Here is a 55,079-nt window from a genome sequence, read left to right as displayed (position 1 = left end):
GACGTTCGCGGACGACGACGCGTACGCGCGCCACGGCGGCGCCTTTCCCGACCGGGCCGCCTGGCGGCGCGACAACACCGACCGGCTGGTCAGCGAGACGGCCGCCCGGATCAAGGCGGTCAAGCGATCGGTCCGCTTCGGGATCAGCCCCTTCGGGGTGTGGCGCAACGCCACGACCGACCCGCTGGGCTCGGCGACCCGGGCCGGTGTGCAGACGTACGACGATCTGCACGCCGACACCAGGAAGTGGGTGAAGGAGGGCTGGATCGACTACATCGCGCCCCAGCTGTACTGGAACATCGGCTTCGCGGCGGCGGACTACGCGAAGCTGCTGCCCTGGTGGGCCGACGTCGTACGCGGCACGGGCGTCGAGCTGTACGCCGGTGAGGCGCTCTACAAGGCGGGCGACCCGGCTCAGGCCGCGCCCTGGCAGGACCCGGCCGAGCTCTCCCGCCACCTCACCCTCGCCAAGGACTTCGCCGAAGTGCGCGGCCATATCTTCTTCTCGGCGAAAGAGGTCGCCGAGGACCGGATCGGGGCCATGGCGAAGGTGGTCGCCGACCACTATCCGACCCGGGTCCGTCCGCGCGGCTGACTGCGCCGCGCGGACGACTAGGGGCTAGGGGGTGTCGTTCGGGTTCACATGCCGGATGACGGAGTCCGGACCCGGCGACATCAGGGCCTCGTGCCCGTCCGGGAAACGGACCCGGTAGGGCGGTGTGCCGTCGGCGCCCAGCACCTCGACGATCTCCGCGACGCGGTCCTGCTGACCGACGATCCTGCCGTGCACCAGGAGCTGGTCGCCCATGCTCGCTTGCATCGGGATTGACCTCCTTGAGGCTGGCGGTACGTGACCGCCAGTCTACGACCGGGGGTGGGAGTTGCGCCCGTGCGAGAACCCCCTGGCCGCCCCCTCAGGTCCGCGAGCGCTGGGTGACCGCGATGGATACGAGTACGCCCACGGCGGCCAGCGGGGCGGCGGGGGAGAGGTGCTCGCCGAGCAGCAGGACCGACCACAGGAGGGTCAGCAGCGGCTGGGCCAGCTGAAGCTGGCTGGCCTTGGCCACGCCGATCCGGGCCATCCCCCGGTACCAGACAACCAGTCCCAGGAACTGCGAGCCGATCGCGACCCAGAGCAGCCCCGCGAGGCTGTGCGCCGTCAGGTGCACCGGCTCCCAGGCGAGCGATACGGCCGCCGCCGGAAGGGTCAGCGGGAGACACAGCACCAGCGCCCAGCCGATGACGTGCCAGCCGGGCATCTCGCGCGCCAGCCTGCCCCCTTCGGTGTAGCCCGCGGCGCACACCAGCAGGGCGCCGAAGAGATACAGGTCGGCCCTGGAGAGCGCGCCACCGCTCTGCTGGAGGGTGAAGGCGATCACTATGCCGGCGCCGCCGAGCGCGGCCAGCCAGAAGGCACGGGACGGCCGGGACCCGGTGCGCAGCGCCGAGAACGCGGCGGTGGTCAGGGGCAGCAGGCCGACCACCACGGCGGCGTGCGAGGTGCTGGACGTCTGGAGGGCGAGCGTGGTCAGCGTCGGGAAACCGAGCACCACACCACCGGCGACCACCGCGAGCCCCGCCCGGTGCCGGCGGGCGGGCAGCGGTACCCGCAGGGCGAACAGGGCCGTTCCCGCTATGAGGGCGGCCAGCACGCTGCGTACGGACACGAGCGACCAGGGGCCGAACCCTTCGAGGCCCCAGGCCGTCGCCGGAAAGGTGAGCGAGAAGGCGGTGACTCCCAGGGCGGCGAGCACGGTGCCGTTGCTGATCCCCCTGCCCCTGCCGTGGGCGTCGCCGGGGTCGGCTTCACTGCTCACCGCTACTGCGGTACTGGGAGTAGCGCTACTCTGTGCTGTCATGCATGAGCGTAGCAGCGTCACCGAACTGGCCAACTCTCTCCGCGGGGAGCTCAACCGCTACTCCCCAGGTGGAAAGCTGCCGTCGAGCCGGGCTCTGGTCGAGCGCCACCGGGTGAGCCCGGTGACCGTCTCGCGGGCACTCGCCCAGCTCGCCGCCGAGGGTCTGGTCGTCACCCGGCCCGGCGCGGGCGCCTTCCGGGCACAGCTCCGCGCGGAGACCGCCGCGCCCGGTGACACGTCCTGGCAGCAGGTGTCGCTCAGCGCCGACGGGGCCACCGAGTCGGTGCCGCGCTCCGTCGACGCGTCGGGGGTGCTGGCCACCCTCGCCGCCCCGCCACCGGGCGTCATCGAGTTCAACAGTGGCTATCTGCACGCCTCGCTGCAGCCCGAGCGGGCCATGGCCGCCGCCCTGGCCAGGGCGGGCCGTCGCCCCGGCGCCTGGGGCAGGCCGCCCGTCGAGGGCGTCGCGGAGCTGCGCGAGTGGTTCGCACGCGGCATCGGCGGCGCGATCACCGCCGCCGAGGTGCTGATCTCGGCCGGCGGCCAGAGCGCGCTGACCACCGCGCTGCGTGCGCTCGCCCCGCCCGGGGCTCCGGTGCTGGTCGAATCACCGACGTACCCCGGGATGCTCGCCATCGCCCGCGCCGCGGGGCTGCGCCCCGTTCCCGTGCCGGTGGACGCCGACGGGGTGCGTACGGACCTGCTCGCCGCGGCCTTCAGGGCCACCGGCGCCCGCGTCTTCGTCTGCCAGCCGCTCTTCCAGAACCCCACCGGCGCCGTGCTCAGTGCCGAGCGCCGCCCCGAGGTGCTGCGCGTCGCCCGGGAGGCCGGGGCCTTCGTCGTCGAGGACGACTTCGTACGACGCCTCGTCCACGAGGACGCCGGACCGCTGCCCCGGCCGCTGGCCACCGACGACCACGACGGCGTGGTCGTGCATGTCTGCTCGCTGACCAAGGCGACCTCGCCCAGCTTCCGGGTGAGCGCGCTGGCCGCCCGCGGGCCCGTACTCGACCGGCTGCGCGCCATCCAGGTCGTCGAGAGCTTCTTCGTGCCGCGCCCCCTCCAGGAGGCCGCCGTCGAGCTCGTCGGGTCCCCGGCCTGGCCCCGCCATCTGAGCGGTGTGGCAAGGGAGTTGAGGGTGCGACGCGACACGCTGGCCGCGGCCCTGCGGCTATGGTTGCCGGAGCTGGCCCTGCCTCACATCCCGGCGGGCGGCTACCACCTGTGGCTGCGACTGCCCGACGGCGCCGACGAGAGCGCGATGGTCTCGGCGGCGCTGCGGGCGGGCGTGGCCGTGGCCTCGGGCCGCCCGTACTTCAGCGCCGAACCGCCCGCCGGGCACATCAGGCTGAGCTTCGCCGGCGTGGCGGGAGTCGCCGAGATCACCGAGGGGGTGCGGAGGCTGCGTACCGCCTGTGACGAACTCTTCGGGTGACCCGGATCGGAAATCGGCTCGACAGGCCGCCGTCCGGCCTGCGAGTTTCCTGCCATGAACGAGATGCGCGAGACGACTCCGCTGCTCCCCGCCGGATACGAGATCTCCACCGACCCCGGCCGCCTGGACCATGCCCGTATCCACCACTGGCTGTCCACCGACGCGTACTGGGCCATCGGCCGCAGCCGCGAGAAGCAGGACCTGGCCATCGCCGGATCGCTCAACTTCGGTGTGTACGAACAGGCTTCGGGCGCTCAGCACGCCTACGCCCGGGTCGTCACCGACCACGCCGACTTCGCCTGGCTCTGCGACGTCTATGTGGACCGTCCCGCGCGCGGCAAGAGCCTCGGCACCGCGCTCGTCGCCGCCGTCCGCGACGAACTCGCCCCGTACGGGCTGCGCCGCATCCTGCTCGCCACCGCGGACGCGCATGGCGTCTACGAGAAGGTCGGCTTCAGGCCTCTCGACGTCCCGGACCACTGGATGGCCCTCACCCTCCAGTGAGAGCGGGGCCAGCCGACGCGCGCGGGCGTCAGCGCTTGACGGCCCGCAGGACGACGAACTTCGGGTCGCTCGCCATCACTTCGCTGTTGCCGAAGATCCGGCGCAGCGCCACGTGGTAGCGCAAGTGCCGGTTGCCGACGACCCACAGCTCACCGCCCGGGCGCAGCGCGTCGCGCGACTCGGTGAACATCCGCCGGGCCGTGGCGTCGGTCGTCGCCTGGTGGCTGTGGAACGGCGGATTGTTCAGTACGAGATCCACCGTCCCCTCCGGTACGCCCGTCAGGCCGTCGCCCACCAGGAACTCCGCCTTGGCGTCGGGCCCGGCGTTCGCCCGGAACGTGGCCTCGGCCGAAGCGACCGCCTGGAACGACTCGTCGGCGAACAGGATCTCGGCCTCGGGGTTGATCACCGCGGCGGCCGTACCGACCACTCCGTTGCCGCAGCCCAGATCCACCACGCGCTCGGGGCCGTGGCGCTGCGGAAGCTGCTGGAGGAAGAAGCGGGTGCCCATGTCGAGACGGTCGGCGCAGAAGATCCCGGCGTGATTGGTGACGGTCAGCCCCGAGGCCGCGCCCGTGCCGGCGGGCAGCGTGTAGGAGCGCGGCCAGGGGAGGGGACCGCGGGCGAGCGCGGGGTCGGGCGTGCAGAAGATGAGCCGGGCCTTCTTGGCCGCCAGCGACGTCCGCGTCGTACCGAGGATCCGTTCGAACAGCCTCAGCGTCGAGGTGTGGATCTCCTTGACCATGCCGGTGCCGATGACGACGGTGTCCGCGTGGACCTGAGGTGCGAGCCGGTGCAGCTGGTCCTCAAGGAGCGCGAGACTCTTCGGCACGCGGATCAGCAGAACGTCGACCCGGTCCGCCGGGGTGTCCCTGGTCGACAGGAGCCGCACCGCCGCGGTGTCGATCCCGTTGCGCTCCAGGTTGGCCAGGGTCGCCTGCTGGGTGAGGAACGAGTCGCTGATCTGCGTGGGCCGGGACCCGGCGAGCGCCGTCGCCAGCGTTCCCCACCGGTCGCCCACCACGACGACGCTGCCCGACAGATCCGTCGGCCCGTCGTCGTCGATCCCCTCCAGGTGCCGCAGTAGGTACTCGTCGGCGGCGTCCCAGGCACGGAGCCTGTCGCGGGGGTCTTCGGGGAAGCGGGCCAGATCGAGCTCGCCCCACGTAGTCACATCGTTCATCGTGCACCAGGCTAACCGAGCCTTCGCCCAGCTCACCGCATGATCATGCCAGGATCGTGCCGGCCGGCCCGGCGATGAGGTCGAAGACATTGCTCAGCGGGTCGGTGATCTCTGCCATCCGGCCGTACGGGGTGTCCGAGACGGCGCCGGCCGAGGCAGGAAGGTGAAGTCGAATTCGGCAGATCCTGGGGGGAGGCCGGCCCGCGGCCGGACACAGGTCCCAGGCCCGCGACAGCGCGCTCAGCCGGCGGCAACGCCGAACCACTTCGGCAGGTGACTGAGCAGATCCTGCTGATCCTCACCGACCCAGGCCACGTGTCCGTCCGGCCGCAGCAATACCGCCGGCACGTCCACTTCCTCGCTGACGTCGACGACGTGGTCGACCCGATCCGCCCAGCCCGCCACCGAGAGCCGGCCGGTCCGGTCGAGCAGCAGCCCGCGGCCGCCGTGCATCAGCTCGTAGAGGCGACCCTGCTTCAGCTGCGCGTCCCGCATCCGCCGGCCGAGCAGTTCATGGCCCTCACCGAAGTTGTAGCGGACCCCGAGCGCGGTGATCATCCCGGTGACGTACCGGTTCACCTCCTCGAAGTCCATCAGCTTCGAGAACAGTTCCCGCAGTGCGGTCGCACCCGGATCGGGTCCCAGCAGCGTGATCTGCGCGCGGGTGTTGTCCAGCACATCGGCGCCCACCGGGTGCCGTTCGGTGTGGTAGCTGTCCAGCAGTCCATCCGGCGCCCAGCCGTTGACCGCGGCGGCCAGTTTCCAGCCGAGGTTGAACGCGTCCTGCACACCGAGGTTGAGCCCCTGCCCACCGGTCGGCGGGTGGATGTGCGCCGCGTCCCCGGCCAGCAGCACCCGGCCGACCCGGTAGCGCTCGGCCTGCCGGGTGGCGTCGCCGAACCGGGACAGCCAGCGCGGCGAGTGCACGCCGAAGTCGGTGCCCGCGTACGCCCGCAACTGCTTCTGGAACTCCTGGAGGGTCGGCGCGGTCGCACGGTCCTCGGCCACCCCGTCGGCGGGCACGACCACGCGGCACACCCCGTCCTCGCCGGGGATGACACCGAACCGCAGCTGGGTCTTGCGGACTTCCTCGACGACGGCGGCAATCTTCGCCGGGTCCTCGGTCACCTCCATTTCACCCAGCAGCGTCTTCTCCAGCACGACCACGTGCACGCCGTGCAGCCGCAATTCGCAGGCCAGCATCAAGCCGGTCGGTCCGCCGCCGACCACGATCACGTCAATCATCAGAACGCCCATTCAACGAGGTTGGCCTCGCACCCATATGCCGACAAAAAGTGATGCACTTCGTGAATCACTGATTTCCACAGGTTCTGGCCTTGGCCGACCATTCTGCGGCAGGACCCTGGTCTTGCCGCAAGGCCCCCCGTGCGCTATATGTTGAGAGTGGCAAGGAGTGGGTAACCCTCCTTGCCTCTGTCATGTGTTGTCCGTTGTGGACGCAGCGAGAGCTTCTTCATCCTCTCGGGCAAGGCCGCTCGGGCGTCGTCGATCGACCATTCATTGCATAAAAGTGCGTCACTGCGTATAGTCATGCCATCGACGAGGAGGGCTCGATGGCCGTACGTGCAGCAGTGGCAGGGGCAAGTGGATACGCGGGCGGGGAACTGCTCCGCCTGCTCGTCGCCCACCCCGGGGTCGAGATCGGAGCCCTGACCGGCCACTCCAGTGCCGGAAAGCGCCTGGGCGCGTTGCAGCCGCATCTGCTGCCGCTGGCCGGCCGGGTGCTTGAGCCCACCACCGCCGAGGTGCTCGCAGACCACGACGTCGTATTTCTGGCGCTTCCGCACGGGCAGTCCGCCGCCGTCGCCGAGCAGCTCGGTGACGAGGTGCTCGTGGTCGACATGGGCGCCGACTTCCGGCTGGCGGACGCGGCCGACTGGGAGAAGTTCTACGGGTCGCCGCACGCCGGGACCTGGCCCTACGGCCTCCCCGAGCTGCCCGGCGCCCGCGCCGCGCTGGCCGGCTCCAAGCGCATCGCGGTGCCCGGCTGCTACCCGACCGCCGTGTCGCTCGCCCTCTTCCCGGCCTACGTCGCGAAGCTCGCCGAACCCGAGGCTGTGATCGTGGCCGCGACCGGTACCTCCGGCGCCGGCAAGGCGCTCAAGCCGCACCTGCTCGGCAGCGAGGTGATGGGCTCGATGTCGCCGTACGGCGTCGGCGGCGGTCACCGGCACACCCCCGAGATGATCCAGAACCTCAGCGCGGCCGCAGGGGAGCGGGTGACGGTCTCGTTCACCCCGACGCTGGCGCCCATGGCCCGCGGCATCCTCGCCACCTGCAGCGTCAGGGCGAAGCCGGGAGTGACCGCGCAGAGCGTGCGGGCCGCGTACGAGAAGGCCTACGCCGACGAGCCGTTCGTGCACCTGCTCCCCGAGGGGCAGTGGCCCGCCACCGCCTCCGTGTACGGCTCCAACGCCGTTCAGATCCAGGTCGCGTACGACGAGGCCGCCCGCCGGATCGTCGCGATCAGCGTCATCGACAACCTCACCAAGGGCACCGCGGGCGGCGCCGTCCAGAGCATGAACATCGCCCTCGGACTCCCCGAGGACACCGGGCTTTCCACGATCGGAGTGGCACCGTGAGCGTCACGGCAGCAAAAGGGTTCACGGCGTCGGGCATTGCGGCCGGGATCAAGGACAGTGGCGGACCCGACCTGGCCCTCGTGGTCAACAACGGGCCCCGCCTGGCCGCCGCGGGCGTCTTCACCTCCAACCGTGTGAAGGCCGCGCCGGTCCTCTGGTCCGAGCAGGTCGTCAAGGGCGGTCAGGTCTCCGCTGTTGTCCTCAACTCCGGTGGCGCCAACGCCTGTACGGGACCTCAGGGCTTCCAGGACACGCACGCGACGGCGGAGAAGACCGCGGAGGTGCTCACAGGGCACAGCGCCGGTGAGATCGCTGTCGCCTCCACCGGGCTCATCGGCATCAACCTGCCCATGGGCAAGCTCCTGCCGGGCATCGAGCAGGCCGCCGCCGAACTCTCCGCGCACGGCGGCGAGAAGGCCGCCATCGCCATCAAGACCACCGACACCGTCCACAAGACGGCCGTCGCGGGCGGCGACGGCTGGACCGTCGGCGGCATGGCCAAGGGCGCGGGCATGCTCGCCCCTGGCCTGGCCACCATGCTGGTCGTGCTGACCACCGACGCCGACTTGCCGGCCGACGCCCTCGACAGGGCGCTGCGCGACGCCGCCCGCAGGACCTTCGACCGCATCGACTCCGACGGCTGCATGTCGACCAACGACACCGTGCTGCTGCTCGCCTCCGGCGCTTCCGAAGTGGCGCCCGGGTACGACGAGTTCGCCGAGGCCGTACGCACGGTCTGCGACGACCTCGCCCGGCAGCTCATCGGCGACGCCGAGGGCTCCAGCAAGGACATTCGTATCGAGGTCATCAACGCGGCGACCGAGGACGACGCCGTGGAGGTGGGCCGCTCCATCGCCCGTAACAACCTCCTCAAGTGCGCCATCCACGGCGAGGACCCCAACTGGGGCCGGGTGCTCTCCGCGATCGGCACCACGCGGGCCGCCTTCGACCCCGACCAGCTCAATGTCGCCATCAACGACATCTGGGTCTGCAAGCGCGGCTCGGTCGGCGAGGACCGCGACCTCGTCGACATGCGCTACCGCGAGGTGAAGATCACCGCGGATCTCGCCGCGGGCACCGAGACGGCCGTCATCTGGGCCAACGACCTCACCGCCGACTACGTCCACGAGAACAGCGCGTACAGCTCATGAGCGCACGCAAGCACACCGCGCTGCCCAAGGCGCAGATCCTCGTCGAGGCACTGCCGTGGCTGACCCGTCACCACGGCCGCACCGTCGTCATCAAGTTCGGCGGCAACGCCATGATCGACGAGGACCTCAAGGCCGCCTTCGCCCAGGATGTGGTCTTCCTGCGCCACGCCGGGCTCAAGCCGGTCGTCGTGCACGGCGGCGGTCCGCAGATCAGCGCCCAGCTGGACCGGCACGGCCTGGTCAGCGAGTTCAAGGCGGGCCTGCGGGTCACCACCCCCGAGGCCATGGACGTCGTACGCATGGTTCTCGCGGGCCAGGTGCAGCGCGAGCTGGTCGGGCTGCTCAACCAGCACGGGCCGCTCGCCGTGGGCATGACGGGCGAGGACGCGCACACCATCACCGCCACCCAGCACTACCCGCTGATCGACGGCGAGTCCGTCGACATCGGCCGGGTCGGCGAGATCACCGAGATCAACACCGGTGCCATCCAGGCCCTGCTCGACGACGGCCGTATCCCGGTCGTCTCGTCCATCGCCCGCAGCGCCGACGACCACCACGTCTTCAACGTCAACGCCGACACCGCGGCCGCCGCCCTCGCCGCTGCCCTGGGCGCCGAGACGCTGATGGTCCTCACCGATGTCGAGGGCCTCTACGAGGACTGGCCCAACAGCGACGAAGTGATCAGCAGGCTGACGGCGAAGGAGCTGGAGAAGCTGCTGCCCGAGCTCTCCAGCGGCATGGTCCCCAAGATGGAGGGCTGTCTGCACGCCGTACGCAACGGGGTCAACACCGCCCGCGTCATCGACGGCCGGGTGCAGCACTCGATCCTGCTGGAGATTTTCACCGACGAAGGCATCGGCACGATGGTCGTGCCCGACGAGCACGAAGGGGAATCGAAGTGACCGCGAACGAGGAGCTGACCCGGCGCTGGCAGAGCGTCATGGCGGACAACTACGGCACGCCGAAGCTGTCGCTCGTCCGCGGCGAGGGCGCCAAGGTCTGGGACGCCGACGGCAACGAATACGCCGACTTCGTCGGAGGCATCGCCGTGAACGCTCTCGGCCACGCCCACCCCGCCGTCGTCGAAGCGGTGTCCCGGCAGATCGCCTCCCTCGGCCATGTCTCGAACCTCTACCTCGCCGAGCCGCCCCTCGCGCTCGCCGAGCGGCTGATCCAGCTCTTCGGCCGCCCCGGCCGCGTCTACTTCTGCAACTCCGGCGCGGAGGCCGTCGAGGCGGCCTTCAAGATCGGGCGACTGACCGGCCGTACGCACATGGTCGCCACCGACGGCGGCTTCCACGGGCGGACCATGGGCGCTCTCGCGCTCACCGGCCAGCCCAAGAAGCGCGAGCCCTTCCTGCCGCTGCCCGGCGACGTCACCCACGTTCCGTACGGCGACGTCGACGCGCTGCGAGCCGCCGTCACCAACGACACCGCGCTGCTGGTCATCGAGCCGATCCAGGGCGAGAACGGCGTGGTCGTACCGCCCAAGGGCTATCTCAGGGCCGCCCGTGAGATCACCCGGGCCACCGGCACGCTGCTTGTCCTCGACGAGGTCCAGACGGGCATCGGCCGCACCGGCCACTGGTTTGAGCACCAGGCGCACGACGGCGTCGAGCCCGACCTCGTCACGCTCGCCAAGGGCCTCGGCGGCGGACTGCCGATCGGCGCGACCGTCGCCTTCGGCCCGGCCGCGGACCTCCTGGAGCCCGGCCAGCACGGCACGACCTTCGGCGGCAACCCCGTCGCCTGCGCGGCCGGACTCGCCGTCCTCGACACCATCGCGGCCGACGGTCTCCTCGATCAGGTCAAGCGGATCGGGGAAAAGCTCCGCGACGGAATCGAGTCACTGGGACACCCTCTGGTCTCCCATGTCCGTGGCGCGGGACTACTCCTGGGTATCGTGCTCACCGAGCCGCTGGCCCTGCAGGTGCAGCAGGCGGCTCAGGACGCCGGTCTCCTGGTGAACGCGCCCGCCCCCGATGTCGTACGGCTCATGCCGGCGCTCGTCATCAACGACGACGAGGTGGAATCGTTTCTCCGGGTCCTGCCCGGCGTTCTCGACACCGCACACGGGGACCGATGATCCGGAGACTGACGACGATGACCGAGGCGCAGGCGAAGGACAACGAGCACAGCGGCCCTGCCGTACCGCAGACCCGTACGGCCAGGCACCGCCGGATCGTGGACATCCTGAACCGGGTGCCGGTGCGTTCGCAGAGCCAGCTGGCCAAGCTCCTCGCCGACGACGGTCTGCACGTCACCCAGGCGACGCTCTCCCGCGACCTCGACGAGCTGGGCGCGGTGAAGATCCGCAACACCGGCGGCGAGCTGATCTACGCGGTACCGAGCGAGGGCGGCTTCCGCACCCCGCACGTACCGCTGGGCGAGTCCGCCAAGGAGGAGCGCATGCGGCGCCTCTCCAGCGAACTGCTGATCTCGGCGGAGGCCTCGGCCAACCTCGTGGTCCTGCGTACGCCGCCGGGCGCCGCCCAGTTCCTCGCCTCGGCCATCGACCAGGCCGAACTGAACGTCATCCTCGGCACCATCGCGGGCGACGACACGCTGCTCCTGATCAGCAGGGACCCGGCGGGCGGTCAGGCGCTCGCCGACCATCTGCTGCGCCTGGCGCAGAACGACCGCTAGCAGAACGTTCGTCAGGAGAGCACGCCCGTCAGGAGGCGGCGGCCGGAGCCTCGGTCGCTGCCTCCGCCTTCCTGCAGCGGTACGACATCCAGGCCGCGGCCGGCGCCCCCGACACGTGGTGCCAGACCGAGAAGACCGCCGGTGGGGACCGTGCTGCCGGCCTCTCGGAGGGGCCTTCCGCTACTCCGTATGCCCGACGCCCCGGCCCCGGGACGGGATCAATCGGCGCGCAGGGGCAGCGGCAGCGGCAGCGCGGGCAGCCCGTCCAGGCTGACCCCGACGTACTCCTTCTTCTCGCAGTACGCGGCGAACTCCTCGTCCGTCTTACGGCCGAAGTGCTCGGCGTGCTGCGTCCGTTCCTCCTGGTACTCCATGAAGGGAACGGCGAAGCCGCAGCTGTCGCTGATCCGCCGGGCATGGACGACCACGATGGCTCGGGCGCTCGGCCCGTCGACGTCCTTGAACCGGGTGATGAGCTCCGCCCACCGGGCGTCGTCCCGGAACACGGCCTCGCCCTGCCCGTGCACGCGCAGCACCTTGGGCGGTCCGCTGAACGCGCACCACATCAGCGTGATGCGCCCGTTCTCCCGGACGTGCGCGACGGTCTCGGCGCCGCTGCCGCCGAAGTCCAGGTAGGCGAGGGTCATTTCGTCCACGACGACGAGGGTCCCGGACCGGCCCTTGGGGGAGATGCTGATGTGTCCGTCGTCGGCCAGCGGCGCAGTGGCGGTGAAGAAGAGGGGCTGATCCTCGATGAAGTCTCGGATCCTGCCGTCTATGCGTTCGTAGAGCTTTCCCATGCCACGGATTATGCGCGACGAGGTACTGGAGGAGTCCTACCCCTTGGTGGTCAGCGGCTTGCTGTGCTCGCGCACCTGGTCCGGGGTGAGATACGCGGTGGCGCTCTCGAAGTCCTGGAGCGTGCCCGCCCGCCGGGCCTGGAAGTCGGTACGGACGAAGTCGTCGCCCGCCACCGCGTTGAGCGCCCAGTTGGTCACCACACGGGTCCTCGCGGTGAACGTGGGCAGCGCCATCAGGTGGTAGCCGCGGGCCACGGCCTGGGCCGGGAGGCCGTGGAGTTCGATGCCGAGAGGCTTGGACACCGCGTCCTTGCCACCCAGGTCCACCACCAGACCGAGGTCCTTGTGCAGGTACGGCTTGAGCGGGGTGCCCCGAAGCCGCGCCATGATGTTGTCCGCCATCGCCCTGCCCTGGCGCTGCGAGTGCTGCGCGGTCGGCGGGCAGATGGCGTCGCCGCCCTTGGCGAGGTCGGGGACGGCCGCGGCGTCGCCCGCGGCGAACAGCCCTTCGTAGCCCGGCACGGTCAGCTCGGCCGTCGCCGCGAGCCGGCCGCGGACGGTCTCCGCCCCCAGGGTCGCCACCAGGGGACTCGCCGCGACGCCCGCCGTCCAGATCAGCGTGTGCGACGGCAGCGTACGGCCGTCGGTGAGCTTGACCGAGGCCGCGTCGACCGAGGCGACCGAGGTGCCGAGCGAGAACTCGACGCCCCGTCGGCGCAGCATGGCCATGGCCTTCTCGCCGAGTTTCTCGCCCAGTTCGGGCAGCAGCCGGGGCGCGAGGTCCACCAGGTGCCACTTGATCAGGGCGCGGTCGAGCCGCGGGTAGCGCTTGGCCGCGGCCGTGGTGAGGCGCTGCAGACAGGCGGCGGTCTCCGTGCCGGCGTAACCGCCGCCGACCACCACGAACTGCAGCCGCGCCGCACGTTCCGCCTCGTCCGTGGTGGCCGCCGCGATGTCGAGCTGGGCGATGACGTGGTCGCGCAGATACGCCGCCTCGGCCAGCGACTTCATGCCGCGCGCATGGGTGGTCAGACCGGGGATGTCGAAGGTGCGGGTGGTGGAGCCTGCCGACAGGACCAGCTGGTCGTACGGCTCCGCGACCACCTCACCGGTGACCTTGCGGATGACACAGACCTTGGCCTTGGCGTCGATGCCGATGGCGCCGCCCGGAATGATGCGGGTGTGGCGCAGTCGGCGGCGCAGTGACACCGCGACGGACTGCGGGGTGAGAACCCCGGCCGCGACATGCGGCAGCAGCGGCAGATAGAGCTGGTAGTCGGACGGCGAGACCAGCACCAGTTCCGCTTCGCCGGGAGACAGCTTCCGTTCCAGCCGGTTCAGGCACTCCACTCCGGCGAAACCCGCGCCGACCACAAGGATCCTCGGTCGCGTCATCGTCTCCACTGCTCCTTACGGGTACCGAAGGCTGTTCCGCTTCTCACCATCGGCGTTCGAACGGGTGGCCGCCCGTCGGCGAGGTGCATTCGGCGGCACCGCGCACATCAGGCCAGTCCCGGCCATCCCCGCAGGGCGTCCAGGCCCGGCCGGTCACAGGGGCGGCAGGGCCCGGCACAGTGCCTCCACCGCCGCCCGGTAGGCGTGGTCAGGTGCCGTGGCGTAACCGACGACCAGCCCGTCGTCGGCGGGCATGGTGGCGGCCGGGTGGCGGAATTCGGCCAGGCCGTCGAGGGCGAGCCCCTGCCACGCGGCGGCCTTCGTGGTGGAGCGCTCGGTGCCCGGCGGCAGCCGCAGCACCGCGTGCAGGCCCGCGGCGATGCCGGTCGCGGTGATGTGCGGGGCGTGCTGCGCGAGGGCGGTGACCAGGTGGTCGCGGCGCGACCGGTAGCGCTGGCGCATGCGCCGGATGTGCCGGTCGTAGTGGCCCGCGCCGATGAAGTCGGCGAGCGTGAGCTGGTCGAGGACGCTCGTCCAGGCCTCGCGCTCGCCCTTGGCGGCCAGGACGGGACCGACGAGGTGCTCGGGCAGGACCAGCCAGCCGAGCCGGAGCGCGGGGGACAGGCTCTTGCTGACGGAGCCGAGGTGGACGACCCGGTCGGGGTCAAGACCCTGCAGGGCGCCGACCGGTTCGCGGTCGTAGCGGAATTCGCCGTCGTAGTCGTCCTCCACGATCACCCCGCCCCGGCCACGGGCCCAGTCGACGGCGGCGGCACGCCGTTTCGCATGCAGCGGGCCGCCCGTCGGGAACTGGTGGGCGGGCGTGAGCAGCACCCCCCGGACGCCCTTCAGGTCCGCCAACTCCCCGGTGCGGGCGCCGTGTTCGTCGAGGGTGAGCGGGACCGTACGGACCGACGCGCCGTCCAGGACGGAGCGGTGGAAGCCGAGACCGTACGACTCCACGGCCAGCGGGCCGCGCAGCACCCCACCCCCGAACAGCAGGCGCAGGGCGTGCCCGACCCCGGCGCAGATCACGATCCGCCCGGGGTCGGTGCGTACCCCGCGGGCCCGCGTCAGGTACCCGGCCAGCGCGTGGCGCAGCTCGAAGCGGCCCTGCGGATCGCCGGGGCCGAAGGCGTCGTTGGGTGCCGCGTTCAGGGCGCGTCGGGCGGCGGCGAGCCAGGCGGCGCGGGGGAAGGACGCGGCGTCCGGCTGGCCCTGCCGCAGATTGTGCGCGGGAGGCGCGGTGTGGGCCGGTGCCTTCTTCGGGACGCGGGCCGGGGCGACGGGGGCGACGGGGGTGGCGCGCGCGGCGACGCGGGTGCCCGAGCCCTGCCGGGCGGTCAGCCAGCCCTCGGCGACCAGCTCCGCGTAGGCGTCGGCCACGGTGTTACGGGCCAGCCCGAGGTCGGCGGCGAGCGACCGGTAGGGCGGCAGCCGGGTGCCCTGGGTCAGCCGGCCGTCCCGTACGGCGTCGCGCAGGGCGCGGATGAGGGCGGCGCGGCGGCTGCCGGGACCCGCGAGCTCCAGATGCAGATCGCTGCCGACCCGCATCGCCGCGTCGGTCCATGAGCGCGCTGAATCCACTGCCTCCGCCGGTCTCCCGGGGCCCTCTGAACGCCGTGAATCCGCTGCCTCCGCCATGGAGCAAGACCCTATCGAGGAGCGCGTTGACGAAACATACGGTGGAGTGCATACTTATACCCATCAGTACATGCATCGTAAGGAGAAGACAGTGACCGAGCGCGTCGTACTCGCCTACTCGGGCGGCCTGGACACCTCAGTCGCCATCGGCTGGATCGCCGAGGAGACGGGCGCCGAGGTCATCGCCGTTGCCGTGGACGTCGGCCAGGGTGGCGAGGACCTGGACGTCATCCGCAAGCGCGCCCTTGCCTGCGGTGCGGTGGAGGCGGAAGTCGCCGACGCCAAGGACGAGTTCGCCGACGAGTACTGCCTCCCGGCGATCAAGGCCAACGCCATGTATATGGACCGGTACCCGCTGGTCTCCGCCCTGTCCCGCCCGACGATCGTCAAGCACCTCGTCGCCGCGGCCAGGAAGCACAACGCGGGCATCGTCGCCCACGGCTGCACCGGCAAGGGCAACGACCAGGTCCGGTTCGAGGCCGGCATCTCCGCACTGGGCCCCGACCTGAAGTGCATCGCCCCGGTCCGCGACTACGCGATGACCCGGGACAAGGCGATCGCCTTCTGCGAGGACAAGAACCTCCCGATCGCGACCACCAAGAAGTCCCCGTACTCCATCGACCAGAACGTCTTCGGACGGGCCGTCGAGACGGGCTTCCTGGAGGACATCTGGAACGGTCCGATCGAGGACATCTACGAGTACACGTCGAACCCGGCGACGCAGCGCGAGGCCGACGAGGTCGTCATCTCCTTCAAGGAGGGCGCCCCGGTCGCCATCGACGGCAAGCCCGTCACCGTCCTGCAGGCGATCCAGCAGCTCAACGAGCGGGCCGGCGCGCAGGGTGTCGGCCGGATCGACATGGTCGAGGACCGGCTCGTGGGCATCAAGTCCCGTGAGGTGTACGAGGCGCCGGGCGCGATCGCACTGATCACCGCCCACCAGGAGCTGGAGAACGTCACCGTCGAGCGTGAGCTGGCCCGCTACAAGAAGCAGGTCGAGCAGCGCTGGGGCGAGCTGGTCTACGACGGCCTGTGGTTCTCGCCGCTCAAGCGGGCCCTGGACGGCTTCATCAACGAGGCCAACCAGCACGTCACCGGCGACATCCGGATGACCCTGCAGGGCGGCCGGGCCGTGGTCACCGGACGGCGCTCCGACGAGTCGCTGTACGACTTCAACCTGGCGACGTACGACTCGGGCGACACGTTCGACCAGTCCAAGGCGCAGGGCTTCATCGAGCTCTTCGGCCTGTCGTCGAAGATCGCCGCCAAGCGTGACCTCCAGGCGTAGCCTGACGCCGACTTGCCCGACCAGCAGGTTGTACCGCCTCCCCGTTCCTCCGCGGCGGGGAGGCGGTCGTACATCCCCCCTTTGAGGAGCAGCAAGTGAGCAGCAACAGTGGTGACGTCCGGCTCTGGGGCGGCCGTTTCGCCGACGGACCGGCCGAGGCCCTGGCGAAGCTGTCCGCCTCGGTCCACTTCGACTGGCGGCTCGCCCCGTACGACATTGCCGGTTCCCGTGCCCACGCGCGCGTGCTCCACAAGGCGGGGCTGCTCACCGAGGACGAACTGACCCGCATGCAGGCCGGCCTCGACGCGCTCGAAGCCGATGTGGCGGACGGCTCCTTCACCGGGACCGTCGCCGACGAGGACGTTCACACGGCCCTGGAGCGCGGGCTGCTGGAGCGGCTCGGCCCGGACCTCGGTGGCAAGCTGCGGGCCGGCCGGTCCCGCAACGACCAGGTCGCGACCCTCTTCCGGATGTATCTGCGCGACCACGCCCGCACCATCGGCGGCCTGGTCGCCGAGCTCCAGGCCGCGCTCGTCGGACTCGCCGAGGCGCACTCCGATGTCGCCATGCCCGGCCGTACGCACCTCCAGCACGCCCAGCCGGTGCTCTTCTCCCACCATGTCCTGGCCCACGTCCAGTCCCTGTCCCGGGACGCGGAGCGGCTGCGGCAGTGGGACGACCGGACGGCCGTGTCGCCCTACGGCTCGGGCGCCCTGGCCGGATCCTCGCTCGGCCTCGACCCCGAGGCGGTCGCCGCCGACCTGGGCTTCGAGAACGGCTCCTGCGGCAACTCGATCGACGGAACGGCATCGCGCGACTTCGTCGCCGAGTTCGCCTTCATCACCGCCATGATCGGCATCAATCTCTCCCGGATCGCGGAAGAGATCATCATCTGGAACACGAAGGAGTTCTCCTTCGTCACCCTGCACGACGCCTTCTCCACCGGCTCGTCGATCATGCCGCAGAAGAAGAACCCGGACATCGCGGAGCTGGCGCGCGGCAAGTCGGGCCGTCTCATCGGCAACCTCACCGGCCTGCTGGCGACGCTGAAGGCGCTGCCGCTCGCGTACAACCGTGATCTCCAGGAGGACAAGGAGCCGGTCTTCGACTCCTGCGACACCCTCGAAGTCCTGCTGCCCGCCTTCACCGGCATGATGGCCACGCTCACCGTCAACCGTGAGCGGATGGCGGAGCTGGCACCGGCCGGGTTCTCGCTCGCCACCGACATCGCCGAGTGGCTGGTCAGGCAGGGCGTCCCGTTCCGGGTCGCGCACGAGGTCGCGGGCGAGTGTGTCAAGGAGTGCGAGCAGCAGGGCATCGAGCTGGACGGGCTCACCGACGAGCAGTTCGCGAAGATCTCCCCGCATCTGACCCCCGAGGTGCGCACAGTCCTCAATGTCACCGGATCCCTCGCCTCCCGCGACGGCCGCGGCGGCACGGCACCCTCCGCCGTCGCCGTCCAGCTCGCCGAGGTCAAGCAGGACCTGGCGGTCCAGCACGCCTGGGCCACCGCCAAGAAGTAGGGATCCCTGGGGCAACGATCCCTGGGGCAACGGTTCCTGGATGTAAAGGTCGCTCCACCATAACCACGATGAGACATGCATGTCTCATCGTGGTTATGGTTGTCTCATGACAGTCGACCGCCAACAGGTGCTGCGCACCGCCGCCGCCCTTCTCTCGCGCAAGGCGACCGCCACGATGGACGAGGTCGCCCGGGCCGCGGGCATCGGCAGGGCCACCCTCCACCGCCACTTCGCCGGGCGTGACGCCCTGGTCAAGGCGCTGGAGGACTTCGGCCTCCAGGAGCTGGAGGCGGCGCTCGACGCCACCAGGCTCGACGAGGACCGGGCCGAGGACGCGCTGCGGCGGCTCATCGCCGAGCTGGAGCCGGTCGCCGGTCTCCTCGCCTTCCTCGTCACCGAGAACCAGCTCTTCGAGAGCGAGCAGATCAACGACGGCTGGGCCCGGCTGGACGCCCGCGTCTCCGCGCTCTTCCGGCGCGGACAGGAGCGGGGCGAGTTCCGTATCGACCTCACCCCGGCCTGGCTGACCGAGGCGCTGTACGGGCTGGTGGGCGCCGGCGCGTGGTCCGTGCACGATGGGCGGGTCGCCGCCAAGGACTTCCAGTACATGATCGTCGAGTTGCTGCTCGGCGGGGCACGGCGGAGCGTGGAGAAATGACCAGCGCTGATCAGCACGCGAAGCAGCCGGACGCGGTGCGCGGACCCGGCCGCTGGCTCGCGCTCGCCGTTCTTGTTCTCGCGGTACTGCTCGTCGCCGTCGACGCGACCGTGCTCGGCCTCGCGACGCCCTTCCTGAGCGAGGACCTCAAGCCGTCCGGCACCCAGCTGCTGTGGATCGGCGACGTCTACTCGTTCGTCATCGCCGGTCTGCTGGTCTCCATGGGCAGCCTCGGCGACCGGATCGGCCGCAAGAAACTGCTGCTTGTCGGCGCCGTCGCCTTCGGCGGGGTCTCCGTGCTCAACGCCTACGCCACCAGCCCCGAGATGATGATCGTCGCCCGCGCACTGCTCGGCGTGGCCGGTGCGACCCTGATGCCGTCCACCCTCGCGCTGATCCGCAACATCTTCCACGACGCCAAGGAGCGCAGCCTCGCCATCGGCATCTGGGGCGCCGCGGCGTCCGCGGGCGCCGCCGTCGGCCCTGTCGTCGGCGGCTTCCTGCTCGAACACTTCTGGTGGGGCTCGGTCTTCCTAATCAACCTGCCGGTGATGGCGGTCCTGGTGATCGTCGGCATCAAGCTGCTGCCCGAGTCGAAGAACCCGGCGCCGGGCCCGTGGGACCTGCTCAGCGTCGGCCTTTCGCTCGTCGGCATGGTCGGCGTCGTATACGCAGTCAAGGAGGCGGCGGCGCACGGCTTCCACTGGTACGTCGTCGCGGCGGCGGTCGTCGGGGCGGGCGCCCTCTACTGGTTCGTACGGCGCCAGTTCACGCTGCCCGCGCCGCTGCTCGACATGCGGCTGTTCCACCACCGCGGATTCTCCGGGGCGGTCCTCGCGGACCTGCTGACCATCCTCGGCCTGTCCGGCCTGGTCTTCTTCCTCTCGCAGTTCCTGCAACTCGTCCAGCTACACTCGCCCCTGGACGCCGGGCTCATCGAGCTGCCCGCCGCGGTCGGCGCGGTGGGGGCGGGCCTCATGGCGGGCTACACGGCGCGCCGGGCCTCGGTCCGCAGCGCGGTCTCCGGTGGCCTGCTGGCCCTCGCTCTGTCCCTGGCGGTGTGCACGGTGGTCTCGGCGGACACCGGCGTCGTGGCGCTGGGCCTGGCCCTGTTCCTCGGCGGCATCGGCGCGGGCATGGCCTTCACCGTCACCGCGGACGTCATCCTTTCCAGTGTCCCCAAGGAGCAGGCGGGCGCCGCATCCGCCGTGTCCGAGACGGCGTACGAACTGGGCGCGGCGCTCGGCATCGCCCTGCTCGGCTCGATCGTGACCGGCATCTACCGCGGCTTCACCGTGCCCCCGGGCGTCCCCCGTGAGGTGGCCGACGCAGCCCACGAGTCGCTCGGCGGCGCCGTGCAGTCGGCGAAGGAGCTGTCACCTGAGGTGAGCGCGCAACTGCTCGCGTCGGCGCAGAGCGCCTTCACCGACGGCTTCCAGACGGCCGCCGCGGTGGGCTCGGCGCTGCTCTTCGCCACCGCGGTCGCCGCGTGGTTCATGCTCCGCGGCCAGAAGCTGGAGGACGGCGTGGAGCACTGACGGCGTAGCGCGCGCACGGAGATACGGCGGAGGGGCGGGCCACCTGGTGGCCCGCCCCTCCGCCGTACCCAAGCCGCCGCGCCGGTCAGGCGGCCTTTGCCTTCGTCGCGTACATGTCGACGTACTCCTGGCCGGACAGCCGCATGACCTCGGCCATCACCGAGTCCGTCACCGCGCGCAGCACATAGCGGTCGCGGTCCATGCCCTCGTAGCGCGAGAACTCCATCGGCTCGCCGAAGCGGACCGTGACCTTGCCGGGCCGCGGCAGCCCGGCGCCGCCTGGCTGCAGCTTGTCCGTACCGATCATCGCGAACGGCACCACCGGCGCACCGGTCATCAGCGTGAGACGGGCGATGCCCGTACGGCCTCGGTAGAGACGGCCGTCGGGGGAGCGGGTGCCCTCCGGGTAGATGGAGAAGACCTTGCCCTCTTCGAGTACCCGGCGGCCGGTCATCAGCGCGGCGACACCGCCACGGCCACCGTCACGGTCCACCGGGATCATTCCGCAGCTGGTGAAGAACCAGGCCATCAGCCTGCCCTTGAACCCCTTACCGGTGACGTAGTCGTCCTTGCCGATGTAGAAAACCTGCCGGTCACAGCAGATCGGCATGATCATCGAGTCGATGAACGTCAGGTGGTTTCCGGCGAGGATGACCGGTCCGGTCCCGGGAATGTTCTGTGCGCCTTCCACGCGTGGGCGGAACATCAGGCGCATGATCGGTCCGAGCACTGCCTTGATGAGCGCGTGACGGGACAACGCTTCCTCCGGTGTTGTGGCTGGGCGGGCTGGTCGTGAGCGAAGTCTGTGCAGGTGAGGACGATACTCGCGGGCTCCGCCTGATCGCACATCGGGTTCATCAAGTGGATACGCAGTGTTGACGTGTGTTTCCACTGCGTTCCGTCCACATCCTCGTCTACGTAAGACGTAGACGCCTACGATCAGGCCTTCACTTTTGGCAGTTTCCAGGCATTGCGCGGACTCCACAGGTGCGGGACATCACACGACGCGAGACATCACACGAGGAGCGTTCATGACACAGGCCGGACAGAACAACCCCGGACGGCGGACCCTGCTCGGGGCGGCGGTGCTCGGCGCGGGCGGCGTCACACTCGGCCTGGCGGGCACGGCGAGAGCCGACGACGGCCAGGCCGAACAGAGGGGCCGCGAGGACCACGAGTCCTACCACGATCTTCCCGTACCGACCGTCGTCGCGCACCGCGGGGCCAGCGGCTACCGGCCCGAGCACACCATCGGTTCGTACCAGCTCGCCCTCGACATGGGCGCGCACGTCATCGAGCAGGACCTGGTGCCCACCAAGGACGGGCACCTGGTCTGCCGGCACGAGAACGACATCACCGCGACGACCGATGTCGCCGCCCACCCCGAGTTCGCGGACCGCAAGGCCACCAAGTCCGTGGACGGGGTGTCACTGACCGGCTGGTTCACCGAGGACTTCACGCTCGCCGAGCTCAAGACGCTGCGCACCAAGGAGCGGATCCCCGCCATCCGCCAGGAGAACACCCTCTACGACGGCCGCTGGGCCATTCCCACCTTCGAGGAGGTGCTGCGCTGGGCCGAGAAGGAGGGGCGGGCGCGCGGCCGGCGGGTCTGGCTGCACATCGAGACGAAGCACCCCACCTACTTCCGCGGCCTGGGCCTCCCGCTCGAAGAGCCCCTCGCCAAGCTGCTGCGCAAGTACGGCCGAGACAAGAAGTCCTCGCCCAACTTCCTGCAGTCCTTCGAGCCGACCAGCATGCGTCGCCTCGCCAAGCTGGTCGCGGCTCCGCGCGTCGTCCTGCTCGACGGCTTGGGCACCCGCCCGTGGGACTTCGTCGTGGCGGGCGACCCGCGCAAGGTCGACGACCTGATCAAGCCCGAGGGCCTGAAGTGGATCTCAGGCTTCGCCCAGGGCCTCGGCCCCACCCTGAACCTGATCATCCCCAGGGACGAGGCGGGCAAGCTGGGCAAGCCGACCACGCTGGTGCGGGACGCACACGCGAAGGGGCTGATCCTGCACCCGTACACGATGCGCAACGAGAACACCTTCCTGCCCGCCGACTTCAGGCGCGGCACCGACCCCGTCGCGTACGGGAACGCCTTCGGCGCCCTCCAGCTGTACTTCGAGCAGGGCATCGACGGGATCTTCTCCGACAACCCGGACACCGCGCTGCTCGCGGCTGCCGACTTCGCCGGACGCTGACCCCCGCCGCGGTGGCCGCCGCCACGGACGGGTGACTGTCCTGGCAGGCGGCAACCGCGGGCCGTCGGCGGCACGTCCCGCGTGGCATGACCCTCTCCGTACCTCACGTACCGACCGCCCCGCCCGTCCCCGCGCCCGACCTCTTCAGCGTCCTGCGCCCCCTGCTGGCCGCCGAGGCGGGGGCGGAGGCCGCCGGGGCCGGAATCGAAGCCGGCGACCTCGAACAGGACGTATGGCTGCGCCTCCTTGAGCTGCTCGACGGGGCGGGCCCGCCGCCCGACCCGGCGCTCTGGGTGCGCCGCGCCGTGCGCACCGAGGCACGCCTGGCCCGCAGCCGGGCACGGCGCGAGCTTCCCCACGCCGCCCCGCCGGCTGCCACCACGGACGCCGCCTGCCCGGAACGCGCCGCGCTGATCGCCGAGCGGCGCCGCGCCGTGCGTGAGGCGGTCGGCAGGCTGCCGGGGCGCTGTCCGCGGCTGATGGCTGCGATGTTGTCTCCCGCGGACCCCACTTACCGCGAAATCGCAGGGGAGTTGGGAATGTCACAAGGAAGTCTGGGGCCCATGCGTTCCCGTTGCCTGGGATGCCTGCGCAGAATGCTGGCGGCGGAGGTTGCAGCTCCTGGCCGAGGGGGAAAGGAGCGGTAAGCAACCGGCGGAGCAGGCGAGCGGGAGGCATGCACACATGGGCATGAGCGTGACCATCTCAGCGGCAACGGAACAGGACGCCGAGCACATCCTCAAGCTGCAGTACCTGTGCTACCAGAGCGAGGCCGAGCTGTACGGCGACTACGGCATCGAGCCTCTGACCCAGCCACTCGACGACCTGCGCGCCGAACTCGGCCGCAGCCACACCCTGGTGGCCCGTCTCGGCGACGAAGTCGTCGCCTCGGTCCGCGGCAGCGTCGACGACGCGGGCACCGCGCGGATCGCCAAGCTGATCGTCCACCCCAGGATGCAGCGCCACGGTCTCGGCGGCAGGCTGCTCGCGGCCATCGAGGTGCACTTCGCGGGGGAGCCGGCCGCCAAGCGCTTCCAGCTCTTCACCGGCCACCGCAGCGAGGTCAATCTGCGGCTCTACCGCAGCCACGGTTACGCCCCGGTGGCCACCGAGCGGCTCGGCCCGGGACTCACCCTCGTCACGCTGGAAAAGGAGCCCGAGGCCCAGGCGTACGTCGCGAGTGCCTAGGAGGCGTCCCGCCGGGCCCCGCGCAGCCAGAGCATCCCGGTGACCGGCAGCAGCACCGGAATAAAGAGATAGCCCCTGCCGAATGTGGACCAGACGGTGGTGTCCGGGAAGGCGGACGGCTCCACCACTGTCCAGGTCCCCACGACGAGCACGCCGACCAGCTCGGCGGCGCAGCACACCAGCGCCGCCCTGCGGGCTCTTTCGCCGCCCCGCACGAGGGTGTACGTAATGAACGCGTAGACCACCGCCGCCACGGCGGACAGCGTGTACGCGAGCGGCGCACGGTCGAATTCCGTGGCGATCTGGTAGGCCGAGCGGGACACGGCGCCGACGGACATCACGCCGTACAGCCACACCAGGAGCAGCCCGGGGCCCTTGACCAGCCTGACGCGGCCAGGCACCCGGCCCTGCTCCTCGGCGACGGACTCGCTCATCGTCAGCCTCCCCAGATGTCGTGCAGGCGGACTTCGAGCACGGCCAGGACGACCGCGCCGGCCGAGACCGTCACCGAGCCCCAGCGGGTCCGCTCGCCCAGCGAGAGGAAGCCCGCGGCGGGCACCGCCGCGAACGCACCGACCAGATACGAAACGAAGATCACCGCGCCCTCGTCCGGCTTCTCGCCGCGCGCGAGCCGCACGATGCCGATCACCAGCTGGGCGAGCGCGAGCACCGACACCACGGCCATGCCGATGAAGTGCCAGTCCTTGGTGGGCTGATCGCGGAACGCGGCGTAACCGCACCACGCGGCGAGAGCGAGCGCGGCCACGGAAACCGTGACCGTCAGGGCGTCGAGCATGACCACGAGCGTATTACGGACGCGACGGCCACTGGACGTAGGGTCGGTCAGCATGAAGATCCAGGCCGAGGCCCTCCTGTTCGACAACGACGGAACGCTCCTGTCCTCCATGGAATCGGTGATCCGCTGCTGGTCCCGCTGGGCCCAGGAGTACGGCATCACGGCCGAGGAATTCGCCCGCGTCGAGCTGCACGGCCGCCCCGCCGCGGAGATCGCCGCCGATCTGCTGCCCGCCGATGTCGTGCCGGGCGCGGTGGCCCGTATCGAACAGCTGGAGGTCGAGGACGTGAGCAGCCCCGGCGGCGTCGTGTTGCTGCCCGGCACCGCTCAGCTCCTCGCGAGCTTGCCCGCCGACCGCTGGGCCGTCGTCACCTCCGCCACTCGCCGCCTCGCCGAGGCGCGGCTTGAGCGGGTCGGCATCATCCCCAAGACGATGATCGCCGCGGACGACATCACACGCGGCAAGCCCGACCCCGAGCCCTTCTTGCTCGCGGCGCGCAGGCTCGGGGTGGACCCGGCCCGCTGCGTGGTGTTCGAGGACGCTCCGGCCGGGCTTCAGGCCGGCCGTGCGGCGGGCATGACGACCGTGGCGTTGGCCACAACGCACGACCGCTCCGAGCTGACGGCCGACGTCGTCGTCACGGACCTCTCGGCGGTGTCGGCACAGGCCACGGAGCACGGCGTGGAGATCGTCACGGCCGACTGACGACGCCAAGCCCGTCCCTATGGTGAGACGCAGACGTCCGCTATTCGGACGGCAGTGATCGGCTCGTACTCACGTCTGGTTTACTCGTTGCATGACCACGACGAGCAGCCGCACCCTTGCGACCGAGGCGACGATGACGCCCGGTGCTCGTTGTATGTGTCGAATGTGCGCCTTCTGAGGGCCCCTGCCCGAGCCTCGCGCCCCGAAGCGAGACCCGACAGTCGTCCCGCGCCCGACCAGCCACGCATGTGCCGGCCGAGCCGGGCCTGCCCCGCGCACGCGTTGCCCTCCGGTACTCACCGGCTCAGCCGTGCCGCGTCCCCCAAGACGAATGCCCCGTGCCCGGCGGACCCTTCGCCGCGCACTCGACAGTGACGGAAACCCTGTGATCACCACTACGGGCCTCACCAAGGTCTATCCCTCGCGAGGCCGCGAGGTCACCGCCCTGGACGGCGTCGATCTGCACGTCCGCGAGGGGGAGGTGTACGGAGTCATCGGCCAGAGCGGCGCCGGAAAGTCCTCGCTCATCCGGTGCATCAATCTGCTGGAGCGTCCCACCGCCGGCACCGTGACGGTCGGCGGCCAGGACCTCACCGCACTCGTCGGCCGCGGCCGACGCGCGGGCAAGGAACTGCGCGCGGCGCGCAGCCGTATCGGCATGGTCTTCCAGCACTTCAACCTGCTGTCCTCGCGCACGGTCCAGGACAACGTCGAGCTGCCCCTGGAGATCCTCGGGATCTCCGGCCAGGAACGCTCCCGCAAGGCCCTGGAACTGCTCGACCTGGTCGGCCTCGCCGACAAGGCGAAGGCCTACCCCGCCCACCTCTCCGGCGGTCAGAAGCAGCGCGTCGGCATCGCGCGGGCTCTGGCCGGCGACCCCAAGGTGCTGCTGTCCGACGAGGCCACCTCGGCCCTCGACCCCGAGACCACCCGCTCGATCCTCCACCTCCTGCGCGACCTCAACCAGCAGCTCGGCCTGACCGTCCTGCTGATCACGCACGAGATGGACGTCGTCAAGACGGTCTGCGACTCGGCCGCGCTGATGAAGCGCGGACGGATCGTCGAGTCCGGCACGGTCAGCGAGCTGCTGGCGACCCCCGGCTCCGAACTCGCGCGCGAGCTGTTCCCGGTGGGCGGCCAGGCCTCGGGCCCCGGCAGGACCGTCATCGACGTCACCTTCCACGGTGAGGCCGCGACGCAGCCGGTGATCTCCCAGCTCTCCCGTACGTACAACATCGACATATCGATCCTGGGTGCCGCGATGGACACCGTTGGCGGCAACCAGATCGGCCGTATGCGCATCGAGCTGCCGGGCCTGTACGAGGAGAACGTCGTGCCGGTCGGCTTCCTGCGCGAGCAGGGCCTGCAGGTCGAGGTCGTCGAGGAGGACACGCCCGGAACCGAGCCCCCCGCCGAGTCCGGACCGGTACCGGAGCAGATCCCCACGCTGGTCAAGGAAGGTGCCAAGTGACCTGGTCGGAAATGCAGCCACTGCTGGAGCAGGGCACCATCGACACCCTCTACATGGTGCTGTGGGCCACGGCCGTCTCGGTCCTCGGCGGGCTCCCGCTGGGCATCCTGCTCGTCCTCACCGACAAGGGCGGGCTGCTCCAGAACGTCACGGTCAACAAGGTCGTGGGCGCGATCGTCAACATCGGCCGGTCGCTGCCGTTCATCATCCTGCTGATCGCCCTGATCCCCTTCACGAAGCTCGTCGTCGGCACCTTCATCGGCCCGTCCGCGATGATCGTGCCGCTCGCCATCGGCGCCATTCCGTTCTTCGCCCGGCTCGTCGAGACCTCGATCCGCGAAGTCGACCACGGACTGGTCGAGGCCGTGCAGTCGATGGGCGGCTCCGTGCCGACCGTCGTCTTCAAGGCGCTGCTGCCGCAGTCCCTGCCGTCGCTGATCTCCGGCGTCACCACCACCGTGATCGTGCTCGTCGGCTACTCGGCGATGGCGGGCGCGGTCGGCGGCGGAGGCCTCGGCAACACGGCGGTCACCTACGGCTATCAGCGCTTCGAGACCCAGCTCATGCTCATCACCGTGGCCATCCTGATCGCGATGGTGACCGTCGTGCAGCTCATCGGTGACGGCGCGATACGGCTCCTCGCCCGCCGCACCCACACAGCCTCCTAGACCTTCCTCCCCGAGCCTCCTCCCCGAGCTTTCTTCCCCACACAAGCCCGCACTCCTTGTCCGGGCTACCACCCGCAAGACCAGAAAGAGGCACTTTTCGTGCGCAAGAACCTCAAGATCACCGCGGCTGCCGCCGCCTCCGCCGCCCTCGCCCTCGGCCTCACCGCCTGCGGCACCGCCTCCGACCCGGGCTCCAAGACCGAGTCGGGCGGCAAAGCCGACGAGTCCAAGGCGCTGGTCGTCGCCGCGTCCCCGACGCCGCACGCCGACATTCTCAACTACGTCAAGGACAACCTGGCGGAGAAGAATGGCCTGAAGCTCACGGTCAAGGAGTTCACGGACTACGTCCTGCCGAACACCGCGACCCAGAGCGGCGAGGTCGACGCCAACTACTTCCAGCACAAGCCGTACCTCGACGACTTCAACAAGAAGAAGGGCACCACCATCGTGCCCGTCGTCAACGTTCACCTGGAGCCGCTGGCCCTCTACTCCAAGAAGGCCAAGGACCTCAAGGCGATCAAGTCCGGCCAGACCGTCGCGATCCCCAACGACACCACCAACGAGGGCCGCGCGCTCAAGCTGCTCGCCGAGAACGGCCTGATCACCCTGAAGGACGGCGCCGGCCAGGACGCCAAGCTCTCCGACATCGCGGACAAGAAGGGCCTGGAGTTCAAGGAGCTGGAGGCCGCCACGCTGCCCCGCGCCCTGGACGACGTCGACGCCGCGATCATCAACGGCAACTACGCCATCGAGGCCGACCTCGATCCCGCCAAGGACTCGCTGGCGATCGAGAAGGCCGAAGGCAACCCGTACGCCAACTTCCTGGCTGTCAAGAAGGGCAACGAGACGGACGCACGCGTGCAGAAGCTCGCGAAGCTCCTGAATTCCGACGAGGTCAAGAAGTTCATCGACGAAAAGTACGACGGCAAGGTCGTTCCGGCCTTCGGCGCCGTCAAGTCCTGACGCCCGTACGGTCCTTGTGAGCGAAGGCCCCGCCGGGTGCGCGGGGCCTTCGCTCGCCCACCCGCGCCTGCGTGTCCCCGCCCCGATGCTGCATGCTGTGCCTTTACGTCCTTTACGACGGTCCACGGCATGGAGTGAGCATGACTACCACCTTCCCGGACATCTCCATCAGCACGGACCGGCTGGTGCTGCGCCCCTTCGACGAGTCGGACATTCCGGCGCTGACCGAGATGATGAACGACGAGATGGTCACCGCCTGGACGTCGGCGCCCCACCCGTACACCGCACGCGACGCCGAACGCTGGGTCCGCAGGATCGCTCCTGCCGAGCGGACCCAGGGCCGCGGCATCGCCCTCTGCGTCACCGAGTTCCTCACCCAGCGGCTCGTCGGCACCGTGCACCTCAAGCACACCGACTGGCGCACCCTGGCCACCGAGATCGGCTATGTGACGGCCCCCTGGGCGCGCGGTGAGGGGTACGCCACCGAGGCGGTGCTCGCCATGGCCCAATGGATCTTCCGCGACCAGCGCTTCGAACGCCTGGAGTTGCGCACTGCCGCGGACAACACGGCTTCGCAGCAGGTCGCGCAGAAGATCGGCTGCATCAGCGAGGGCGTCCTGCGCAACGCCTGGATAGCGCGTACACAGACCCAGGACGGCGGCTGGACGGACATCCGCACCGACCTGATCGTCTGGAGCCTGCTCCCGGAGGACCTGGACGGCGTCACCGACCAGATGGCCGAGGCCGGCGGCTACGGCACCTACACCGACTGGCACTGACCCCGCGCCCAGCCCAGGTCCGTACCAGGTACTCTCACCCTGCCCGTGCCGCCGCGCCGGGCTGCCCCGACCTGCGACAACCTCAGGAGACTGACGACGATGGCCGACCGGGTCACGGTGATCGGCTGGGACGGTTCGCCCCTCACCGCGGCGGCCCGCTCCGCCCTGGCCGCCGCAACCCTGGTCGCCGGGGCCGCGCACCACCTGGCACTCCCCGAAGTGCCACCGCGCGCCGAGCGCATCCGCCTCGGCAGCGTCGACCTCGCCGCCCGCCGGATCGCGGGGCACCGGGGCACCGCCGTGGTCCTCGCCGACGGGGACCCCGGGTTCTTCGGAGTCGTACGGACACTGCGCGCCGCCGAGCACGGCCTGGAGGTCGAAGTGGTGCCCGCCGTCTCGTCGGTGGCCACCGCCTTCGCCCGCGCCGGGATGCCCTGGGACGACGCGCAGACCGTCGTCGCCCACCGCCGTACGCTGCGCCGCGCCGTCAATGTGTGCCGGGCGTACTCCAAGGTCGCGGTGCTCACCTCGCCGGGCGCCGGGCCCGCCGAACTCGCCCTGCTCCTCGAAGGAGTCCACCGCACCTTCGTCATCTGCGAGGAGCTGGGGACCGCACGCGAGCAGATCACCGTCCTCACCTCCGACAGGGTCGCCGACCACGTCTGGCGCGACCCCAACGTCGTCATCGTCATCGGTGGCAGCGCCGCCGCGGCAGCCCCCGCCGGCGGCTGGATCGCGGGCCGCGACCCCGCGTATCCGCCGGCCGTACGAGGCTGGGCGCTGCCCGCCGAGGCATACGGCGACAACCTGGGGGAGGGCGAGTCGGCCGAGCTGCGCGCCGCCCAACTGGCCCGGCTCGGGCCGCGTACCGGCGACCTGGTCTGGGACATCGGTTCGGGCAGCGGCGCTCTGTCGGCGGAGGCGGCCCGGTTCGGCGCCGCGGTCATCGCGGTGGACTCCGACGCGGACGCCTGCGGGCGTACCACCGTGTCGGCCCGGCGCTTCGGCGTCCAGGTCCAGGTCGTGCACGGGCAGGCGCCGCACGTACTGGAGGACCTGCCCGAGCCCGACGTCGTACGGATCGGTGGCGGGGGAGTGCCGGTCGTCTCGGCCTGCGCCGATCGCAGGCCCGAGCGCATCGTGACGCACGCGTCCACGCGGGACGAGGCGGAGGCGATCGGGCGGACGCTCGCCGAGAGCGGCTACGCAGTCGAGTGCGCGCTGCTCCAGTCCGTCGAACTTGACACCGGTGCCTGGTCGGAACGCGACCGCTCGGTGGTCTTCCTCCTCTCCGGGCAGCAGGAGCGACGCGACACGCCTCGATGAGGAGGCGGCGGGCGGGCGCGGACGGGCGGCGGGAATGCGCCCCGTGACGCTGCTTCGACACCGCGCGGGGTAGGCTGGCCGATCGTTGTACCGCAGCCGGGCCTTCGGCGCTTCGTTCGCCAATGTCCGGAAAGGGGGCCCGTTTTGGAACTCTATGTGGTACGGCGCAGCCGGGGGGCGCGCAGCGTGGCGTAGCCCACAGCGGATCGTGGCGGGACTTCCTGCAGCGGTGGCGCACGGCCGCGACAATGCTTGGTGTCCGTGGCCCTTTCGTGCCGCGTGGCGCGGACGCTCGTTCTTGATGAATGGGCGCCCGGTGTGCCACGAGCGGGCGTCGGGCGAAGGGCCGAAGGAGCAAAACCGATGGGCGAGGGGTATGCAGCATGACTGACACCGGCCAGGTCCCGGGCGAGGGACTGCCGGAGAACGCAGGCATGGTGGAGCAGCCGGGCATCCCCGCTCCGGGCGCGTACACCTTCCTCGACCCCTCCGGGAACACGACCGAGCAGGACGACGATCTACTGTTGATGCCGGGTGCGCAAGGTGCGTGGAGCGACCCGCAGGCTGTGCCCGCTCCTCAGATGCAGCTGCAGGCGCAGCCCGTGCAGCAGGCCCCGCAGATGCAGCCTGTGCCGCACATGCAGCAGCCCCAGATGACCCAGCAGGCTCCGCAGATGCAGCAAGTGCCTCGGTCGGCGCCTCGGATGGCCCAGGTGTCGCACGGCGTGGAGCCCGGCGCGCACGAGGCCGGTGGCCGCGACTCCGGCTCTGTCGACCTCAGCGGTGTACGGATGCTCCAGCCGGCGTCCACCGCGGCGCCGTCCTCAGCTTCGGCGTCCATGGCGACGCCGCCCCCCGCGCGCCGCCCGCTCCACCTCGGGCCACAGGTGCCCGACGCCTCCGCCGGAGTCGTACGTTCGCTGGCCGACCGAGGTCCCGCCGGCGCCACCCCGTCGCACCCCGTGCCGCTGCGAAACCCGGGGCCGGCCACCACCGGTCCCGAGTACCTGGACATTCCGCGCGAGGAGATCGACGTACTGCCCGGCCCGCAGCTCGGGTCGATCCCGTCGCAGGCCGCCACACCGCAGCCGCAGCCCCAGTCGCAGGTGCTCCAGGTTGCCCAGGAGACCCCAGCAGAAACGGTCGTTCCGGAATCCATGGCTCCGGAATCTATGGCTCCGGAACCGGCGCCCGAGCCGGTGTCGGCACCCGAGCCGGCGGAACTCCCGGTTCAGGAGCCGCAGGCCCAGGCTGTGCCCCCGACGCCCGAACCGGTAGCCGAGGCTGCGCCCGTGCCCGAGCCGGTGGCAGAGGCCGCCGTGAGCATCCCGGCCGAGCCGGAACCTGCCGCGCCGATCGCCCCCGAGCCCGTCTTCGCCGAGTCTCCGGTCCCCGCGGCCGACGTGGCCGAGCAGGCGGAGGACGAGCCGATCGCTCCGGCTCCGTTGGCCGCCGAGCCCATCCCTCTTGAGCCCGTCACTCCCGAGTACGTCGCCGTCGAACCGCCTGAGGCAGTCGCTGCCGCTGCGCCGGAGCTCCAGCTCCAGGCTGCCGGTCAGTTCGCCCCCGTCGAGGGCACGGTTCCAACCGCCCTCCAGCTCGCTACGACGCCGGTCGAGCCGCTTGCTCCGGAGGAGCCGGCCGCTCCGATCATGGCGATTCCCGAGCAACTCACACCCGAGCAGCCCGTGGCCCCGCCGGAAGCAGAAGCAGCCGTACCCACCGAGGCACCGGCACCCGCACCCGTGCCCGAGAGCCCGGTCACCGAGTCGGTCTTCCCCGAAGCCGAGCCGCAGTGGGTGCCCGAGCCCGCCCCGGCAGTGCTCGAAGAACCTCTGGCCGCGCGGCCAGAGCTCGTCGCCGAGTCGCTGCCGGAGCTCGAGTCCCTGCCTGATCCCGAGCCTCTGCCGGGGCCCGAGCCCGTACAGGCCGACTCTCTCGCGGCATCGATCGTCCCCACTCCCCGCGACGGCGGCCCCGCCGCCCAACTGCCCGCGGAGCCCGGGACGGAGCGGGAGCCGGAAGCCGCATCCGCCCCGGAGACCGCCCCCGAGCCCGAGTCACCCCTCCCTGCCACCATCGCTCCCGTCACCGCTGTTCCCGAGGGCCCCGGCCCGGCCCCCGGCTACAACGACGCCGAGCGCGAGGCGGTCCTGCGCGTGATGCGCGAGCGCCGCGACATCCGCAACGGCTTCCGCAGCGACCCCATCCCGCACGAGGTCCTGCTGCGCGTCCTCGAAGCCGCGCACACCGCGCCGAGCGTCGGTCACTCCCAGCCCTGGGACTTCGTGGTCATCCGCTCCGCCGAGACGCGCCGCACCATGCACGAACTGGCGCAGCGCCAGCGTGACGCGTACGCCAAGTCCCTGCCCAAGGGCCGCGCCAAGCAGTTCAAGGCACTGAAGATCGAGGCCATCCTCGACACCCCGGTGAACATCGTCGTCACCGCCGACCCCACCCGCGGCGGCCGCCACACCCTCGGCCGGCACACCCAGCCGCAGATGGCCCCGTACTCCTCGGCACTCGCCGTCGAGAACCTGTGGCTCGCCGCGCGCGCGGAAGGCCTCGGCGTCGGCTGGGTCAGCTTCTTCGACGAACGCGAGATGGTCCGCTCGCTGGGCCTTCCCGAGCACCTCGAAGTCGTCGCCTACCTCTGCGTGGGGTACGTCGACGAGTTCCCGGATGAGCCCGAGCTGATGCAGGCCGGGTGGTCCAAGAAGCGCCCGCTGTCCTGGGTCGTCCACGAGGAGACGTACGGCCGCCGCGCGCTGCCCGGCGAGGAGCCGCACGACCTGCTCCAGGAGACCGTCGCGCACATCCGCCCGCTGGACGCCAAGGCGCTCGGCGAGGCGTGGGAGCGCCAGAAGCGGATGACCAAGCCCGCCGGGGCGCTCGGCATGCTGGAGATCATCTCCGCGCAGCTGAGCGGTCTGTCCCGGATGTGCCCGCCGCCGATCCCGGAGCCCGCGGCGGTCGCGATCTTCGCGGGCGACCACGGCGTGCACGCGCAGGGCGTCACCGCCTGGCCCCAGGAGGTGACCGCCCAGATGGTCGCCAATTTCCTCGGAGGCGGGGCGGTCGTCAACGCCTTCGCGAACCAGGTCGGGGCGGAGGTCTGCGTCGTCGACGTCGGTGTCGCGGGTGAACTCCCGGCCACGCCGGGCCTGCTGCCCCGCAAGGTGCGCGCGGGCACGGCCGACTTCACCACGGGACCGGCCCTCACCCACGAAGAGGTGCTCGCCGCGATCGAGGTGGGCATCGAAACGGCCCGCGATCTGGTCGCCGCGGGTAACAAGGCGCTGATCACGGGCGAGATGGGCATCGCCAACACCACGGTCTCGGCGGCTCTGATCTCCGTCTACACGGGCTTGGACCCGGCCGAGGTCACCGGCCGCGGCACGGGCATCAACGACGAGATGCACGCCCGCAAGATCGATGTCGTGCGTCGCGCACTCGAACTCCACCAGCCCGACCCGGCCGACCCGATCGGCGTTCTCGCCGCGGTCGGCGGCCTGGAGCATGCGGCGCTGGTCGGCTTCGTGCTCGGCGGAGCGTCTCTGCGTACGCCGGTGATCCTGGACGGCGTCAGCGCGGGAGCGGCGGCCCTGGTGGCCCGCGCCATCGCCCCCGAGGCGCTCGCGGCCTGCATCGCCGGACACCGCAGCGCGGAGCCGGGCCACTTGGCGGCCCTGAACAAGCTGGGCCTGCGCCCCCTGGTCGACCTGGACCTCCGCCTGGGCGAGGGCACGGGCGCCCTGCTGGCGCTCCCGGTGGTCCAGAGCGCGGCCCGTGCGATGCACGAGGTGGCGACGTTCGACTCGGCAGGAGTCACCGAAAAGTAGCTGTACGCCCCCCAGGCGCCCTCCCACGGCACCGCAAGCCCGGCCCCCGCCCTCGGCGCGGTCCGGGGGGCCCTTCAAACGCTGCCGGGGCGGGGACGTGTCGGGGCGCTCCCCGCAGGGTGTCGAACGCAACCACCGCGAACCTCACGCAGCGCTGCCCGAAGGTTCGACACCCGAGGAGACGCCCCGACACGGCACCGCCCCCCCCGGACCCCCGCCCCCGACGCGGCCCCCGGCCCCCGCCACCGGGGTGGACCCGGGTCCACTTCTCACGGCACCGCCCCCCGGGCGGGGCACACCCCGCCCCCGCCCGCCCGCACGCCCGCCCCCGCTCCGGCCGACCGCGACCCCCGCGCTCCCGGCCCGTAAGGTATTCGCAGGGGCTGGACACCGCCCCACCAGCGCCGCTCCACCGCCGTGGCGGCCCCGCCCCACACTCTGCCCCTCCCGAGGAGCCGCACGTCATGACCGCGCACGCCGCCGCAGGCGCCCCGAATGCCGCCGCAGGCGACCCGCACCCCGCCTACCCCGTAGGCCTCCGCCTGGCCGGACGGCGGGTCGTAGTGGTCGGCGGTGGCCAGGTCGCCCAGCGCCGCCTCCCGGCGCTCATCGCGGCCGGCGCCGACATCGTGCTCGTGTCGCCCTCCGCCACCCCGTCCGTCGAGGCGATGGCGGAGGCGGGCGAGATCCGCTGGGAGCGCCGCCCGTACGCCGACGGAGACCTGGCCGAGGCCTGGTACGCCCTGATCGCGTCCACCGACACCGACGCGAACAACGCCGCGTCCGCCGAAGCCGAGCGCACCAAGACCTGGTGCGTACGCAGCGACGACGCCGAGGCGGCCACCGCCTGGACCCCGGCCACCGGCCGCAGCGAGGGCGTGACCGTAGCGGTCCTCACCGGCCGCGACCCCCGCCGCTCAGCAGCCGTACGCGACGCGATCGTCGAGGGCCTGCGCGACGGCACCCTGGTCGCCCCGCACCACCGCGACCGCACCCCGGGCGTGGCCCTGGTGGGCGGTGGCCCCGGCGACCCGGACCTGATCACGGTCCGCGGCCGGCGCCTGCTCGCCGAGGCGGACGTCGTCATCGCCGACCGGCTCGGCCCGCGCGACCTCCTCGACGAACTCCCGCCGCACGTCGAGGTGATCGACGCCGCGAAGATCCCGTACGGCCGGTTCATGGCCCAGGAGGCCATCAACAACGCCCTCATCGAGCACGCCAGGGCGGGCAAGGCCGTCGTACGTCTCAAGGGCGGCGACCCCTTCGTGTTCGGCCGCGGCATGGAAGAGGCGCAGGCGCTGGCCGAAGCCGGCATCCCGTGCACCGTGGTCCCCGGCATCTCCAGCTCCATCAGCGTCCCGGGCGCGGCCGGAATCCCCGTCACCCACCGGGGCGTCGCGCACGAGTTCACGGTGATCAGCGGCCATGTCGCCCCCGAGGACCCGCGTTCGCTCGTCGACTGGAAGGCGGTCGCGGGGCTCCGCGGCACGCTGGTCCTGCTGATGGCCGTCGAGCGGATCGGCGCGATCGCCGCAGCTCTCACGGCGTACGGCCGCTCGCCGGAGACCCCGGTGGCCATCATCCAGGAGGGCACGATGGCCACCCAGCGTCGCGTGGACGCGACGCTGGCGACGGTCGCCGAGACGGCCAAAACGCAGGAAGTACGCCCACCCGCTGTCATCGTCATCGGCGATGTAGTCACGGTGGGGACTCGGCACGAGAGAGCGGTCAACGATGCGCGGGACGCCCAGTAACCCCTGGTAACACATCTCCGTCCCGACCGTTGGCACCGCACCCACGACAAGGCAGTATCTCCCTGTGGCTGATCTCATCTCCATCGAAGACCCCGACGACCCGCGCCTGAGCGACTACACGGGCCTGACCGACGTCGAACTCCGGCGCAAGCGCGAGCCCGCCGAGGGCCTTTTCATCGCCGAGGGCGAGAAGGTGATCAGACGGGCCCGCCAAGCCGGCTACACGATGCGCTCGATGCTGCTCTCGGCGAAGTGGGTGGACGTCATGCGTGACGTCATCGACGAGGTCCCGGCCCCGGTGTACGCCGTCAGCCCCGACCTGGCCGAACGTGTCACCGGCTACCACGTGCACCGCGGCGCCCTCGCGTCCATGCAGCGCAAGCCGCTCCCGGAAGCCGACGAGCTGCTCCGCGGCGCCCGGCGGATCGTAGTGCTGGAAGCGGTCAACGACCACACGAACATCGGCACCATTGTCCCTTTGGGTCTGCGAAAGCATACAGGTCAGCGGGTCGCCGTGTTCGAAGACATCGTCGACCACGCCAACTTGGGTGCCGCCTTCCGTAATGCAGCAGCTCTCGGCATCGATGCCGTGCTCCTCACCCCGCGCTGCGCTGACCCCTTCTACCGGCGCGCGGTGAAGGTCTCCATGGGCGCGGTCTTCCAGGTCCCGTGGACGCGACTGGAGTCTTGGCCGAAGGGCGCCGAGCTTTTGCGGCAGGCCGAGTACACAACAGCCGCGCTCTGCCTGAGCGAGAAGGCGATCACCCTCGACGAGCTCGCCGCGCGGAACTACGACAAGTTGGCCCTGATCTTTGGCACCGAAGGAGACGGCCTCACGCAGGAAGCACTCATGGCGGCCGACGAGCATGTCCGCATCCCGATGGAGGCCGGAGTCGACTCGCTGAACGTCGCGGCGGCTTCTGCGGTGGCCTTCTATGCGACACGGCCGCAGTCTGCCTGACCCCGGAAGATCGGGGGGTGTTCGTGTGTGCTCCGGTCCATGGGTTGCTCCCCAATCAGCCTGGCTAAGGGCTGTTCCGTAAGTGAGGGTGTCCCGTCTCAGTGAGGTTCCGTTGAGAGCGAGCAAGTGCTGAGCAAACAACCAGTTCGACGTGGATCAGTGCGATACCCGATCATGTGCTCATGCCCCTGAGAGAGACCCTTGCCCGAGTCGACGCAGATCTGGCCGACGGCCGGGTTCCCGTCGCGCGCCAGCGTTTGCGCGGTCTCGTCTGATCCTTCCCGTACGACCTGACGCTCCGTCGGCGTCTGGCCGAGGTGTACCGGCTCTACGACGATGCCGCAGAGGCCGGACGCTGGATGTACCTCGAAGAGGACCGCAACGCCGACGAGATCGCGGCCTTCGAGGCGCGGTACGGGTCTCCCGGGTGGCGGATGAAGGCCCTCGCCTGGCGCGGCCCCGAGGCGATGGCTGCTACCCCCTTCGCGGAGATACAGCTGGTCGCAGTGCGGACCGCCTGCGTCGAGGAGCTGGGGCACCCCGTCGACTGGGACGACCCCGCCTCCTACCGGGACGGCCTGGAGGAGAAGTACAGGGAGGCGCCTGCTGAGCCGTGGACGGTCGGCGGTGTGCTGGCGGGCGGCGGCTGCCTGGTGGGGGCCCTCGCGTTCCTCGCGATCTGGGTGAATGGAGTCGTTGCCCTCTTCGACTGACCAGGTCACCAAGGGCGGTGGAGAGGACAAGCCTTAGCCAGAAGGCCCCCGCCAAGTGCGGGGGCCTCGCCGTGTCGAGAGAAGGAATACCCTGACTGGGAAGGGTGGTGACGCATGTCGGACGAACTCGCAGACAACGTAAGGCGATACCGGCGCGCTAAGGGACTCAGCCAGGAGCAACTCGCTCACCGTGCCGGCCTCTCAGTAGGGCCGGTTCGCAGGATCGAGCAGGGCCGCGACGGGGTTCGCATGGAGACGCTCCACGCCATCGCTCGGGCCGTGGGGGTCAAGACTTCGGACCTGATGGCCGCCGGAACTCCCGAGCCGATAAAGCACGATGATCCGAACAGCCTGAACCTGCGCGAACTACGCATCGCGCTCACGCCAGCGATCAGCCTCGCTCCGGTAACCGCACCGCTTGGTCAGGAGCCGGACCTTCGTCGCCTGCGGCGGATGACTCGCGACAACTCCGTGCTCTACTTCGAGGACAGTTACAAGAGCATCGCCGCAGACCTTCCAGCCCTGATCCGCGCCGCGAGCGATGCCGTGGCGTACTACGACTCGGGCGAGGAGCGCGCGGAGGCTCTGGTGGCCCGCTCGCAGGCGCTACAACTGGCCGGGCGGTACCTGACACAGATCAGGCGGTACGACCTCGCCCATGGGGCTGTCAGGGAGGCCATTGCGGACGCTAGGGCCGCCGGGGATCAGCTCGTCGCGGCCTCCGGGGTCGGCGGGATGTGTTGGATGCTCATGCGGACCGAGCGCTTCGACGAGGCCGAGGACATCGCAGTTGCGACCATGGACTTGGTCGAGCCGAAGATCAAGGGCGCCACGGAGGATCAGTACGCAACGTGGGGCGGTCTGGCGATGGAAGCAGCCGCCGCGGCGGCCCGAAACAATCGACCGAGGGAAGCCAAGGCGCTCCGGAAGGCCGCAGGCACCGCCGCGAAGGCGGTGGGCGTGACGCACAAAAATCTCCTTCGCCACTGGTCCATGTTCGGTCCCGTCACGGCCTCCATGAAGGAGCTGGAGGACTTGATGGTCGCCGGGGACGCGCGGACGGTGGTCCGCAAGTCCACCGAAGAAGAGAACCTTCAGGGCAAGACCTGGAAGCGGCTCGGCGGGCCGAGTACCAACGACGGGAACCGCTATCACTTGGATCTGGCGCGCGCTCAGGTCCGCACGGGCGACCCCACGGCCGCCATGGAAGAACTTGCACGCCTCGACGAGATTGCTCCTGAGTGGTTCCGTCACCAGTCGTCTGCGGCGATCACTTTTGAAGAGATCACAAAGAGACGCCGGACCCTCACGACAGAGATGCGCGAAGTGGGCGCCCACCTGGGCGTATTCGCCTAACTACACTGCCACGATGCACTTCTGACGATCCGTCGTTGGAAGTGCATCGCTGTCTGTCTGGTCGAAGCTCGTTACCCCTCGTAACTTCGTCGTCATGGCGAGCAACCAGCAAGCCGAGCCCCGCTTCGAGATCGGCTCGGTAATGAGGGATACGGATACCGGCCGAGTCGGCGTCGTCCAGCGTGTGCCTGAGGGGCCGGTCCGCTTACATGCCTTAAACAGTGACGAGCACTGGGATGCCGACCCGGACGACCTTGTGGAGCTCAGCTCGATAGAGGCTCTGAGCGTCCGCGTCGCGGTGGTCAACTATCACTCCAAGCACAAGTCGTGACGAAACCGCCACGAGGCATCGTCAGGATTGTGCAGTGGCACCTTGCCCCGGACGAGGAACCGGATGCAGAGCCACTGACGTACGCCATGCAGTGCGTCGTGTGTTCCGAGGAGTCCAAGCGTTCGGAAGGGTGGGACGAGCCGCAGGCGTGGGCTCTGAGCCACTCGGGACGGAACCCCTCCCACTGCACGTATCGCGAGCTGATCACTCGCCCCTGGCGGTCCTGGATGGCCTCGTGATCAGGCGAGCGCTGTACCGACTGGCCGGCCCCTTCTTGATCATTGCGATTGGCGCCTCGATAGGTCTCGTCATCACGTTGGCGATCGTCGGACAGCCAGACCGCTGACCCCCAAGCCGGGTCCGTCCCACACGGAAGCCACACGGCTCCCCACGGCCGTGCGGGGCGGACCCTTCCACGCCCACCCCGGCCGCCCTTGAGCCCTGCTCGGCGGTCGGGGTGGGGAAGCAAAGCGCAGTGCACCACTCCTATGTGAGAGGAACGCGCATGACCGCAGTAGCGAACGACCTCAAGACCGGCCGAGGGCTGGTCGACGAAACCCTGTTCGGCAGCATCGCGAACTTCGTGATGCTGCACGACGGCGAGCCCCTGGAGCGTGCCGAGCGGATCGCGGACCAGGCCATCGCCTTCGTGGCCATCACTGACATCGTGGATGAGCCGATGATGCCCAGTGATGACGTAGACAAGGGCCTTCACGCCTTCATCCTTCACACCAGGGGGCACCATGCCTTCTGTTACGAGGTGGCTGGCCGATTCTTGCACCACACCCCGGCCTCGGCGCCGGTCGCGGGCGGGCGCCCTCTGGAGCGCGTCACGGCCAGCGCTCACGCGCTGAAGGCCGCTGGCTTCCAGGTCTTCGGCGACCTTTGGGAAGTCGACGGCACCAACGCAGCTCAGTGCGATTCGGACGACGGGCGCCCGTACTAAGCGGACACTCTCTCGATAGGACGCGGCCGGCCTGCACCCTGGGTCGGCCGCGTCCGCATAGAAGGAGCAGGAACCTTGTCAGATTCACCCCACGAACTGCCAATCGTGGTGCTCGACGGGTTGATGCCAACGAGTCAACGCCTCGTACTCAATCGCCGTGGTTCCACGGTTTGGCAGGTGGATACCCGTAGCGGCCAGTACGCCGTGAAGCTCGGATACCCGATCGAAGCGACACCCGAGTGGCCCGCCCAGCCCTGGACGGCTCTGGCGCCCGTGCGTGAGGGAAACGTTCTCTTTCAACTCGGCGTCGATGACATCGCGTACGGCGAGTGGGAGCACGGAACGTGGAACATTCAGCCCTGGCACGAGGGGCCGGACCTATACCGGTTGTGGGAGCCGTGCCGCGTTCCGGGGGCGTCGTTCGAGCCGCAGGTAAGTGCGGCCCTGGGATGCGTCCAGGCCCTGGCTGAGCTCCACTTCAAAGGGTGGGCTCACGGGGACGTCCAGCCAGCCCACTTCATCGTTGGGCCTGAGCGAATGCACCTCATCGACCTCGCGCTGGCGCGCGGCGGACGCGTACCTAAGGCGGTCGACTTCCCGTTCCGCGGATGCCTCGTCCACTACGAGGCGCCGGAGATCTCCCGCAGCGTGCTCGCCACCGGGGAGGCGGAGCCGACAGAGGCCGCCGACATCTACGCCCTCGGCGCTTCCCTGTTCATCTCCGCCACCGGGCGGCGCGTGGTGGACTACCCCGACAACGCCCCCCGCCCCGTGCAACGGCGAGCGATCGTGGACGGTCGGCGCAGAGCCGTGTCCATGCCGGGAAGGTTTGCCACGCTGGTTCGAGAAATGCTCAACTACAGTCCGGAGAACCGGCCCACGATCTACGAGGTCGGGAAAGCCCTGAGCTGACCCCGGAACGAGGAAAGAGCCCCCTGGCCATCAGGCCAGGGGGCTCTCGTCTTGCTGCGTCAGCCGTGCATCTTCTTGGCGAGCTTTGCCTGCTTCTTCGTCGCCTTGGCGTAGGCGGCCGTGCGCTCCTTGTCAGAACGGAAGTCCACGACACCCAGCGTGGTGACGGACATGCTCTTGCGAATGATCCCCACGAAAACCCCTCCCCTCGGAAAGATCATCGTATCGACTAGGTGCCCACGCCCCGTTGCCGTGCCTAACTCCCCGAACGAGATGGTTACTTGGGCGTGGCCCGCCACGTCCGGTATGCTGGGCGCCTTCTAGTAGAGAAGTAGCGGGCGACCAACGCGCGCGTGAATTCGAGCGGTAGTACCAGCCGGTCGCTCGAAATCGCTTCCTCTGCCACGCTCAAACTGACTGAAACTGCGATCAGTGCACCGAGTTTTGTCGACGGCTGGCGACAGATCTCGACCTTGTGACTCCTCCGGAGGCACCGTCCTTGCCGGGATGGCCTTCGCGTGAGTCTGTCCACCTGTCATAGGTGGCCGGTCGAGACTGTCATGTCCTCCCCGGCCCCTCGATTTATTCGGGAGATAAGTCCGGTGAGTGCCACTCAGAAGAAGGTCTACGCAGTCGCCTTCTGCATCACGTTTTCGCTCTTGCTCGGCTTGGCCTCGGGGGTTGTGACCGCCGCCCTGGGTGCGTCCGTGCTGGCGAGCGTTTCGGCTGGCGGTGCTGCCTTCCTCGTGGTTTGCGGCATTGGAGTCGCGATTATCAACCTCTTCGACTTCGCGGACGACCGGAGGGAGCCGCAGCAGGGGGCGCCCCAACCGTAGGCGCTCATGTGTCGGCCAACTCGACCTCGGCGTCGTATCCGTCGATGTACTGCTCGCCGTTCAGGTGGGCCGCCAACTTGCCCACTGCCCGCTCGGTCGCCTGTTGGGCAGACTGCTTCCGCACATCTCGTACGGCGCCGATCTCGTCGTAGGACCAGTCCAGGCCGTAGCGGAGGAGTAGCGACTGCCGCTCGATGACCGTGAGCCCTGCTGTCTTCCAGCCGTGCCGTACGTCGGCGAGATGAACAAAGAGCGGGCTGCCCTTCTTCGGGTCCTTGTGACCTCGCGGCATGTCTGCGTCGGGGACCTGCTCGCTCTTGATTCCGTACGCCGCCTCGGCATCCCAGACCGCAGGGAGGACATGCTCGACCAGCGCCCTGTTGTAGCCGCCGTTCAAGTCAGCACCCCATCGCTTCGAGGCCGGCCTGGTTGGCTTCCCACGACCTCGTACCTGACCGGTGCTTGGCTTCGGTCCGCACCCGCGTGGTGAGGAGCTGAATAAGCCTGTGGTGCAGCACGCCCAGGCCGATGTTCGGATCGCTGAAGCACTCGCGGAGTCGCGGATGCGTCGCGGTGAGGATGAGGCCCTCCTGGTAGGCGTCATCGTGCTCGATCGTCTGCGAGCTCTCGTACTTGAAAGCCATGTGTCGGGCGGCGCGCTCGATGGCCTTCATGGCCTCGGGGCCGCCGGTGAAGGACCAGTCGGCAAGAGCCGCTTCGATGTCGTCCTCGGTGGTGAAGTCCACCTCGATCAGGTTGATGCTCACTTGCCCACTACCTCCTTCACGGGCACGCGCCCGTCCTTGGTCACTGCGACGATCAGCCCAGGGGCTCCGGTAGTCCCCTTGGCGTGGCGCCACCACGTCGATTCGCTCTCCATGGCCGGCGGTTGGATGAACGTGCGCGGCCCGTCGCTGTCGACGTGCTCGTGGTGCAGGTGTCCGGCGAGCAGAACGTCCGCCTGGTGCATGGCGGACTCGCGGTTGAATGCCTGGCCCTTCCACCACTCGAAGTGCTTGCCGGGCCTCCACTGGTGGCCGTGGGCGTGGGCTACGACCGTGCCCGAGCACTCGACGACGACCGTCAGCTCGTCTGTGTCCGGCACGTAGAACTCGACATGGCTGAAGCGGTCCGGGTTGAGCTCGGCCGCGTCCTTCACGGCGACCAGGGACTCGGTGTCGTGGCTGTCGTCGTAACGGGTCACGCCCTTGCCGTTGATGCGTACCGCCTCACCGTGTATCGCGTAGAGCAGCTCGACCAAGTGGCCGCCTGTGCGGCCTGACTCAAAAACCGCCATCATCTACGCCGTCGCTCTCCTGGTCGTCGGCTACCTGCTTGGCATCGTGGCCGCTACCTTCGGGGTGGCCGCGCCGTGAGTCTTAGTATCGACGAGGCGATTGAGATCGCGAGGTGCCGAAGGCAGACAACACCACCTCCACCCCTTACCGCAGAGCAAGCCCATTTGATACGCACGCTACTCACGCCCACCCGCAAGCGACATGCGCTCGCCGCATAACGCATGCCCCCACCTCCGAACGTGGAGGTGGGGGCATGAGTGTGTGCCGAATGCGCCGTGTTCAGGGTCGTTGCAGACCGTCTGGCTCGGCAGGAGCAGACGAGCTGCCCGAGGCGGGATCCGAGATTGTCTCCGGTGCTTGGGCCCTCTCTGCCAGCCTTGGGTGAGACATCCCGCTTTGTCGGGTTAGCCTGAGAGGGCATCGACAGGAGTTCCACCCTTATGACCAGCACGAAGCCGTCCGGATCGGATCCGGCAGCGAAGCCGAAGCGCCGCAGTTTCAGTCCCGAGTACAAGCTGCGGATCGTGGCCGAGTACGACGCCGCGGCCAAGAACGAGAAGGGCTCGGTCCTGCGCCGCGAGCGGCTGTACCACTCGCACATCAAGGAGTGGCGGGCCGCCCGGGATGCCGGGGCCCTGGAGAAGCTGGCCGACAGGCGCACCGGCCCGGCGAGGCCGAAGAGGTCGCCCGCCGAGGTGGAGAACGAGAAACTGCGCCGCCAAGTGGAACGGCTGGAGAAGGAACTGGCCCGCAACAAGGCCGCGTTGGAGGTCATGGGAAAAGCTTCCGCGCTCTTGGAAATGATCTCCGAGAGCGCGGACTGACCCAGAACGCCGCCCCGGTCCTCGACGACGCCTTCGCCGGTGTCGAGCCCGCACTGGGTATCACCACCGCGTGCCGGCTGACCGGACGCTCGCGGGCCACCCACTACCGCAGGCTGCGGCCCGCAGCCGAGCGGAAACCGAGGAAGCCGCAGGTCCAGCCCTCGGCCCTGAGCGCGCCGGAGCGATCTGCGGTACTGGAGCTGATGAACCGCGAGGAGTACGCCGAACTCCCGCCCGCCCAGATCTGGGCCCGTGAGCTGGATGCCGGGCGCTACCGCTGCTCCGTCTCCACGATGTACCGGATCCTGCGCGAAAAGGGCCAGAGCGGCGAGCGCCGCCGACAGGCCACCCACCCTGCCAAGGCGGTGCCCGAACTCCTCGCCACCGCCCCCTCGCAGGTGTTCACCTGGGACATCACCAAGGCCGCCGGACCCGAGAAGGGCATCTGGTACCACGCCTACGTGATCATCGACATCTACTCCCGCTATATCGTCGGCCACACTGTCGAGAAGGCCGAATCGGCCGAGCGGGCCGAGGAGTTGATCCGCGAGACCATCACCCGCAACGGCATCGTGCCCGAGACCGTGCACGCGGACCGCGGGACCTCGATGACCAGCAAGAAGGTCTCCCAGATGCTGATCGACCTCGGAGTGACCCGGTCGCACTCGCGGCCCAAGGTCTCCAACGACAACCCCTACAGCGAGGCCCAGTTCAAGACCACGAAGTACATGTCGGACTACCCCGACCGCTTCGATTCCCTGGCCCATGCCCGCGAGTGGTTCGACACGTTCATCGCGTACTACAACCACGAACACCGCCACTCCGGCATCGGCTGGCACACCCCGGCCTCCGTCCACTTCGGGACCGCCGAGGAGGTCCGCGACCAACGAGCCGTCACTCTCGCCCAGGCATACGCCCGCCACCCCGAACGCTTCGCCCGCCGCCCCCGACCACCCCGAATACCCGAGAAAGCCTGGATCAACGACCCGGCCAAGCGCCGCGAACCCGCACCACAAACCTCATAGCGTCCCGACCGTCTCACTGGACTTGAAATCTTCCGGGGCGCCGCCACCGAACGCAATGAACAGGACCGAGATCACGGCCGTGGCGCAGATGATCGCGCCCACAATGTCGCCCTTGCTTGCGGAGCCAGCGGTGCTCCTGGTGTGTTTGAAGACGAAGTAGCCCAGGACGATGCCTACGACAAGGATCGCGGCACCGACGCTGGAGATGTGTACGGTCATAACGGGCCTCCGGGCTCAAGGGAGCCTGTCCGTCTGCGACCGCCAAGATCCGGCGGGCAGGCTTCCCTATCTGGGCCCGCCGCGAACGCGAAGGCCCTTACGCCTCTTCTTGGGAGTCGATCGCCTCGGAACAGCAAAAAGGCCCAGCTCTCCTTTAAGAGGAGTTATGGGCCTGGCTCGCGGGGCGACTTCCAAAACAGTCGCATCGGCGACTGCCCATGTCAAAGCGCCTATGTTTGCGGTCATGAACGCCCTGACCTGCGGAGTCTCTGAAACGTCGCAGGTCAGGGCGTTCACCCCTTTGTAGGGCGGTCGTGACGCATGTCACTTCGGGCCCGTTTTCGCTGGTCAGCGCCCGGTCGGTCGGCCGGGCGCCCGGCCGGTCGTGGCGCCAGCCGCACCAATCCGTTCTAGGTCCCACTGCCCCTGCCAGCCTCGATCGGGGGAGCGGCAGGCGCGGAGGTAGCGTGTCGGTGCTATTCGACCTCAGCCTTGCGATCCTCGACGATCACCTGATCCTCAAGCGGCATAGGGTCTCGACGCTTTCGACCTCGCGGAACCAGAGTCACCTTTAGCAGGGCCTCGACGAGTTTCCGCTGACGCTCCAGGGGCAAGCCCATCCATTGTTTCTTGATCTTCGGCGTCCCAAGATCCAACCCAACGGTCAGTGCACCCGCCCCGGCCGTGGTTAGAACCGCCTCCGCCTTCTTCAGCTTCTCTCGTGTCGCGGAAGTCGACGTGATGAACTGCTCCTCGGTCATCAGGTCAGCGGCTAGGAGCTTGGCGAGCCGATCAAGCTTTGCCTGCGCCTGCTCGACTTCCGCCTTCGCCTCGTCGGCATCGTCGTTGCCCGAGGGAGCCAGCAAGGCCAAGGCGTCGGGCCGGGAGAGCCGGTCGATCATCTCGCCGTGCACACGGGTGTCGACGTACTCCCGATTGGTGTGTACGTGAGACATGCGGTCCGAGTAGGTCAGCTCGCCCCGGTTGGAGGCTGCCCGCACCGTCTCCTCGCACTTCTGGCACTGACCGATGCCAGTCACTAGGGATTGAGGCTTGCGCCCGTTGCGCCCAGCGTTCTCTCCCTTCTTGCGTTCCGGGTCGACGAGCAACTGAACCAGCGCAAGGTAGTCCTCAAGCTCAAGGATCTTGTCCCAGACTCCGGTGCCTACCTCGTCGCCGTTATAGACGCGGATGCCTGCGTACCGGGGATTCACGAGGACGTTCTTCACGCCCCGCGCAGACCAGCCGGCCTTCGGCATCCGCTTCCCCTTCTCCCACCCAATCTCGGCACGAGAGGAGACGAGTCCGGCTTTGCTCCAGTCGCGCGCAACTTGGGCGAGCGGCTTGCCCGCGAGCACGTCGACCGCCGCCTTGCGGATGGCGTCAGCCTCGTTGGGGATGATGGTGATGCGGTCGTTCTTGTATCCGAAGGGCCGAACGCCACCAGAGTGAACGTCTCCCTCCGCAGCGCGCGCGGCATTAGCCAGCTTCTGCCGAGCCCCCTTCCGCTCCACTTCCGCGCGGGCAACGGCGGCGAGGATGCGTGCCACCATGCGACCGACGTCGGTGGTCAGGTCGAGGTCACCCGACGCGGTCGCGACACCAACCCCGGCATCCTCGGCAAGGAGGATCAATTCCTCCAGATCGAGCATCGAGCGCGTCATGCGGTCGATGTGCCATGCGACGATCAGGTCTATCTCGCGTGCCTCGACCATCGCCAGCACCGACTTCCAGGCTGGCCGTTCCTTGCCGGTCGAGGCGGAGATCGAGTTGTCTACCCGCTCCTCTACTACTGTCCAGCCGCGCAGCTCGCAGAGCTGTCGGCAGGCTTCGAGCTGACGATCGACGGATCGCCCCTCGCCAGTAATGTCGAGGGAGACTCGCGCATAGATGACCGCGCGCTTCGCTCGGAAGGTCCCAGGCACTCCCACGGTGCCCTCCAATCAGTTCGTCGGATTGTAGACCCAAAGTGAAGATGGTCACGCGATCTTCCGCAGCGCGGCCGCCCTGGGCATGGACGCGGTACTGCTCTCCCCGGACTGCGCCGACCCGCTCTACCGCCGCTCGGTCAAGGTCTCCATGGGCGCGGTCTTCTCGGTGCCTTACGCGCGACTAGAGGCCTGGCCCAAGGACCTGGAAGCGGTACGGGAGGCGGGCTTCAAGCTGCTCGCCCTCACTCCGGACGTAAAGGCCTCATCGATCGACGAAGCCGCGCCGCACCGCCTCGACCGGGTGGCGCTGATGCTCGGCGCGGAGGGCGACGGACTGTCCACCCGGGCACTGGTCGCGGCCGACGAATGGGTACGTATTCCGATGGCGCACGGCGTGGACTCACTAAATGTGGGCGCGGCGGCGGCGGTCGCGTTCTACGCGGTGGCATCGGGACGCCCACAGTCCTGACGACCGCTCAGCCCCGCGGGGACTCCGGGACCTGCCGGGAATCCTGCATCTGCCGGGAATCCGGGCTCTGCGCTCCTTCGACCCCGGGATCCTGCTGCTGCACGCCGAGCCCCTGCGGCGGCCCTTGACACCCCTGGGCGGCCGCGATCCCCAGCGCCACCAGCAGCGTCACCACGACGAACACCACGATGCGCTGCCGCAGCAGTCGCGGATTCGCCGGACGCCGCCCGCCGGATCCGGTCCGGGTGCCGGGCCGGGTCCCCGGACGGCCTGCCGTGCGCGCACCGGAGCGCGTCGTGTTGCGGGCGAGTGGAGGGCGTGAGCCGGTGCGCGCCGACGAGGAGCGCGGGACCTGCGCGCGGGTCGCGTGCGGACCCGTCGTACGCCCCTGCTGGGTGTCCTGCTCGGCATACCGCTCGGCGAGCCGCCCGGTCGGCCTCTCCTGGTCGACCCGCTGGGCGGGCGGGCGGCCCTCACCGACCCCCTGGGCCTCCCGCGCGGCGATCTCCTTGAGCCGCATCGAGAGCTGCAGGGTGCTGGGACGCTCCTCCGGGTCCTTGGCGAGGCAGGCCTGCACCAGGGGCGCCAAGGCGTCGGGCACCCCCAACAGCTGCGGCTCCTCGTGCACGACCCGGTAGAGCATGACCTCGGAACTGCCCTGCCCGAAGGGCGAATCGGCGGTCGCGGCGTATGCGAGGGTGGCGCCCAGCGCGAAGACGTCCGTGGCCGGTGTGACCGCCGCGCCCCTGACCTGCTCGGGCGCGAGGAAACCGGGGGAGCCCACCGCCGTACCGACGTGCGTGAGGGTGCTCGCACCGGTCGCCCAGGCGATGCCGAAGTCGATGATCCGCGGGCCCTTGGGCGACAGCAGGATGTTCGACGGCTTGAGGTCCCGGTGGACGACGCCGGCCTCGTGCACGGCCACCAGCCCCTCCGAGAGCGCCGCACCGATCGAGGCCACCTCGGAAGCGGGCAGCGGGCCCTCTTCGGCGACCTTGTCGTGCAGCGAGGGACCGGGCACGTACTGCGTCGCGAACCAGGGTCGGTCGGCCTCCAGATCGGCCGCCACCAATCGCGCCGTGCAGCCGCCGCGGATACGCCGCGCGGCGGACACCTCGCGGGCGAAGCGCGACCTGAATTCCTGATCCTCCGCCAGGTCCGGCCGGATCACTTTCAGGGCGACCCGCTGACCGCGCCGGTCGGAGCCGAGATATACGACGCCCATGCCTCCCGCGCCCAGCCGCCGGTGAAGCCTGAACGAGCCGACGACACGCGGGTCCTCGCGCCGGAGCCGCATCATCGCCATGTCCGTCCCCTACCTCCGGTGGGGCCTCCCCCACCCGCTGCTGACCGGTCCGTTCGACCTGGCACAGCTTACGTACCTGCGGGCCGGTGTGCTCATAGGCCGCGCCCTCGTGAATCGACCGATTGTCAGTGCCGGGTGGGAAACTTGAAGAGTGGTCAGAGGGCGCAGGATCCGCGCTCCTCGGCGCATGTGAGATCTCAATGGTCCGTCGCAGAAGGGGGATTGGATCAATGAAGGGTGATCGGGTGGAGATAGTCGTGGACGCGGGAGACACGACCAGGACATACGAAGTAGTGGCCTCCAGGGCAGGCCGCCGGGTGGAAACGGCGGTCCGCAGAGGGGTGGTCGAAGTGAGCGAAGTCACCCGCAGCGGCTCGGTGGTGCGCACCGCGCGGTTCATGGCGACCAGGGTGCTCGCCCTGGTCGAGCAGCCGGTCCCCAGGGAGGACGCCTCGGAGCGGCAGGAGCGTCCCCTCCGGGAAGACCCCAAGACATAGGGCCCCCTCTCCACCCAGGGGAGTACGTCGCAGGGCTGTGGCTCATCCTCCTGGAGGCCCGGTAATCAGTACGCGGGCATGACGCCCGGCCGCCGCCCCGCCCCTAATGTTGAGGTCAAGCGGCGGGTGGAGTACTCGTCCCCCGAGGTCAGAAGCCCGCCGCTGCCAAATACGACAGGAGAGGGACCATGGCGGACACGGCATCGCGGGCAATGATCCGCACGCAGGGACGCAAGGCATTCGCCTCGTTCGGCGGCCGCGCGTCCGGTACGCGCCACCCGTTGGTGGCGACAGCCATGGTGCTTCCCCTGGCCGTGCTTCTCGTAGTCGTCTTCGGCGGCTGGGAAGCAGTGGTTACACAAGCGTCGTCCGTGGGTGTGATGCTCGGACGCTGAGCGGCGTCCATTGGCCCGGTAGAGCGGACCGGGCCGGAGTATCCGGCCATTCAACCCCGTGGGGACGGGGGTGCGGCGGGCGGCTGCGTTTGCCCGGACAGCTGGGGAGCTGTCCGGGCAGCGCCTTTTTGTGCCGGGGACGCGAGAAATCACGCGGCGCTTCGGCGGGAGCGCTCTGTGCCCGCGGTATCACATGACCACACCGAAGGTTCCGTCTCTCACGCCCCGCGACTCGCGACGCAGACCTCCCTTGCGGTGAGCCGTCGAGACCCGGGGCAGGACCTCGCGCTGACGCACACCCGGGGACAGCCCCCGGGATACGTCGTCCGGTCAGCGGGACGGCCGCGGGGGGGACGTTCTTGGTGCGCGGCCGATGCATACGCCTCAAGCGTCGCCGGGACGTCCCTCGGGCGCCACCCAATTTCCGGGCGGTCGACGTCGGATGCCTGCTGCGACGCACCTTCGAGGCGGTGCCCCGCAGCAGGCGCCATCGAGCCGGGCTCTGTCGCCTGCAGCGTCGTCCGCAGCCGCGGGGGAGGCGCCGCCCGATGGCGCGTAGGCTCCCGGGCGGTATCCGGATATCCGCATCCGCATCGCATCCGCATCGCATCCGCATCGCATCCGCATCGCATCCGCACCCCGGGGGAGACCGCCGCCGTGACCGTATCCGTCGTGCAGGCGTTGGCCGCCGTCGCCCATGATGTCGCGGCCGTGCCCGTGCCGCGCACCCGGCGCGCCACACCGTCCTGCGCCTGCGCGCGGCCCGACGTACTGGCGGACCGGCCAGACGGCACGGTCGTGCGCCACGGGGATGTCGTCGCCAAGTCGCACGCTCGGGACACGGACGTCCCCGCCCTCTCGGCCCGCATCGCCGTGGCCGCCGATCCGCTCCTCGCGGGCATCCTGTTGCCCCCGCTGCCGGTGCCGGCCGCGCGGGGTGAGCTCACCACGGTGCTGCACGGGCGGCCCCTGAGCCTGTGGCCGTACGGGCGGCCCGTTGATCCCGAGGACCCCGACTCCGCGCCCTGGGAGGAGGCGGGGGCCCTCCTCGCCCGGTTGCACACCGTGCCCCCGGGTGCGCTTCCCGGACCGCTGCCCCCGATGCGCGGTCCCGCGAAGGCCGCCCGTGCCGTCGCACGGATGCGCGCGGCGGGCCCTCACCCGGCCACCGCCTCCGTGCTCCGAGCCTGGGCCCGGCTCCCGGCCTGGGCCCGCGACGAAGCCCCGGCATACCGTGAAGCCCCGGCAAGCTGCCAAGCCCCGGCGGACGACGCGGCCCTCTGCCACGGCGACCTTCACCTCGGTCAGCTCGTCCGCCATCCGGCCCCCGACGGCCCCTGGTTACTGATCGACGTGGACGACATGGGCATCGGCGACCCCGCCTGGGACCTGGCCCGTCCCGCCGCCTGGTACGCCGCGGGCCTGTTGGCATCCGAAGTCTGGGACCGCTTCCTCGGCGCCTACCGCGCCGCGGGCGGCCCGGCCGTACGCCGGGACGGCGACCCCTGGCCCGAACTCGACGTCCCCGCCCGTGCCCTGACGATCCAGACGGCCGCTCTCGCCCTGGCCAAGTCGGCCGCCGAGAATCGTCCCCTGGACGAGGTGGAGGAAATGGTGATCGAGGCCTGTGGCCGAATCGCGGCCCTACCGCCCGAGTTTGAGTTCGAGCCCAGGTCGTAGGCTGAGCGGACCGTCGCCGGGCATACATTCCGGCGATGCCGAACCGACGGCGAGGAGTTGAGCCGACCATGCAGTGTCCCAAGTGCCATGCACCCATGCAGACGTACAACCGCAATGGTGTCCAGATCGAACAGTGCAGCGGTTGCCGCGGGATATTTCTCGACTACGGCGAGCTTGAGTCGCTGACCCGCCTGGAGTCGCAGTGGTCGCAGCAGGCGCCGCCCGCGCCGCAGGCCCCGCAGGCGTACCCGGCTCCAGCCCCGCAGGCCTACCCGGCTCCAGCCGCCCATGCACCCGCCTGGGGAGCCCCGCAGCACGGCCACCACGGCCAGCACGGTCACCGCCAGAAGGGCTTCGGCCGGATGCTCTTCTCCTCCTGACCAGGACATGAAGAAGCCCCCCGGCCGTCGAGACAGCCGGGGGGCTTCTTGCTGGTGCGCGATACTGGGATTGAACCAGTGACCTCTTCCGTGTCAGGGAAGCGCTCTCCCGCTGAGCTAATCGCGCGGGACGTTCCTAAGGTACAGGTACTTCACGTACTACAGACACAGGCGGTGCGAACTGCGTGCGCGATACTGGGATTGAACCAGTGACCTCTTCCGTGTCAGGGAAGCGCTCTCCCGCTGAGCTAATCGCGCGGGACGGAAACCCGGTCAACTGCGGCCGGGATCCAGTGGACGATACTGGGATTGAACCAGTGACCTCTTCCGTGTCAGGGAAGCGCTCTCCCGCTGAGCTAATCGTCCTTGGAGGTGGAGACGGGATTTGAACCCGTGTAGACGGCTTTGCAGGCCGTTGCCTCGCCTCTCGGCCACTCCACCAGGAGTGAGTGCCAGGAATCCGGGAGATCCCTACACCGAGCGGACGACCAGGTTCGAACTGGCGACCTCAACCTTGGCAAGGTTGCGCTCTACCAACTGAGCTACGTCCGCTTGCCCCGGGGCGTTTCCGTGTCCCGGCGACGTGTTGAACTCTAGCGGATTCCCGGGCCAGCACAAAAACGCGTTTGTGCAGCGTGCTGCGCTGTGTTCACCCCGAGGGCAGCACGCCGCCACCCACCATAGACTCGCAGCCGTGCACGACCTCCCTCCCCTGGCCCGCTTCGGCGGCCTCGTCGCCTCCGATCTTCGCGATGTGACCAGCGACGCAGCCGCCCTCGACTCCGCCGGCTTCTGGGCCGTCACCGCGGACTTCGAGGGACGTCTCCTGTGCGCCCGCTTCGGCGACGTACGCAGGGAAGCCGTGCCGGCCCCCGTGCCGGGGCGGTGGCACGGGCCCGGCGCCGGTGACTGGATCTCCTCCATGGACCGGGCCGCGTACACCGCCGGTGTCCGCCGCATCCGTGAGCACATAGCCGCCGGCGAGGTCTACCAGGCGAATCTCTGCCGCGTCCTGACCGCCCCGCTGCCCCGTCCGGCCACCGCCGACATCGACGCGCTCGCCGCACTGCTGGCCCGCGGCAATCCGGCGCCGTACGCAGGGACCGTGCGGCTGCCCGCGCACGGAGTGGAGATCGCCACCGCGTCCCCCGAGCTCTACCTCAGGAGGGACGGGCGGACCGTCGAGTCCGGCCCGATCAAGGGCACCGGACGGACGGCCGGCGACCTCCTGGAGAAGGACCACGCCGAGAACGTGATGATCGTGGACCTCGTCCGCAACGACCTGGGACGGGTCGCCGTCGCCGGCTCGGTCACCGTGCCCCGGCTGTGCGTCGTCGAGCCGCACCCCGGCCTCGTCCACCTCGTCTCCACCGTGCGCGCCGAACTCACCCCCGCCACCGGCTGGGCCGCCCTGCTGGCCGCCACTTTCCCGCCCGGCTCGGTGACCGGCGCGCCCAAGAGCAGCGCACTGAAGATCATCGAAGCGCTGGAGACCGCGCCGCGAGGCCCGTACTGCGGAGGCATCGGCTGGGTGGACGCGGACCGCGGCACCGGCGAGCTCGCGGTGGGCATACGTACGTTCTGGATCGACCGCACCGACCCCGGCGGCCCGGTCCTGCGATTCGGTACGGGGGCCGGCATCACCTGGGGCTCCGACCCCGAGCGCGAGTGGGAGGAGACCGAGCTGAAGGCGAGCAGGCTGCTCGCGATAGCGTCGGGGACATACCGGGCAACTGGAAGGACCGCGTCATGAAGCTCTGGGTCAACGGCGGACTGCGGGATGCCGAGACCGCCCGGGTGTCCGTACTCGATCACGGTCTGACCGTGGGGGACGGCATCTTCGAGACCGTGAAGGCGACCCGGGGGCGGACCTTCGCCCTCACCCGCCACCTCGACCGGCTGGTGCGCTCTGCCCGCGGCCTTGGTCTGCCCGAGCCGGACGGCGACGAGGTACGCCGGGCCTGCGCCGAAGTGCTGGCCGCCAACCCCATGGAGCTCGGCCGGCTGCGGATCACGTACACCGGCGGGGTCTCACCGCTCGGATCCGAGCGCGGGAACGCCGGGCCCACGCTGATCGTCGGGCTGGGGGAGACCGTGCGCCGCCCCGACACGACCGCCGTGATCACCGTTCCCTGGACGCGCAACGAACGCGGGGCGCTGACCGGGATCAAGAGCACGTCGTACGCCGAGAATGTCGTCGCGCTCGCCCGCGCCCGCGAACAGGGCGCTTCCGAGGCGCTGTTCGCGAACACCGTCGGGCAGCTCTGCGAAGGCACCGGTTCCAATGTCTTCGTCGTGCTCGACGGGCAGCTGTACACCCCGCCCGTCTCCGGCGGCTGCCTCGCCGGGATCACCCGCGCGCTGGCCGTCGAATGGTCGGGTGTGCAGGAGGCCGACCTGCCACTGGACGTGCTGGAACGGGCCGAAGAGATCTTCCTGACCTCGACCCTGCGCGACGTGCAGGCGGTCCACCGGGTGGATGTGCGGCAACTGCCGGACGCCCCCGGGCCCGTGACGGCCAAGGCCATGCGGGTCTTCGACGAGCGGGCCGCTTCGGACCTCGACCCGTAGAGCGCCACGAAATTGGATGACGAGTGGTGTCGTGGGGGGTAGAACTCCCCTGATGACCACAACTCTGCGGCCGACCGCGCCGCTTCAGCAGGGCGCCGACGGCGCCAAGTCGCGCCAATACGAGGTGTGCGTGAACAGCCGCCCCGTCGGCACGATCGAACTCGCCACCGATGTCAGCCACGGAGCCGGGGCGGGCCGCATCGCCGCACTCGCCGTCAATGAGACCGACCGGCGCAGGGGCAGGGCGACGGTCGCCATGCTCGCCGCCGAGGAGGTGCTGCGCGGCTGGCGGTGCGACCGCGTGAACATCTCGGTCCCTGCCGGGGCCGCGCCGGCGCTGCGGCTGGTGGCCGCCCTCGGCTATACCGAACGCAACATCACCATGGGCAAACCGCTGCCGATGCCGCCCCCGCAACTGCCCGAAGGCATCTCGGCCAGAGCGATGACCACGAGCGAGTTCGACACCTGGCTGGCGCACACCAAGATCGCTTACGTACGTGGCCTGACG

The 55,079-nt window shown here is 69.9% G+C and carries 55 protein-coding genes, 5 tRNA genes and 4 pseudogenes (2 of these 64 cut by a window edge); 41 read left to right on the top strand and 23 right to left on the bottom strand.

Annotation, left to right across the window (positions count from 1 at the left end):
- Window positions 1–595, top strand: the 3' portion of a protein-coding gene (locus ABCR94_RS20600) for a glycoside hydrolase family 10-like protein (RefSeq protein WP_521977495.1). It extends 635 nt beyond the left edge of the window; only the last 595 of its 1,230 coding nucleotides appear in the window; its start codon lies off the left edge, out of view; it ends in the stop codon at window positions 593–595.
- Window positions 596–619: 24 nt separating this feature from the next.
- On the opposite strand, the gene ABCR94_RS20595 is transcribed toward ABCR94_RS20600, so the two are convergent.
- Complete coding sequence (locus ABCR94_RS20595) at window positions 620–820, bottom strand: DUF1918 domain-containing protein (RefSeq protein ID WP_347121027.1); 201 nt, start codon at window positions 818–820, stop codon at window positions 620–622.
- Window positions 821–914: 94 nt separating this feature from the next.
- Window positions 915–1,859, bottom strand: a complete 945-nt coding sequence (locus ABCR94_RS20590; protein WP_347121025.1) for a DMT family transporter — start codon at window positions 1,857–1,859, stop codon at window positions 915–917.
- Between ABCR94_RS20590 and ABCR94_RS20585 the strand changes: the two genes are divergently transcribed.
- The gene (locus ABCR94_RS20585) at window positions 1,858–3,294 is read left to right on the top strand and encodes an aminotransferase-like domain-containing protein (protein ID WP_347121023.1); all 1,437 of its coding nucleotides are present in this window, start codon (window positions 1,858–1,860) and stop codon (window positions 3,292–3,294) included. The genes ABCR94_RS20590 and ABCR94_RS20585 overlap by 2 nt on opposite strands.
- 63 nt (window positions 3,295–3,357) lie before the next feature.
- Window positions 3,358–3,798, top strand: a complete 441-nt coding sequence (locus tag ABCR94_RS20580; protein WP_347121377.1) for a GNAT family N-acetyltransferase — start codon at window positions 3,358–3,360, stop codon at window positions 3,796–3,798.
- Window positions 3,799–3,826: 28 nt separating this feature from the next.
- On the opposite strand, the gene ABCR94_RS20575 is transcribed toward ABCR94_RS20580, so the two are convergent.
- From ABCR94_RS20575 to ABCR94_RS39155, 3 genes and pseudogenes are all read right to left on the bottom strand, one after another.
- Window positions 3,827–4,981 carry a methyltransferase gene (locus tag ABCR94_RS20575; RefSeq protein WP_347121021.1) on the bottom strand — a complete coding sequence of 385 codons (1,155 nt, stop codon included), beginning with the start codon at window positions 4,979–4,981 and terminating at the stop codon, window positions 3,827–3,829.
- Between the two features lie 240 nt (window positions 4,982–5,221).
- Window positions 5,222–6,133, bottom strand: a pseudogene (locus tag ABCR94_RS20570) (FAD-dependent monooxygenase); the annotation flags it as partial.
- Window positions 6,134–6,142: 9 nt separating this feature from the next.
- Window positions 6,143–6,226: pseudogene (locus tag ABCR94_RS39155) on the bottom strand (FAD-dependent monooxygenase); the annotation flags it as partial.
- A gap of 329 nt (window positions 6,227–6,555) precedes the next feature.
- On the opposite strand from ABCR94_RS39155, the gene argC reads away from it, so the two are divergent.
- The 5 genes from argC to ABCR94_RS20545 are packed head-to-tail and all read left to right on the top strand — an operon-like array spanning window position 6,556 to window position 11,381.
- Window positions 6,556–7,584: an N-acetyl-gamma-glutamyl-phosphate reductase gene (argC, locus tag ABCR94_RS20565; RefSeq protein WP_347121020.1), complete on the top strand. Its 1,029-nt coding sequence runs from the start codon at window positions 6,556–6,558 to the stop codon at window positions 7,582–7,584.
- Window positions 7,581–8,735: a bifunctional glutamate N-acetyltransferase/amino-acid acetyltransferase ArgJ gene (gene argJ / locus ABCR94_RS20560; RefSeq protein ID WP_347121019.1), complete on the top strand. Its 1,155-nt coding sequence runs from the start codon at window positions 7,581–7,583 to the stop codon at window positions 8,733–8,735. The genes argC and argJ overlap by 4 nt, the downstream gene beginning before the upstream one ends.
- Window positions 8,732–9,637 (top strand): acetylglutamate kinase, encoded by a 906-nt coding sequence (argB, locus tag ABCR94_RS20555; RefSeq protein ID WP_347121017.1) that lies wholly within the window; start codon window positions 8,732–8,734, stop codon window positions 9,635–9,637. The genes argJ and argB overlap by 4 nt, the downstream gene beginning before the upstream one ends.
- On the top strand, window positions 9,628–10,821 hold the full coding sequence (locus ABCR94_RS20550) for an acetylornithine transaminase (protein WP_521977493.1): 1,194 nt from the start codon (window positions 9,628–9,630) through the stop codon (window positions 10,819–10,821). Before argB ends, ABCR94_RS20550 begins: the two co-directional genes overlap by 10 nt.
- Before the next feature lie 17 nt (window positions 10,822–10,838).
- Entirely contained in the window at window positions 10,839–11,381 is a 543-nt protein-coding gene (locus ABCR94_RS20545; RefSeq protein WP_347121014.1) for an arginine repressor, read from the top strand.
- 218 nt (window positions 11,382–11,599) lie between these two features.
- Here the strand turns inward: ABCR94_RS20545 and ABCR94_RS20535 are convergent, their stop codons facing one another.
- The 3 genes from ABCR94_RS20535 to pdxR all read right to left on the bottom strand — a co-directional run bounded on the left by ABCR94_RS20535 (window position 11,600) and on the right by pdxR (window position 15,130).
- The gene (locus tag ABCR94_RS20535; protein ID WP_347121013.1) at window positions 11,600–12,181 is read right to left on the bottom strand and encodes a pyridoxamine 5'-phosphate oxidase family protein; all 582 of its coding nucleotides are present in this window, start codon (window positions 12,179–12,181) and stop codon (window positions 11,600–11,602) included.
- Between the two features lie 36 nt (window positions 12,182–12,217).
- Window positions 12,218–13,576, bottom strand: coding sequence for an NAD(P)/FAD-dependent oxidoreductase (locus tag ABCR94_RS20530; RefSeq protein WP_347121012.1), 1,359 nt, complete (start codon window positions 13,574–13,576; stop codon window positions 12,218–12,220).
- A gap of 153 nt (window positions 13,577–13,729) precedes the next feature.
- Window positions 13,730–15,130, bottom strand: a complete 1,401-nt coding sequence (gene pdxR, locus ABCR94_RS20525) for a MocR-like pyridoxine biosynthesis transcription factor PdxR (protein ID WP_347121373.1) — start codon at window positions 15,128–15,130, stop codon at window positions 13,730–13,732.
- Between the two features lie 181 nt (window positions 15,131–15,311).
- On the opposite strand from pdxR, the gene ABCR94_RS20520 reads away from it, so the two are divergent.
- The 4 genes from ABCR94_RS20520 to ABCR94_RS20505 all read left to right on the top strand — a co-directional run bounded on the left by ABCR94_RS20520 (window position 15,312) and on the right by ABCR94_RS20505 (window position 20,227).
- Window positions 15,312–16,508 (top strand): argininosuccinate synthase, encoded by a 1,197-nt coding sequence (locus ABCR94_RS20520; RefSeq protein ID WP_347121010.1) that lies wholly within the window; start codon window positions 15,312–15,314, stop codon window positions 16,506–16,508.
- Window positions 16,509–16,603: 95 nt separating this feature from the next.
- Window positions 16,604–18,031 carry an argininosuccinate lyase gene (gene argH, locus ABCR94_RS20515; protein WP_347121009.1) on the top strand — a complete coding sequence of 476 codons (1,428 nt, stop codon included), beginning with the start codon at window positions 16,604–16,606 and terminating at the stop codon, window positions 18,029–18,031.
- Window positions 18,032–18,137: 106 nt separating this feature from the next.
- Entirely contained in the window at window positions 18,138–18,689 is a 552-nt protein-coding gene (locus tag ABCR94_RS20510) for a TetR/AcrR family transcriptional regulator (RefSeq protein ID WP_347121007.1), read from the top strand.
- On the top strand, window positions 18,686–20,227 hold the full coding sequence (locus ABCR94_RS20505; RefSeq protein ID WP_347121005.1) for an MFS transporter: 1,542 nt from the start codon (window positions 18,686–18,688) through the stop codon (window positions 20,225–20,227). Before ABCR94_RS20510 ends, ABCR94_RS20505 begins: the two co-directional genes overlap by 4 nt.
- Before the next feature lie 85 nt (window positions 20,228–20,312).
- On the opposite strand, the gene ABCR94_RS20500 is transcribed toward ABCR94_RS20505, so the two are convergent.
- Entirely contained in the window at window positions 20,313–20,984 is a 672-nt protein-coding gene (locus ABCR94_RS20500; protein WP_283518921.1) for a lysophospholipid acyltransferase family protein, read from the bottom strand.
- Window positions 20,985–21,258: 274 nt separating this feature from the next.
- On the opposite strand from ABCR94_RS20500, the gene ABCR94_RS20495 reads away from it, so the two are divergent.
- The 3 genes from ABCR94_RS20495 to ABCR94_RS20485 all read left to right on the top strand — a co-directional run bounded on the left by ABCR94_RS20495 (window position 21,259) and on the right by ABCR94_RS20485 (window position 23,616).
- Window positions 21,259–22,428: a glycerophosphodiester phosphodiesterase gene (locus ABCR94_RS20495; RefSeq protein ID WP_347121004.1), complete on the top strand. Its 1,170-nt coding sequence runs from the start codon at window positions 21,259–21,261 to the stop codon at window positions 22,426–22,428.
- Between the two features lie 86 nt (window positions 22,429–22,514).
- Window positions 22,515–23,075, top strand: coding sequence for a sigma-70 family RNA polymerase sigma factor (locus tag ABCR94_RS20490; RefSeq protein ID WP_347121002.1), 561 nt, complete (start codon window positions 22,515–22,517; stop codon window positions 23,073–23,075).
- Between the two features lie 37 nt (window positions 23,076–23,112).
- Window positions 23,113–23,616: a GNAT family N-acetyltransferase gene (locus ABCR94_RS20485; RefSeq protein WP_347121001.1), complete on the top strand. Its 504-nt coding sequence runs from the start codon at window positions 23,113–23,115 to the stop codon at window positions 23,614–23,616.
- Here the strand turns inward: ABCR94_RS20485 and ABCR94_RS20480 are convergent.
- Window positions 23,613–24,050 (bottom strand): hypothetical protein, encoded by a 438-nt coding sequence (locus tag ABCR94_RS20480; RefSeq protein WP_347120999.1) that lies wholly within the window; start codon window positions 24,048–24,050, stop codon window positions 23,613–23,615. The genes ABCR94_RS20485 and ABCR94_RS20480 overlap by 4 nt on opposite strands.
- A 2-nt stretch (window positions 24,051–24,052) precedes the next feature.
- Complete coding sequence (locus ABCR94_RS20475) at window positions 24,053–24,412, bottom strand: hypothetical protein (protein ID WP_347120998.1); 360 nt, start codon at window positions 24,410–24,412, stop codon at window positions 24,053–24,055.
- Between the two features lie 52 nt (window positions 24,413–24,464).
- On the opposite strand from ABCR94_RS20475, the gene ABCR94_RS20470 reads away from it, so the two are divergent.
- The 15 genes and pseudogenes from ABCR94_RS20470 to ABCR94_RS20405 all read left to right on the top strand — a co-directional run bounded on the left by ABCR94_RS20470 (window position 24,465) and on the right by ABCR94_RS20405 (window position 41,140).
- Window positions 24,465–25,118, top strand: a complete 654-nt coding sequence (locus ABCR94_RS20470) for an HAD family hydrolase (RefSeq protein ID WP_347120997.1) — start codon at window positions 24,465–24,467, stop codon at window positions 25,116–25,118.
- A gap of 385 nt (window positions 25,119–25,503) precedes the next feature.
- Window positions 25,504–26,589 (top strand): methionine ABC transporter ATP-binding protein, encoded by a 1,086-nt coding sequence (locus ABCR94_RS20465; RefSeq protein ID WP_347120996.1) that lies wholly within the window; start codon window positions 25,504–25,506, stop codon window positions 26,587–26,589.
- Window positions 26,586–27,257: a methionine ABC transporter permease gene (locus tag ABCR94_RS20460; RefSeq protein WP_347120995.1), complete on the top strand. Its 672-nt coding sequence runs from the start codon at window positions 26,586–26,588 to the stop codon at window positions 27,255–27,257. The genes ABCR94_RS20465 and ABCR94_RS20460 overlap by 4 nt, the downstream gene beginning before the upstream one ends.
- Before the next feature lie 99 nt (window positions 27,258–27,356).
- On the top strand, window positions 27,357–28,220 hold the full coding sequence (locus tag ABCR94_RS20455; RefSeq protein WP_347120993.1) for a MetQ/NlpA family ABC transporter substrate-binding protein: 864 nt from the start codon (window positions 27,357–27,359) through the stop codon (window positions 28,218–28,220).
- 92 nt (window positions 28,221–28,312) lie between these two features.
- Window positions 28,313–28,999: a GNAT family N-acetyltransferase gene (locus ABCR94_RS20450; RefSeq protein ID WP_347121372.1), complete on the top strand. Its 687-nt coding sequence runs from the start codon at window positions 28,313–28,315 to the stop codon at window positions 28,997–28,999.
- Window positions 29,000–29,098: 99 nt separating this feature from the next.
- A complete protein-coding gene (gene cbiE, locus ABCR94_RS20445; RefSeq protein ID WP_347120992.1) occupies window positions 29,099–30,325 on the top strand; it encodes a precorrin-6y C5,15-methyltransferase (decarboxylating) subunit CbiE in 1,227 nt (408 codons plus the stop codon).
- Between the two features lie 383 nt (window positions 30,326–30,708).
- Window positions 30,709–34,167 carry a nicotinate-nucleotide--dimethylbenzimidazole phosphoribosyltransferase gene (cobT, locus tag ABCR94_RS20440; RefSeq protein ID WP_347120991.1) on the top strand — a complete coding sequence of 1,153 codons (3,459 nt, stop codon included), beginning with the start codon at window positions 30,709–30,711 and terminating at the stop codon, window positions 34,165–34,167.
- Window positions 34,168–34,631: 464 nt separating this feature from the next.
- Window positions 34,632–35,921 (top strand): uroporphyrinogen-III C-methyltransferase, encoded by a 1,290-nt coding sequence (gene cobA / locus ABCR94_RS20435; protein WP_347120990.1) that lies wholly within the window; start codon window positions 34,632–34,634, stop codon window positions 35,919–35,921.
- Between the two features lie 64 nt (window positions 35,922–35,985).
- A complete protein-coding gene (locus tag ABCR94_RS20430) occupies window positions 35,986–36,882 on the top strand; it encodes a TrmH family RNA methyltransferase (protein WP_347120988.1) in 897 nt (298 codons plus the stop codon).
- A 182-nt stretch (window positions 36,883–37,064) separates the two neighbouring features.
- Window positions 37,065–37,595: pseudogene (locus ABCR94_RS20425) on the top strand (DUF6584 family protein).
- 114 nt (window positions 37,596–37,709) lie between these two features.
- Window positions 37,710–38,951, top strand: a complete 1,242-nt coding sequence (relB, locus tag ABCR94_RS20420; RefSeq protein WP_347120987.1) for a type II toxin-antitoxin system RelB family anti-toxin — start codon at window positions 37,710–37,712, stop codon at window positions 38,949–38,951.
- 94 nt (window positions 38,952–39,045) lie between these two features.
- Window positions 39,046–39,282 carry a hypothetical protein gene (locus ABCR94_RS20415; protein WP_347120985.1) on the top strand — a complete coding sequence of 79 codons (237 nt, stop codon included), beginning with the start codon at window positions 39,046–39,048 and terminating at the stop codon, window positions 39,280–39,282.
- Window positions 39,279–39,521 (top strand): DUF7848 domain-containing protein, encoded by a 243-nt coding sequence (locus ABCR94_RS39150; protein ID WP_521977404.1) that lies wholly within the window; start codon window positions 39,279–39,281, stop codon window positions 39,519–39,521. The genes ABCR94_RS20415 and ABCR94_RS39150 overlap by 4 nt, the downstream gene beginning before the upstream one ends.
- 266 nt (window positions 39,522–39,787) lie before the next feature.
- Complete coding sequence (locus ABCR94_RS20410) at window positions 39,788–40,228, top strand: glycine-rich domain-containing protein (protein WP_347120984.1); 441 nt, start codon at window positions 39,788–39,790, stop codon at window positions 40,226–40,228.
- 123 nt (window positions 40,229–40,351) lie between these two features.
- On the top strand, window positions 40,352–41,140 hold the full coding sequence (locus ABCR94_RS20405) for a protein kinase domain-containing protein (protein ID WP_521977490.1): 789 nt from the start codon (window positions 40,352–40,354) through the stop codon (window positions 41,138–41,140).
- A 59-nt stretch (window positions 41,141–41,199) separates the two neighbouring features.
- Here ABCR94_RS20405 and ABCR94_RS20400 read toward each other — a convergent pair whose 3' ends face one another.
- Window positions 41,200–41,334 (bottom strand): hypothetical protein, encoded by a 135-nt coding sequence (locus tag ABCR94_RS20400; protein ID WP_347120980.1) that lies wholly within the window; start codon window positions 41,332–41,334, stop codon window positions 41,200–41,202.
- A gap of 408 nt (window positions 41,335–41,742) precedes the next feature.
- Between ABCR94_RS20400 and ABCR94_RS20395 the strand changes: the two genes are divergently transcribed.
- The gene (locus ABCR94_RS20395; RefSeq protein ID WP_347120979.1) at window positions 41,743–41,976 is read left to right on the top strand and encodes a hypothetical protein; all 234 of its coding nucleotides are present in this window, start codon (window positions 41,743–41,745) and stop codon (window positions 41,974–41,976) included.
- 4 nt (window positions 41,977–41,980) lie between these two features.
- Here the strand turns inward: ABCR94_RS20395 and ABCR94_RS20390 are convergent, their stop codons facing one another.
- Genes ABCR94_RS20390 through ABCR94_RS20380 form a run of 3 tightly spaced genes read right to left on the bottom strand, consistent with a single transcriptional unit; the run spans window position 41,981 to window position 43,237 of the window.
- Complete coding sequence (locus tag ABCR94_RS20390) at window positions 41,981–42,373, bottom strand: RNA polymerase sigma factor sigma-70 region 4 domain-containing protein (protein ID WP_347120977.1); 393 nt, start codon at window positions 42,371–42,373, stop codon at window positions 41,981–41,983.
- A gap of 1 nt (window position 42,374) precedes the next feature.
- Window positions 42,375–42,743 carry a hypothetical protein gene (locus ABCR94_RS20385; RefSeq protein WP_347120976.1) on the bottom strand — a complete coding sequence of 123 codons (369 nt, stop codon included), beginning with the start codon at window positions 42,741–42,743 and terminating at the stop codon, window positions 42,375–42,377.
- Window positions 42,740–43,237, bottom strand: a complete 498-nt coding sequence (locus ABCR94_RS20380) for a hypothetical protein (protein WP_347120974.1) — start codon at window positions 43,235–43,237, stop codon at window positions 42,740–42,742. The genes ABCR94_RS20385 and ABCR94_RS20380 overlap by 4 nt, the downstream gene beginning before the upstream one ends.
- Window positions 43,238–43,714: 477 nt before the next feature.
- On the opposite strand from ABCR94_RS20380, the gene ABCR94_RS20375 reads away from it, so the two are divergent.
- Window positions 43,715–44,098 (top strand): hypothetical protein, encoded by a 384-nt coding sequence (locus ABCR94_RS20375; protein WP_347118891.1) that lies wholly within the window; start codon window positions 43,715–43,717, stop codon window positions 44,096–44,098.
- Entirely contained in the window at window positions 44,095–45,123 is a 1,029-nt protein-coding gene (locus tag ABCR94_RS20370) for an IS3 family transposase (RefSeq protein WP_347119138.1), read from the top strand. The genes ABCR94_RS20375 and ABCR94_RS20370 overlap by 4 nt, the downstream gene beginning before the upstream one ends.
- Here the strand turns inward: ABCR94_RS20370 and ABCR94_RS20365 are convergent.
- Both ABCR94_RS20365 and ABCR94_RS20360 read right to left on the bottom strand, forming a co-directional pair.
- Entirely contained in the window at window positions 45,118–45,342 is a 225-nt protein-coding gene (locus ABCR94_RS20365) for a hypothetical protein (protein ID WP_347120972.1), read from the bottom strand. The genes ABCR94_RS20370 and ABCR94_RS20365 overlap by 6 nt on opposite strands.
- A 476-nt stretch (window positions 45,343–45,818) precedes the next feature.
- The gene (locus ABCR94_RS20360) at window positions 45,819–47,285 is read right to left on the bottom strand and encodes a recombinase family protein (RefSeq protein WP_347120970.1); all 1,467 of its coding nucleotides are present in this window, start codon (window positions 47,283–47,285) and stop codon (window positions 45,819–45,821) included.
- Window positions 47,286–47,325: 40 nt separating this feature from the next.
- On the opposite strand from ABCR94_RS20360, the pseudogene ABCR94_RS20355 reads away from it, so the two are divergent.
- Window positions 47,326–47,742: pseudogene (locus ABCR94_RS20355) on the top strand (TrmH family RNA methyltransferase); the annotation flags it as partial.
- Window positions 47,743–47,749: 7 nt separating this feature from the next.
- On the opposite strand, the gene ABCR94_RS20350 reads toward ABCR94_RS20355, so the two are convergent.
- Window positions 47,750–49,048, bottom strand: a complete 1,299-nt coding sequence (locus tag ABCR94_RS20350; RefSeq protein WP_347120969.1) for a serine/threonine-protein kinase — start codon at window positions 49,046–49,048, stop codon at window positions 47,750–47,752.
- A gap of 230 nt (window positions 49,049–49,278) precedes the next feature.
- Here ABCR94_RS20350 and ABCR94_RS20345 point away from each other — a divergent pair, with 230 nt between their 5' ends.
- The 4 genes from ABCR94_RS20345 (at window position 49,279) to ABCR94_RS20330 (ending at window position 52,000) form a co-directional block, all read left to right on the top strand.
- Window positions 49,279–49,545: a DUF8836 family protein gene (locus ABCR94_RS20345; protein ID WP_347120968.1), complete on the top strand. Its 267-nt coding sequence runs from the start codon at window positions 49,279–49,281 to the stop codon at window positions 49,543–49,545.
- A 188-nt stretch (window positions 49,546–49,733) separates the two neighbouring features.
- Entirely contained in the window at window positions 49,734–49,940 is a 207-nt protein-coding gene (locus ABCR94_RS20340) for a hypothetical protein (RefSeq protein WP_347120967.1), read from the top strand.
- 657 nt (window positions 49,941–50,597) lie between these two features.
- Window positions 50,598–51,620 (top strand): phosphotransferase family protein, encoded by a 1,023-nt coding sequence (locus ABCR94_RS20335; protein ID WP_521977399.1) that lies wholly within the window; start codon window positions 50,598–50,600, stop codon window positions 51,618–51,620.
- Between the two features lie 68 nt (window positions 51,621–51,688).
- Window positions 51,689–52,000, top strand: a complete 312-nt coding sequence (locus ABCR94_RS20330; protein WP_347120966.1) for a TFIIB-type zinc ribbon-containing protein — start codon at window positions 51,689–51,691, stop codon at window positions 51,998–52,000.
- Between the two features lie 52 nt (window positions 52,001–52,052).
- On the opposite strand, the gene ABCR94_RS20325 is transcribed toward ABCR94_RS20330, so the two are convergent.
- The 5 genes from ABCR94_RS20325 to ABCR94_RS20305 form a co-directional block, all read right to left on the bottom strand.
- Window positions 52,053–52,127: transfer RNA gene (locus ABCR94_RS20325), tRNA-Val, on the bottom strand.
- 59 nt (window positions 52,128–52,186) lie between these two features.
- Window positions 52,187–52,258 (bottom strand) — tRNA-Val (locus ABCR94_RS20320).
- Window positions 52,259–52,294: 36 nt separating this feature from the next.
- Window positions 52,295–52,366, bottom strand: a tRNA-Val gene (locus tag ABCR94_RS20315).
- A gap of 1 nt (window position 52,367) precedes the next feature.
- Window positions 52,368–52,441 (bottom strand) — tRNA-Cys (locus ABCR94_RS20310).
- A 38-nt stretch (window positions 52,442–52,479) separates the two neighbouring features.
- Window positions 52,480–52,552: transfer RNA gene (locus ABCR94_RS20305), tRNA-Gly, on the bottom strand.
- Between the two features lie 142 nt (window positions 52,553–52,694).
- Between ABCR94_RS20305 and ABCR94_RS20300 the strand changes: the two genes are divergently transcribed.
- The 3 genes in view from ABCR94_RS20300 to ABCR94_RS20290 are tightly spaced (at most 52 nt apart) and all read left to right on the top strand, a layout consistent with a single transcriptional unit that may run on beyond the window.
- Window positions 52,695–53,753 (top strand): chorismate-binding protein, encoded by a 1,059-nt coding sequence (locus ABCR94_RS20300; protein WP_347120965.1) that lies wholly within the window; start codon window positions 52,695–52,697, stop codon window positions 53,751–53,753.
- Complete coding sequence (locus ABCR94_RS20295; RefSeq protein ID WP_347120963.1) at window positions 53,750–54,571, top strand: aminotransferase class IV; 822 nt, start codon at window positions 53,750–53,752, stop codon at window positions 54,569–54,571. Before ABCR94_RS20300 ends, ABCR94_RS20295 begins: the two co-directional genes overlap by 4 nt.
- Window positions 54,572–54,623: 52 nt before the next feature.
- Window positions 54,624–55,079: the 5' portion of a GNAT family N-acetyltransferase gene (locus ABCR94_RS20290; RefSeq protein ID WP_347120961.1), read on the top strand. 384 nt of this gene lie beyond the right edge of the window; the window shows 456 of its 840 coding nt (coding positions 1–456); it begins with the start codon at window positions 54,624–54,626; the stop codon falls past the right edge of the window.

The sequence above is a fragment of the Streptomyces changchenzhani genome (assembly GCF_039766235.1).
In the GTDB taxonomy this organism is placed as follows: Bacteria; Actinomycetota; Actinomycetes; order Streptomycetales; family Streptomycetaceae; genus Streptomyces.
This window is presented reverse-complemented; position numbering and strand designations above follow the sequence as displayed.

What these genes read in the sequence shown, in the direction of transcription:
- ABCR94_RS20595 (WP_347121027.1), bottom strand. Translation starts at nt 820, where the DNA reads ATGCAAGCGAGCATGGGCGACCAGCTCCTGGTGCACGGCAGGATCGTC.
- ABCR94_RS20585 (WP_347121023.1), top strand. Translation starts at nt 1,858, where the DNA reads ATGCATGAGCGTAGCAGCGTCACCGAACTGGCCAACTCTCTCCGCGGG.
- ABCR94_RS20590 (WP_347121025.1), bottom strand. Translation starts at nt 1,859, where the DNA reads ATGACAGCACAGAGTAGCGCTACTCCCAGTACCGCAGTAGCGGTGAGC.
- ABCR94_RS20580 (WP_347121377.1), top strand. Translation starts at nt 3,358, where the DNA reads ATGCGCGAGACGACTCCGCTGCTCCCCGCCGGATACGAGATCTCCACC.
- ABCR94_RS20575 (WP_347121021.1), bottom strand. Translation starts at nt 4,981, where the DNA reads ATGAACGATGTGACTACGTGGGGCGAGCTCGATCTGGCCCGCTTCCCC.
- argC (WP_347121020.1), top strand. Translation starts at nt 6,556, where the DNA reads ATGGCCGTACGTGCAGCAGTGGCAGGGGCAAGTGGATACGCGGGCGGG.
- argB (WP_347121017.1), top strand. Translation starts at nt 8,732, where the DNA reads ATGAGCGCACGCAAGCACACCGCGCTGCCCAAGGCGCAGATCCTCGTC.
- ABCR94_RS20545 (WP_347121014.1), top strand. Translation starts at nt 10,839, where the DNA reads ATGACCGAGGCGCAGGCGAAGGACAACGAGCACAGCGGCCCTGCCGTA.
- ABCR94_RS20535 (WP_347121013.1), bottom strand. Translation starts at nt 12,181, where the DNA reads ATGGGAAAGCTCTACGAACGCATAGACGGCAGGATCCGAGACTTCATC.
- ABCR94_RS20530 (WP_347121012.1), bottom strand. Translation starts at nt 13,576, where the DNA reads ATGACGCGACCGAGGATCCTTGTGGTCGGCGCGGGTTTCGCCGGAGTG.
- pdxR (WP_347121373.1), bottom strand. Translation starts at nt 15,130, where the DNA reads ATGCGGGTCGGCAGCGATCTGCATCTGGAGCTCGCGGGTCCCGGCAGC.
- ABCR94_RS20510 (WP_347121007.1), top strand. Translation starts at nt 18,138, where the DNA reads ATGACAGTCGACCGCCAACAGGTGCTGCGCACCGCCGCCGCCCTTCTC.
- ABCR94_RS20505 (WP_347121005.1), top strand. Translation starts at nt 18,686, where the DNA reads ATGACCAGCGCTGATCAGCACGCGAAGCAGCCGGACGCGGTGCGCGGA.
- ABCR94_RS20495 (WP_347121004.1), top strand. Translation starts at nt 21,259, where the DNA reads ATGACACAGGCCGGACAGAACAACCCCGGACGGCGGACCCTGCTCGGG.
- ABCR94_RS20490 (WP_347121002.1), top strand. Translation starts at nt 22,515, where the DNA reads ATGACCCTCTCCGTACCTCACGTACCGACCGCCCCGCCCGTCCCCGCG.
- ABCR94_RS20485 (WP_347121001.1), top strand. Translation starts at nt 23,113, where the DNA reads ATGGGCATGAGCGTGACCATCTCAGCGGCAACGGAACAGGACGCCGAG.
- ABCR94_RS20480 (WP_347120999.1), bottom strand. Translation starts at nt 24,050, where the DNA reads ATGAGCGAGTCCGTCGCCGAGGAGCAGGGCCGGGTGCCTGGCCGCGTC.
- ABCR94_RS20475 (WP_347120998.1), bottom strand. Translation starts at nt 24,412, where the DNA reads ATGCTCGACGCCCTGACGGTCACGGTTTCCGTGGCCGCGCTCGCTCTC.
- ABCR94_RS20470 (WP_347120997.1), top strand. Translation starts at nt 24,465, where the DNA reads ATGAAGATCCAGGCCGAGGCCCTCCTGTTCGACAACGACGGAACGCTC.
- ABCR94_RS20450 (WP_347121372.1), top strand. Translation starts at nt 28,313, where the DNA reads ATGCTGTGCCTTTACGTCCTTTACGACGGTCCACGGCATGGAGTGAGC.
- cbiE (WP_347120992.1), top strand. Translation starts at nt 29,099, where the DNA reads ATGGCCGACCGGGTCACGGTGATCGGCTGGGACGGTTCGCCCCTCACC.
- cobT (WP_347120991.1), top strand. Translation starts at nt 30,709, where the DNA reads ATGACTGACACCGGCCAGGTCCCGGGCGAGGGACTGCCGGAGAACGCA.
- cobA (WP_347120990.1), top strand. Translation starts at nt 34,632, where the DNA reads ATGACCGCGCACGCCGCCGCAGGCGCCCCGAATGCCGCCGCAGGCGAC.
- relB (WP_347120987.1), top strand. Translation starts at nt 37,710, where the DNA reads ATGTCGGACGAACTCGCAGACAACGTAAGGCGATACCGGCGCGCTAAG.
- ABCR94_RS20415 (WP_347120985.1), top strand. Translation starts at nt 39,046, where the DNA reads ATGGCGAGCAACCAGCAAGCCGAGCCCCGCTTCGAGATCGGCTCGGTA.
- ABCR94_RS20410 (WP_347120984.1), top strand. Translation starts at nt 39,788, where the DNA reads ATGACCGCAGTAGCGAACGACCTCAAGACCGGCCGAGGGCTGGTCGAC.
- ABCR94_RS20405 (WP_521977490.1), top strand. Translation starts at nt 40,352, where the DNA reads ATGCCAACGAGTCAACGCCTCGTACTCAATCGCCGTGGTTCCACGGTT.
- ABCR94_RS20375 (WP_347118891.1), top strand. Translation starts at nt 43,715, where the DNA reads ATGACCAGCACGAAGCCGTCCGGATCGGATCCGGCAGCGAAGCCGAAG.
- ABCR94_RS20365 (WP_347120972.1), bottom strand. Translation starts at nt 45,342, where the DNA reads ATGACCGTACACATCTCCAGCGTCGGTGCCGCGATCCTTGTCGTAGGC.
- ABCR94_RS20350 (WP_347120969.1), bottom strand. Translation starts at nt 49,048, where the DNA reads ATGGCGATGATGCGGCTCCGGCGCGAGGACCCGCGTGTCGTCGGCTCG.
- ABCR94_RS20345 (WP_347120968.1), top strand. Translation starts at nt 49,279, where the DNA reads ATGAAGGGTGATCGGGTGGAGATAGTCGTGGACGCGGGAGACACGACC.
- ABCR94_RS20340 (WP_347120967.1), top strand. Translation starts at nt 49,734, where the DNA reads ATGGCGGACACGGCATCGCGGGCAATGATCCGCACGCAGGGACGCAAG.
- ABCR94_RS20330 (WP_347120966.1), top strand. Translation starts at nt 51,689, where the DNA reads ATGCAGTGTCCCAAGTGCCATGCACCCATGCAGACGTACAACCGCAAT.
- ABCR94_RS20295 (WP_347120963.1), top strand. Translation starts at nt 53,750, where the DNA reads ATGAAGCTCTGGGTCAACGGCGGACTGCGGGATGCCGAGACCGCCCGG.